The sequence below is a fragment of the Microbacterium galbinum genome (assembly GCF_023091225.1).
Classification (GTDB): Bacteria; Actinomycetota; Actinomycetes; order Actinomycetales; family Microbacteriaceae; genus Microbacterium; species Microbacterium galbinum.
In genome coordinates, this window is the sequence record NZ_JAHWXM010000003.1 from 1 (window position 1) to 51,918 (window position 51,918).

Genomic DNA, 51,918 nt, shown 5'->3' on the forward strand with positions numbered 1-51,918 from the left:
GCGGGAGCGGCCGGGGCTGGCTGGGCAGGCGCGGCGGGCGCTGCCGGAGCGGGTGCCGCGGGCGCCGGGGCGGCAGGTGCGCCAGGCGCGGCCGGGGCCGCAGGCGGAGCGCCAGCGGGGTCATCGGCGAAGCGGATACCGCGCAGCTCGAACGAGGTCGGGCCGATCTGGGCCATGCCGTCGCGGTTCATCGCGACCGGGTGCCGGTACTTCGTGGGTGTTGCCATGGTGAGCCTCCTGCTCATTGGTGACCTCGACGCCCTGCGCGTGAGGAGAGAGACCGTGCCGTCGCAGTGCAGGGCCAACGACGGCACGGAGCGTGTGGGGCGATATCATCGCCGGATGGAGCAATGGGTGCCGCTGTTCGTCGCGGTCGTGGGCGCAGTCGCGGCCGTGAGCGTCGCGTTCTGGAACAGCCGCGGTGAGTCGGCAGAGCTACGTCAGCTCAAGGCGATGAACGAGGTGATCGCTGGTCTGTCCGATTTTCCATCCGGGATGAGCCAGTTCACCGAGGCGCGGAACGACCTGCTGATGCGCGTCGCGCGAAGGGTGAAGAGCGCCCCGAAGCGTCGGAACGCCGCGGTCGGAATCGCGGCCGGGGTCGTCGTCGTGGCGTTCGCAGCGTGGGCTTTCGCGACGTACGTGCCCACCCTCACGACCGAGCAGGCTTCGACGCTCGCTCAGGTCCTCGTGATCGTCGTGAGCCTCGCTGGGCTGGCGATGGGCTGGCTCGGCATGGACGCTGCGAAGGCTGCCAGTAACCGCGCCCGCCGCCTGACTGCGCGTGAGGGTGCGGACGACGATTGATCCCGGCCGGGGCAGGTCCACCTGGCGCAGAAAGGTAAGCGCTTCGTGAGTGGCCTTCGCGGAGAATCTCGGAGCCAGCGTTGACCCCAGCCGGAATGATCTATACACCGCCCAGACGAGCGGGTAGAATCGGGGTGAACGCGGCAGGCAGTCCCCTCGGATAGCCGGGCCGCGTTCTCTTATTCCTTGGTCAGCCAGGTCACCCGACCGGACCGGTCGATCACGATCACCTCGCGGAACCAGTCGCTGCCAGCGAGTCGCCGGCGGGCGTCCGCGAGCGCGGTGGCTTCATCGAGCGGGCTTCGCGCGAGGTCGAGCACGATCCGCTGCACGCCCTGATCCTTGGCGCGCGCGAACTGGTTCGAGATCGTGTTCTTCCCGGCACCCTCGGGGCTCTTGAAGTCCCACACCTGCCCGCGGATCGTGACGTCCGGGTTCTTCACCCCGTGAGTGAAGTCCTCGACGCGCCACTGCACGTTGACTCCAGCTCGGGCGAGACGGTCGCCGGTCGCGAGCTCGTGCGCACGCGGGAACGCCCCGGACGGGACGGTCTGTGCACCGCGGTTCGATGGGCGGACGTCGCCGAGCGTACGCGCAGAGACGCGGTCGGCGGCGACCAGCGGGCGCGGAGCCTGCGGGGGAGAAGCCGGGGTCGAGCGTCCGCCCGGACCTCGCCCGTCAGCGAAACCGAGCTGCTCACGGTACGACTGGCGGTTCCTGCCGGTATCCCGGATGAAGTCGCGCATGTCGGCCTGAGCGCCGCGGACGTCCTGTGCGGCCTTGCGTCGGTCCGTATCGGTCATCGCCGACGCCTCGCGGCGCTTCGCGGACCGGATCTCGCGCTCGAGCGAACGCTGCTTCGCGCGCTCCTTCTCGGCGGCCTCGTCGTACGTGGTGTCGCCCTGGGGAACTGTGAGGCCGGGGGAGTAGGCGACGAGACGGCAGCGGCAGTTCGGGTGTCCCCAGCCTGCCGCGCGCGCGCCGTCGACCGTGCCGGAGACGTAAACGGTCACGGAGCCGGAGTCTGTGGCGTGGGGGAGCACGCGGGGCCCGGCGGGCGTCCCATCCGTGGAGAGGATCGCGCCCGCCCACGCCGCGCACTTCCGACACGAGTCGAGACCGCGGACGACGGTGACGAGGTTGATGCCCGACTGGCCCATGCGCCAGATCCCGGCGTCGTTGAACGCCCGGTTCACGGTCGTGCGGCCGGCCATCTCGGCGTAGGCACCGATCGTCCACCGGCGGTCAGCGCGGTCGACGAACCCGGTGATGCCCTCGGCGAGGAACCGCTGCACGGTCGCCGCCTGCTGGACACGCGACGTCGTGACGCCGAGGAGAGTGTTCGGCGAGTACATCGCGACGATGCGCTGGTACGCGTCCTGCGGGTAGCGGGTGAGGCGCTGGTTCAGCACTTCCAACCGCGACTGCAGCGACAGGGCGACCATCGCGACGGCCTGGGATGCGGAGCCGACGACGGGTGCGACGCGGGGGACGCCGGCGAACCGCAGAGATGCGGCTGCTGCGGCTTCACCCTCGTTCGCGGCGATCGTGACGAGCCGGTTCGCGAGATCCTCGCGGCGTAGGTCGGACACGATCTGGAGCGCGATCGCCTGCAGCTCGCGGGTCGCCGCGGCGCGGTGCGCTGCGAGCTCGGCGAGTGCGCGGTTCCGTGCACGCCGTTCCGCGACCGTCATCCCCATGCCGCCGTCGTCGGATGACAGGAGGCCGGAGAGGTGGAAGTCGCGGGCGGCGCGGGTGGCGACTTCGCGGATCAGTGCGTCCTCGGCGTCCCGGTAGCGGGATGCGAGGTACTGCGACAGCTCCTCGATGAGTTCCTCGACGGACTCGCGCTCGGGGTTCGGGACGAACAGTGCCACGATGTCCTCCGATCAGTCCTCCGTGTCCGCCTCGTCGGGGTCGTCTCCGTCGAAGGTGGCCGGGTCGAGTACTGCTGGGCGCTCGGCTCGGATCGCTTCGACTTCGCGGCCGATCTGCTCGTCTTCCCAGTCCGGGTTCGCACGGCGGACCTTCTGCTCGAGCGATATCGCCGAAGCGGTGTCGAGCAGGGTCAGGGTGCGGGCGAGCTTCTCCGGGTCCTCCTGGGACACGTCCGGGAAGACGACGGTCGGCTGCTCGAAGCGGCCACCGCCCTTCCCCCGGAACACGGCGCCGTCGATCTCCAGCGCCACCGAAGCGGCCCGGGAGATCGCAACGCGCTCCTGGAGGATCTTCTTGTCGCGGGTGCGCTCGGACGCTTTCTCGCGGTCGGAGACTTCCTTCGCGGTCATCTGCGACGAGGTGTTGTAGTCGCCCCACGCGGACTGTGAGAACCCGGCCTTGCGGAGGATCTCACGGTAGATGCCGAACGCGGTCTTCTCGTGCTCCTCGACACGGATGTCGAACTGCACCTTGTCGAACGCGACCTTCCCGGGCTCGCCGGGCACGTTCAGACCTGCGAAGATCTCGCGTCCGGTGTCGAAAGAACCACCCTGCCCGACCATGCCGTAGTCGAGCGCGGCTTCCGGGACGAGGATCTTGCCGGCGCCGAGGCGCAGGTCCCGCATCCACGAGGAGAACGTCTCGTCGAGGAAGTCGAACAGCGAGTGCAGCTGCGCGAAGTCGGAGCGGCCCGTGTGCGCGAGCACGCCCTTCTTCCGCCATGCCGCAGTCGGAATGTTGGGGTTGTACACCGCCGTCAGCCGGTCGATGCCGGTCGGGATGATGGAGGCGCTGTTCACGAGGCCCGCGTACATGGCGGTCTCGGGGATAGCGTCGAGAGGGACGCGGCGGCCGAGGTTGTCGCCCTTTCCCTCGAACAGGGCGTGCTCGATGTACCCGACAGCGTGGTGCTCGAGGTGCCGGTAGTGGACGGAGCCCTTCACGTACTCGGACCAGAGCGTGCACTCGATCATGCGGCCGGAGCGGAACGTCGGAATGATGACGTCGGCGGCGGACGGTTCCAGCCACGCGTGATCGGCGACCTGATCGTCCCAGCGGACGACGAGCGCGACGGCGCCGAGCGCGGACTTGAGCTCGCCCATCATGTTGAACGTCGCGTGCGCTTCGTCACCGTTCGCGATCAGGTCGAGGCGGGCCTGTGCCTTCCCGTCACGACGGAGCGTCTGCTCTCCGGGGGCAGCGAGACGCACCTCGGGCGGCTCGGCGAACACCAGGTCGGAAGCGAGGGTCGCGAGGTCGGCCGGGGCGGGCACGTGCAGTCGTGCGCGGTTCTCATTCGACGGGACCGGGCGGCCCCAGAAGAACCGGGACGCGGTGCCGACGAGACCGCCCTGCATCTGCTGGCCGTTGCGGACGTGGGTCGGGCGCACCGTGGCCGTGCGCTGGTAAAGCTTCTGCAGCGCGTCGACATCACCCGTGTACCAGGCGTCGTTCTCCGCGAACGCCTTGTACGCGGTGTCCCACGGAGCGGGGAGCCATGCGGAGTTGGGGGCGGGGATCGGCATGGCTCCCCTTTCCGGGTCAGGCGGCGGCGAGCTGCGGTTTCCAGTAGTTCGTCGTCGAGTGGGTGATGTAGCGTCCGCCGTCGAGGGAGTGGTCGTTTTCTTTCACGACGACGTCTTCGCCGGCGTCGGTCGCTTTCGCGTCCCACCGGTACTCGGTGACTTCCTCGATCCAGCCAGCGCACCGGTCGGTGACGATCATCTGGTCGTTGTCGAGGAGGTTCGCGACGGTCTTGATGCCGGGGAGCACGTCGTTCACGGCAGGCCAGGGGGAGAGGCCCGTGCCGCGGAGATCCTGCTGCATCTGCATGTGCATCGACGCGGCGGCCGGGTCGAGCATCAGGAACCGTGGCGAGATCGACAGCGGGTACGGGGTGTGGTCCTGGGGGAGCCACGCACGGAACCGCTGCGACAGGGCGGCGTCCGTGAGACGGAGGTCGCCGTGGTCCTTCGGGTTGTACCGCCACTCGTCCATCATCACGAGGCGCGGCTTCGGCTCGTCGGTGACGCCGAGCATCAGCGCCGCGGTGGTGTTCGTCGTGCCGTAGTCCATCCCGATACCCATGACGTCGCGCAGGCGCGGCATCTGGCCCCACGGGATGACGTGACGCTTCGGGTCCCACATCGGGTAGACGGCGCCCTCGGCGTTCGTCCACTCGCCCTTGATCATCCGGTCGTAGAACACGCCGGAGAAGGACCGTTCCATGTCGGCGATGTACTCGGCCGGCAGGTTCGGGTTGTCCTTCATCGTGAAGTGGAACGAGATGAGGTTTTTCGCCGCGCCGGGGACGATCCAGTTCTTCCGGATCCAGTGGTTCCGGGACGCGGGATTCATCGTCGCGAGGAGACGGGCGCCCTCGACACGGAGTCGGGAGACGAGCATGTTCCAGAACACCTCGGGCAGCAGCGCCGCCTCATCGACGTACGCGAGCGCCACCGTCGAACCCTGGATGCGGCCGACCGACTCCTTGTTCGATGCGCCGATGACCATGACCTCGCGACCGAGGATCCGCGCGGACGAAGCGCCCGGCGTGTAGATGATCTGCGATGAGATCACTGTGCCGAAGATCTCCGTGTTCTGGAACAGCACGAACACGTTCTGGTACACGGTCTGCAGGGTGCGGCCGACGATCACGATGATCCCGGTCCGGGGCGCGATGCGCACGGCCAGGAGGAACGCGAAGAGGCTGATGACCGTCTTCCCCGACGACACGGCACCGAACCAGAGAGCCAGCTTGAACCGCATCGCATCGACGAGCGACAGCAGCTGAGCCCGCGACACCATCTGCTCGAGCTCGTCAAGCCTCATCGGTCGAGGTCTCCGCTCGCAGTCGATCCGCGACAGCCGTGAACCCGGCAGCGAGAGTGTCGATCACACCAACAGCCTCATCGAGACCAGAGTCCGACTTCTCCACGATGCGGGTCAGCTTGTCGAACGTGATCCCCGCCGTCGTGATGATGTTCCGCTTCACCTCGACCGGAGCAGACTCGAGCAGGTGCTCGTTGTAGTCGTTGTCCTTGCCGCCGAAGTTGTACACCAGGTACTCGCCGTCGATGTCGTCGAGCATCGCCTCGGACGCCGCCAGCATCTTCTCCGCCAACCGGAGCCGGCCAGCCGCGAGGTCGATCGTGTGCGCCTTCGTGGCCGCCTCAGTCTCGGAGCGGTCAAACTCCACACCGGCACGCTTCGCCCACCGGGTGATCGTCGCCGGGTCGAGATCCAGCTCGCGGGCTATCGCGTTCCGTGACATGCCCTGATCGAACAGCGCCTTCGCGCGTTCCTGCGTTTCGGAGTTCATCGGTGAACGCGCCACGGTAGATCACCTCGACTCGGGCCTCTTGCCCTCTGCGGGATGCGCTCTGTCGGCGCTCTCTGGGATGCTGTGGGGATGCTGGAGTTCAGGGTGTGTACGGTCTGCCGGGAGTCGCATGCGCTCCGTAGCGATGGCCGCATGTCGATCCATGAGACGGCTGATGGTGCGCGGTGCGAGGAGCCGGAGCAGCGGTCGCCTCGACGCGGCGTGCCGTTCTCGCGGACCGATCCTGGGGAGCGGGAGAGGCGCGCGGCTTTCGGCGCAGCGAGTGAGGCTAAGCGTCGGGCGAACCCGAGACCAGCTGATCGCCGGATCTACGCTGTCGGCGGGGTCGAGGTGGTGCGCGGGGGTCTGCCAACGCATGGCCGTCGTCGGTGATGTCCGTGGCCGGTCCTATGCTGTGCGGAACCCGCGCGCAGGGCGCGGGCCTACGAGGGAGGAAACACATGGCGGACCAGAGTTCGACTAAGGCAGCGCTCTATGGAGCGATCACGACGGAGATCGGCAACCTTTCGAAGATCGGTGGCACGGCTCCGCGGGCGCGCGCCCTTGCAGAGCTGGCACTCGCGTATCGGTACGTCTCCGGTGGGGAGCAGCCGGGCAGCACCGCGGTGCACGTCGAGAAGTAGGCGGTATGAGCGAAGCCCCGGTGATCCTCGTGTGAGGGCCGGGGCTTCGCTCTAGGCGGACTGGTCCACCATCTACGTTCTATCGTTGCGGGTTTCGCGAATTAATGCGAGCGCCGTTCGAGCGTGTCGGGCATGGGCTCCAGCGTGCCGTCCTCGTTGACGTAGGCGTTCACGTCTGTGACGCGCAGGTCGTGGTCGGTGCTGGGGATGATGCGGACTCGGCCGATCTCGGGGCGTTCGCCCTGGATGGTGCCGACGACGCGCTGACGCACCGGATAGGCGCGCTCGGTGCCGAACGTGAAGGCCCCGCCACCCTCGACCATGTCGGTCTCGATGCTCTTCGTGATCCAGGCTTCGTCAGGAATGTCCGCGATGTTCATCGCCCGATCTTCCCACTGGGCACGCCGCGGGGTCTACCGCGTCGAACGCTGGGTTCGATGCGGAGCACGGCTTTCGACAGGACCATCGTGACTCCGGACGCGTTCGTGCGTGAGGCGAGGCGGCCGGCGTCGATCCAGCGGTAGATCTGCGACACGTGCCTGCTGATCAGCACGGCGGCCTCCTTCGCTGTCACCCACTCCTTCGGGTCAGCCATCGTTTCTCCCTTCGAGGTGATTGCCTGCGGCGTCGTGCGGGCCGCAGATGAAATGGCCCGAGAAGTCGACGTTCGTGTCGGTGACGATGAGGCGTCCTTCGGCGGTGTGCCCGTCCTGCTCGATGCGGCCATAGCCAGGACGCAGGATCGTCAGCTTCGGTTCAGCCACGGCGTCGCCCCCACATCTGAACCAGCATTGAGGCGACGACGGCACCGATCGCAGCCGACAGGATCGCTCCGAGGTCAAGCACCAGTGCCTCCTTCCTGCTCGTGGTTGTGGGGCGTAACCCCGAGTACCGGGGCCGACGCTCGGGGTTGCACTCTTGCGCGCTTCACGGGCGATGCCCTCGTGGCTATGCTTCGGATATGAGCGGCCAGGCAGCGGAACCCTCGTTGGTGCAACAACGCCTGGCGTTGCAGCGCGAGCGCACCATCGCGATGGTCCTGTTGGTCTTCCAAGTGGTTGGAACGGCGTTTATTGCTTTCGCGGTCATTGTCGATAGCCGCGATTGGTACTGGTGGGCTCTGGTGGCCGCGTGTGGCGTCGTCGTCGCTGTTGGCGCTCGCCGATTCCGCAGGGCGAACGCGGCGATCAACGATTTCGCGAAGAGGCACGGCAGAGACGCCGGGCGCCAGCGATAGTTCCGCGCTCATCGCACACCCCCAGCAGCACGCTCAATCCGTGCGATCACGAGCCGGAGAGTCTCCTCCTCGGGCGAGTTACCGAGAGGCCGCGACCATTCACGGAGGTCGGCGATGATCCGCGCTCGCTCCGCCTGGGTGTCGGACGGTTCGCCCTGCGCCGCAGACTCGGCCGGCTGGTAAGCACGCTTGACCACCGCGAGCACCGCATCAGCGAGTGCCTGCGCGACGTCGTGATGCGCCAGCGCGTCGAGGTTCGGCCAGTGCATGCTCGGCCATGACGCACGCCACTGGATCGCGTTCTTGATCTCGGCGAGGAGGTTCACACTCGGCTCGGGTACCTCGGAACGACGGAAGCCAGCAGCGAGGATCGCATCGACAGCCTGGTGGATCGTGCTCATGTCAGTCGCGGCGTAGTCGCTGAGCTTCGTCATCACCAGCACGTCGATCAGCGCTTCCCGCTCGTCGTCGGTCGGGGTGTGCGCCTTCTCGACGGCTTCGAGGGCGTGCTCGGCCTCGCGCATCCGCCGCCAGTACTTCGCTGCGGTGTGGTCGGAGTGCTCCCAACGGGCATCGAGGTACTCGATCGCGGCGTCGGCACGCTGCCGCTCGGCTCGCAGCTCGGCGATCAGAGCGAGCGTGGAGGCGGGGTTGGTCGCGGCGACGTGGGCGGCGTTCGCCGCGCTCATCACGATGATGCCGTAGCCGGCGTCCCACGCGAGGCTCATCTCGTCGTCGCCGTCTGGAACATCGACGCAGAGCGCGTCGGGGTCGCGGCTGGTCTTGGTAGTGAGCCAGGGGCCCGGGGTAGCGGCGCGCGCGATCGCTTCGAGCGCGTCGAGGTCGGTTCGGGTCATGATGCGTTCTCCAGTTCTTCGTATTCGTCCTGGTTCAGCACGTGCCGGCACCCGTCGTTCGAGCACTTCACGGTCACGTGGCCCTCGTACCAGGCGGGCGGGTGCCAGATCATCTGCTGCTGGCATTCGGGGCACCGGACCCGGCGGATGCGGTGCGGACGTTCCTCGACTTCGTGGGAGCGGTAGGCGCGTTCGGCGGCGGCAGCGAACTGGATCGCGTCGGCGGCACCCGCCTCGGCGTGCACCCATGCCTCGATCTGGCCGGGGTGCGAGATGAGGAACCGGCGGCACTCGTCGAGCGCGAGCGCGACCCCGGTGATGTTCACGTGCCCCTCGGCGGCCGTGCGCACGCCAGCGTTGTCGCGTTGCACGGCCTTCGACAGGCCGAGCTGCGCCGCGCGGCGCACGAAGTCGTCCCACCGCATCAGCGCGTGCTCGACACGGTCGAAGTGCGACACGCACAGAAACCCGCGCTCCGCCGCCCGCGGGAAGCATCCCCGGCAGTCGTCGCTCGTGCAGGTCTCGAGGTGCACGTCGGCGGCCTTGCATGGGGCGACCGAGGGGACGCCGGGCCACGCGGCGATGCAGAGGATCTGGTTCAGCACAGGCATGCTCCGTTCAGTGCGATGGTGGTCCAGCAGGTCGTGCAGACGGGCCGGGGTTCGGGGTCGTCCTCGTCGGACGGTTGGCAGTGGACGTGGACGAGCACGCCCTCGATGTACTCGACCTCGTCGCCCTCGTGGATGCGGTCGCCGCAGTCGTTCCCGCAGACGCCGTTGTACTTCGCCTGGAAGCTCATGGCTCGACTCCGTTCGCGATCTCGAGCAGCACGTCGGCATGGCAGGGATCCCCGAGTGGACACCAGCACGCGAGATTCTTTCCGGCGAGCTGCTCGCGCACCTGGGCGCGGAAGCCGGTGTATGCCGCGCCCGGGTCCATGACGAGGTCGCGAAACTGAGCGACTGCATCAGCTCGGGTGAGCGCGTTCTCGCCGACACGGAACGGATTGCCCCACGACGAAGGGCGCGCCACGACGACGGTGTTCTCCGGCTTTCGGTATCCCTTGAGGCGTGACAGTTGGACTCGCTGCGGGCCGACCTCGAACGCGATGGCATTCTCGAGTTCGGCGGCGCGGGTCATCCACTTCTGGAGTCCGGCGCGCAGCCCGACGATTCGCGACGCGAGATCCTTGCCGCGGTCGCTGCGCCGCTGTTCCCGGTTCATGCCGTCGTACTCGGCGATCTGCGTGGCGTACTGGCCCAGCAGCATCCGGGCCGTCGCGAGCTGTGCTTCCAGCGGGCGGCCGTGGTCAGAACGGAGTGTCATCGCCGAACCCTCCCGCCGTGCTCCAGGCATCCGTCTGCGCGCCGGGCGTCTGCCATGGCTCCTCGGATGCCACCTGGGTCGTGGACGGCGTGCTCTGCCCGCCCCGACCGTTCGACGCGGCACGGGTGACCTGCGCGGTCGCATACCGGAGCGAGGGGCCGATCTCGTCGACCTCCAGCTCGATCGCGGTGCGCTGGTTGCCCTCGCGGTCCTGGTAGGAGCGCTGACGCAGACGGCCCTGCGCGATGACGCGCATGCCCTTCGTCAGCGTCCCGGCGACGTGCTCTGCGAACTCGCGCCAGACGGATGCGCGGAGGAACAGCGCTTCGCCGTCCTTCCACTCATTCGCGGCGCGGTCGAAGTTCCGAGGCGTCGACGCGATGGTGAAGTTCGCGACGGGGAGGCCGTTCTGTGTGTACCGCAGCTCGGGGTCGGCGGTCAGGTTCCCGACGACGGTGATCACGGTCTCGCCAGCCATCAGCGCATCCCTCCGTCGATCAGGCTGTCGATCGCGGCGGCGATGAGTGCGCCCGCCTTCGTGAGATCCCGGATCGGGTCTTCGCTCGGCTTCCAGAACTCGTTCGACCACGGCCAGTTCCATCTGAGCGGCGGATCGAAGTGCGCCGCCTCCGGACCGCCGCGCAGCACCGCGACCGCGACGTTCGCGTATTCCACGCCAGCCCGGGCGAGGAGGTCGCCCTGGTGGCGATCGCCCTCCGGGGTGTGCCCCTCGTCGGCGATCTGCCGCGTGCGCTCCTGCGCGATCAGGTCGACGCCGCGACTCGCTGCACTTGTCGTGATCGGCTTGATGCCGACCCCCTCCTCGAAGTAGATCGCAACGGGGACGGACGCCAGAACCGCATCGGCGGAACCGATCACTGCGTCGGCCGTCCCGACCGCTTCGACCCATTCGACGGCCCAGCATCGGAAGCCGACCTCGGTCGCCTCCTCCGTCGACCAAGACTCACGCTGATCGTGGTCCTTCGGACGACGGCGGCACGACGCGTCTGCGGGAGCAGAGCAGGTGAAGCCCGTGACGAGCTCCCCGCTCGCGATCTTGAGTTCGACGTGGTGGTGGTTCTCGGTGGTGTTCATGATGCTTGCCTTTCTGCGCGGTCACGCATGTTCTGTTCTCTGACTTCGGTCTCGTACTTCCGCAGCCACGCCCTCGCGGTCGGCTCGGAGATACCCAGCTGGCGGGCGATCTCGGTCCACGAGACGTTGAAGCGGCGCCCCGCGCTGATCTCCTCGCCTGCAGTGGTCGTGTACCCGCTGCGGAAGCTGGGGCCCTTGCGGCGTCCGCCGTGCTTCGGCGGTGCGAGCACCTGGCCGATGCGCTCGGCGAGCGTGATGCCGCGGGCATGCGCTTCGGCGTACAGGCGGCGGTAGTCCTCGAGCGGGACGTTCACCTTCACGGGCAGGTAACCGTCCATCAGGCGACCTCCGCCCGGTAGTCACAGCGGATGCACGTGCCGTCCGCGATCGTCGTGTGCTTCCCATCAGCGCATCGCGCACCAGGCACGACGGTGAACGGGATCGGCGAGGACTTCTTCTCCGGCCCAGCGAGCGTGTACGCCATGCGGGCATCCCCGCACGCCCGGCAGGCCTTCCCATCGGGGCCGTTGGGCTGATGCTTCTGGCAGAAGGGGGAGCGCGCCTCGCGCGTCCCCTCTACGGATGTAGAGGGGAGGTCGGGTCGGGTCGGGTCGGGTCGGGTCGGGGGTTGCGAACTCACACCGTCACTCACACCGTCTGTCACGCGTGACTCACCCTGTGACCGACCGCGCTTCTCGTCCCGTGACGCACGCGCACGACGCTGACGATCACGCGCCTCCTCACGGCGCTTCTTCACCGTCACCGACGTCTCCTGATACTCCGCCCAGTCGTGGAAGCGCCATCCCTCGCCGTCGACCAGCCACAGCTGCGCCGCGACGAGCTCGGCAGCAGCCTCCACGGTCCCGACGAGCCGGAGCACTGGCCGCGCGATCACCCCATCGGTGAGGTGCTGGCACGAGTACGCGCCCGCCCGCACCCACAGCGTCACCGCCGCGTCCGACAGCATCGCCGTCTTCGGGTGCGACCAGAACCCGTCGTCGACCTTGAACCACGTCATGGTCATGGCCTCCCTTCGCTGACATGTCGCCGCTCAGTCGCGGAGACGAGATAGAACAGTTCGCCGTCGAGGTACTCCACCGGCCTCTCGCGCGACCGCAGCAGGGTCTTCGCGTTCGTGGAGTCCTTCCGCACCCACAGGCCGCGCTCCTCGAGCTCCATGAGCACCAGGGACCCGGCGTCGGCCTTCGCCCCGTTGCAGAGCGTGCACGCCGCGATGAGGTTCGCCGGGTCGTCGAGGACGGTCGAGCCGCCGGAGCCGCGGTTTGCTCGGTGATCCGTCGTCTGCGCCTCACCCGTGCACCCCGGGAGCGCGAGGAGGCAGAAGCCGCCGTCGCGCTCGATCACGGCCTTCTTAATCGCCACGGTCACGGTCATCGCGTCACCTCCCAGATCGTGCGAGCGATGCCCACCGGCCCGGACTCCTGCCGGGGCCGGGAAGGCATGTTCCAGCCGCCACGCGGAGGACGCTGAGCTAGCACGCGGAACCCAGCCGCCCGGAGGGACGCGCCGGTCTCGCCTTCCTGGGTGTACGTGATGAGGCGCTCGTACCCGAGCGCGAACGCCGCGCGCTTGCACGCGCCGTAGAGCATTGAGTTCGCGTTGCGGGTGCCATCGGTCGCGGTGCGCTTCACCTCGAGGGTGTAGCCCCAGTTCGCCTGAATCACGCGCGATGTCGGGCGGCCGAGGATTGCGACGCCGACGAGCACCTCGCCGCTCGCTACTCCGAGGCTGATCTTGTGGCCCTTCGGAGCCTGGTGGTGACGGTGGTGTGCCGTGACAAACTCCTGCGCGTGGCGAAGATCGATAGGGACGATGCGGAGGTCGCTCATCTCTTCGGCTCCTCTCGGTGGCAACGGCACCCGGCAGGGTGCTCGGCGGGCAGGTGGTCCCGGACTGTCGAGTGACCGAGCGGGGTCCAGCAGCAGCGGCGACGACACGGCGAACGCGTCTCGCGCGCCTGGGTCTCCGGCGATGCTCCGGGCGGGAGGTTCTTCACGCCGCCACCGCCAGGAGGAACTCGGCGACGGCGTGACCGAGGTCGCGCGCGGCTGGGGGTGTGACCGCGTTCCCGGCCTGCTTGACCTTGTCGCGCTTCGAACCGAGCAGCAGGTAGTCCGGAGCGAAGCCCATGCCTGCCTGGATCTCGTGCGGTTCGAGCATCCGGAACCCGGCGTCGTCCACGTCGAGACTGATCGGCTCTGGTGCCGGGTGCGTGAAGGTCGGGATCTCCGGCTTCGGCTCTGACCGCTCCCAGCGCCCGTAGAACACGTCCTCTCGGGTGACCGGGCCGTAGTCAGGGACGATCAGAGACTGATGCCCGTGAGTGGTGAGCGTGCGAAGCGGTTCACTCACCGGAGTCGACATCTCTGCGCCACCTTCGTTGTTCCGCATCACGAGTGCGTGGTGGTTGCCCTCAGCACTCACCGTGTCGATCGGGTGGGTGCTCGGTTTCGCGACGCCGTGATTACGCAGCGGCACCAGCAGCCCGGTCTCGTTGCGCGTCGACTGCGTGCGCAGCGGGTCGAGCGCGGACGCCGCGTTCTTCCCCTCGCGCCCCTCGACCGGGATCAGCAGCGACGCGTGCAGCCCGCCGGCGACGATCGACGGCAGCGCCTCCGACACCGGCCGGGAGCGGGAGTCGTCCGCCCCGCTGAGGTGGTTCACGATCAGCGCGTGATTCGCGCCGTCCGCGACGACCGTCGGCAGCGCGTCGTCGAGCGTCTGCGTGCGCGCGCGCTCACGGAACTGCGCGAGGAACGGCGGCGGGACCGCGAGACCGTGCTCGGCGGTTCCCGTCTGGCCCGGGATCGGGGCGTCGAGTCCGCTCACCCGCAGGTAGTTCCCCGGCTTCCCCGACACGGAGTAGTACGTGTTCCCGGCCGCCTTCGCGATGACCGGCGCCCAGTAGCGCTCGATGCCGCGGCGGATCCGCTCGCGCGTCTTCTCCGCGAGAGGCTTCGCCCGGTCACCGATGCGCGGTGCGGGCAGCGACCAGTCGATGATCGACTCGGCCGCGAGCCAGCCCGGCTCGATGACCTTCCAGCACTCGGGGCAGCGGTAGAGGTACTGGGCGCGGTAGCGGCCCCACTGCTCAGCCTTCTTGAACGCCTGCACCGCCTGGACCTCGCCGTGCTCGGGGCAGGCCGCCATCGGCCGCGTCCACTTCCCGACGTTCGGGCCCTGGTGCTGCTTCGTCACGAGGTCCTCGCGCCACATCACGATGTACATGCGGTCGCGGGACTGCGGGGCCGGGAGGCCGCCGATCTGCGCGTGCATGCTGTTCAGCCACACGAACTGCATCCGGTAGCCGAGCGAACGCATCGCCATCTGCCACGCCTCGAACTGATCCCACCGGTACGCGTCCACGACGTTCTCGAGGATGATCGCCATGTACCTGTGGTGCTCGGCGAAGCGAGGGATGTCCCACATCGTCGCCCGGGAGCGGTTCGCGGCTTCGTCTGGGAGCGGGCGGGTGCCGTCGAGCTCGAACAGCGCCTGGTCCTGCTGGCGCTGCCGCTTCACGCCCTTCGCGATCGAGTGGTTCGTGCACTCCGGTGACCCCCACAGCACGTGCGTCTTCGGGAAGTACGCCGGGTTCACCTGCGAGATGTCCGCCTGGGAGTGGTCCGTCTCTGGGTGGTTCACCTGGTGCGACTCGATCGCGAGCGCCCAGTGGTTCGCCGCGATTACGACGCGGTATCCGGCGGCGACGAGGCCAGAGGATGATCCGCCCGCGCCGCAGAACAGATCGGTGACGGTGAGTCCGTTCCACGGGACTTCGGGGTGCTTGTATCCGACGTGCATCAGTCGGTTCCTTCCATGTCGAACAGGGCAGCCTCGTCGGAGCTCGCAGGCGCAGCGACGGGCGAGAAGATGGGGCGGCTGAATTTCCACTCGACGGTGTGCGTCGGGGTCGGTAGGTCGCCGCGGCGGAACGTGTCGAACATGCGCAGAGCGATGTCGATCCACGGGGTAGGGCAGGCCGAGTCGATCGAGAGCATCAGCGCTCGCCCGGTGGTCATGCTCGCCATGCAGTACGGGCCAGGAGCGCCCAGGCCCTTGAACTCGGCATCCCAGAGGTTCGCGTACCGCATCCCCGAATCCGTGACGCCGCTGATGACGACCGGCTGCGCGACGCTCATCGAGTCACCCCCGATAGAGTGCTCGCATGCGAGAGAACACGCCTCCCGAGTTCACCCTGAGCTACCCCGCCGACGAGCAGCCCGAGCCGATCGCCGATCGGCTCGACGAGATCGAGCGGCTGCTGCAGATTCCCCGCGACTACTTCGAGCGATACAACCGTCCGAACCAATCCGACTTCCGAGAGAGCGCGGAGCCCGTGCTGGACGCCATCGACCTTCTCGTCGCCGAGATCCGCGAGATTCGCGACCGCGTCTGAGCGCCGACCACGGCGGTACTTCGCGACGCGGCTGCGGATGCATGCCCGGCAGTCGCGGTTCCCGTCCGGGCGGATGTAGGTGTTCTCGGGCGTGTAGTCGTGCCCGTTGATGCAGGAGACGATCGCGAGTGACCGGCGGCGGGCGTTCTTCGCCCGGGTGACCGGCTCCAGGTGGTTCGGGTTCACGCACAGCGGCTTCCGGCACAGGTGGTCGAGTTCCAGCCCTGCAGGGATGGTGCGGCCGACCGCGAGCCAGACGTGACGGTGCGCGGTCGTGCCCGAGGCCTTCCCGTACCGCTTGTGCACGGGGCCGGTCCACAGCCAGCACGTCTCGGTGATCTGGATGTGGTGCCACGGGACCCGGCGGCGACCGCCGGAGCGCGCCGGGGTGGGGATCTCGACGAGAGTCATCGATTCGCCTCGCTTGTCGTTGCCAGAGGGACGGGCGGATGCCCGCACGAGCAGATGCCATCGGCGGTGATCCGGTCCCAGGCGTGGAGCGGGCACGGATCTACGAGGCCAGCGCCCGGCGCGTGCGCCACGAGCGCCGTGAATCCGTCGTACGGCCCGCCCTTTGCGCGGATCGGCATGTACTCGCCGCACACGATGCAGCGGCCGACACGGTGGTTCACCGCGTGCCAGCTGGAGCGCTTCGCACCGGGGCAGGTGCGCGGTCGGCGGACGAACCGAGGCTCGAAGACGATCCCCGCTGCATGCGTCACCTCGACGACGGGTAGCGCGTGTCCCGCGCCTTGCGCTCGACCCACGCACGTCCCGCACACCGGCACGCTGTCGTCCGGCACGTCTGTCAGGAGCGCGTCGCCGACAGTGAGGTACGAGGCCGAGCACCACACGCCGTAGGAGATACGTCCATTCGCGTATACGGTGCCCGTGCGGGGGACGTGCCAGCGCGACATCTTCTTCGTGCGTCCGAACATCGGAGCTTCGGTGAGCACCGTCGCGCCGTTGCGCTCAGCGATCGTGTACTGCCGTTCGAGTGTGATGCTCATCGCCCGACACCTCCGACCTGCATCGCGTGGCCGTTGACCTTGTTGATGTTCTGGTAGCCCATGAGCTTCGCCTTGAGCGCGTCCTGCAGGCGCTCCGCGTGGTGCAGCTCGGCCTTCGCCTGGTTCAGCGCACGCATGTGGGGGAGCGCCGCGAGGCGCGCCTCGGCGAGGCGGTCGTTGTACAGCTCGCGCTTCGATTCGAACTTCGCGGACTCGAACTGACGGGAGTACTCCTCCTCGGCGTCGTAGCGCTTCCGCTGCAGCTCGTCGAGGACCGGCACAGCGGCCTCGAGCCGGTCGCCGAGGACGCGGATGATGTACTCGACCTCGACGGGGGAGACGGGGCGGTACTCGATGACCTCGCCCGCGGTGTTGTGGATCATCTCAGTCACGAGGAGCCTCCCCGTTCTCGCGCGCTGCAGCGTTGAGCACGGCGCGACGGGCGTTCAACGAGGCGAGCACCTGAGGCGTCTTCCACCCCTCGGCGTCGGCGCGCTGATAGACGGCGGTGAGTTCCTCGATCGACTTGCTGTCATCGATGAGGCGCTTCCACCCCTCCGGCTCGGCCTTCGAGGCCTGGTTGCCGTCGTCATCCTCGTCAGGCGCGACACCGGTCACTGCCGACAGCGCGTAGCGCTTTGCGTAGGTGACGGCGGAGCCAACGGCCTGCGGTGTTGCGGCGCTCGGGTCGGGGAGCGGCCAGGACCCGTCGATGCTTTCGCCTCCGACGTGCTTGAGGCTGTACTCCAGGACGAACCCGGCGGACGTGAGGGTCGGGACGGTGATCCAGGCGAGCCCCTGGCGGGCGAGGGCGGGGAGCACGACGCCGACGACGTCGGCGAGGTCCGCGTAGTTCGACTTAAAGTGGTCGTTCCGCGAGCCCTTCTGGATGCGCGGCAGCTCGTACTGGAACGCCGACAGTGCAGCGGCGAGTGAGGCGTGCGGGGTGGTCTTCTCTTCGGTGGTCATGTCCAGGCTTCCTCTCGCGCCTCGTCGAGGAGGCGCAGAACGTGATTGGCGATCGGGACGATCAGTGCGGTGGCGGCGACGATCTTGGGGTGGTCGCGGTGGAAGACGAGCGTCTGCGGGTCGCGTCGGAGATCCCACGCGACATCGGGTCCCTTGCGGACGAGCTCGCCCCACACCCACTCGGCGTGGGCGGCCTCCGGGACGCAGAACATCTGCCAGGCGAGCTGGCGAATCTCGTACGCGGTTGGCTCGGTGACGACCTTGTTGTGCTTCGTCTTGGTCTCGACGATCACGAACTCGTCACCGACTCGCTTCGTGCCGTCGACAGTGGAGGCGAAGCGCCGGTTCTCGGGGTGATGGATGAACAGGCTGTTCGGCTCGGCGCCGGCATGTGCGAGGAGCGCGGGCTCCCACCGGTGGCCGGATTCCGTGGTCTCGTTCCCCGAGAAGGTGCGCGGCTCGAGGATCTGTCGCACGTACGTCTCGACGGACTCGACCCTCGCGAACTTTCCCGCTGTCGACGAGCCGATGACCTTGTCGTGCACGTTGAGCCACGACTCCCGGTCGTTCGAGTCCGCGAGTGTCCGATCCAGGACAGCGAGGGCACTCACGAGAGGGCCGCCTTGATCTCGGGCTTCACGTTGAGGTAGCCGTCGACTGACTCCGGGTTGTCGAGGATGCCGTGTTCGGTGACCATGACACGCCCGTGCACCTGGAGCTCGTGTGCCGCGAGCGCGATGCGATTCGCGATGCGCTGTTGCTCGACGAGGGCGAGGGTCGCATGCGCCTGTGCTATGAGCGCGTTGTCTCGGACAGTGAATTCGAACTGGCCTTCTGCGGCCTGCTGCTCGTGCGCCCAGTCGATGTGATCCTGAGCCGACCGCGCGTGATCGATTCGCGCTTCCATCAGGCCACCGCCTCGTCTGTGAGGGCACCGTCGCGGACGGTGAACCCGATCTGGCGGGACTCGTCGCGGTCGCGCTCGACGAGGACCGTGTAGCCGCGCTCGTCGGCGACCTCACGGATCGCGGCGAGGGAGTCGGCGTCGAGCAGGTCGCCGTCCTTGACGATGACGAGCTTGAGCTTCGGGTCACCGGCCGTCGCGATCGCGAACGCGACGCGGCGGCGCATGGCGCTGTTGACCTGGCCGAACGGGACGCCGTCGAAGGTGACGCCGTTCTCGTCGATGGACAGGCCCGCGACGGGGAACTCGGCGGCGGCGAGGCCGTCACGCTTCGTCTTCTCGATCGCGTCGAGCGCGTGCTGCGCGCCCTGGTGCTCGTGCTCCGCCGCGGCGAGTTCCGCGGCCGTGCGCTCGCGCGCCTTCCGATCGCGCACGGCCTGGTTGATCGCGTCGAGGCTGCGGAGACGCTCCTGCAGCGGCTCGACGTCGACCGGCTTCGGGATGAGTGCGAGCGCATCGCGGGCGACTTCCTGCTGCTCGCCGACCTGCTCCCGCAGCGCCATGATCTCGTTGTGCTGACGGGTCAGCTCGTCGTACCGCGCCGCGAGAGCGTCGTACCGGGACTGCGCGTCCTCGGCCTGGCGCTGCGCGAGACGGGCGGCGTCGATCGCCTCGAGGATCTCGGCCGACGACACCTCCTCAGCGGGGACGTCGTCGCCGGGCTTCGGCAGACTGGCGAGCGCGCCCTCCAGTCGCTTCACCTCGCGGCCCGCCTCCAGGCGTCGCTGCTCCGCGCCCGCCTTCTCGCGGCCGAGGGTGTCAAGGTCGAACGGGAGGTCGACCTTCTCCAGCAGGGCGTCGCGCTGGCGGCGCTCGTCGAGGTTGAGGAACGCGACCGGGTCGAAGATCGCGCCGCCGAGCAGCGACGCGACGACATCCGAGGGGCGCGAGTACTTCGCGCCGTCGAGCGCCTCGACCTGGAGGGTGCCCGCGGTGCCGTTCTTCGTCCACCGGCGGGAGATCCGCAGCCGCAGGTCCTCGTCCACGTATTCGGCGCGGGCCTCATCCGCGCCCTCGCGGATCGGTTTCGGGGTGAGCTTCGAGCCCTTCGGGTCGAACAGCTCCGTGATCGCGTCGATGAACGACGACTTGCCCGCGCCGTTCCCGTCAGCGATGACGACCAGGCTCCCGGTGGGAGAGAGGTCGATCTGGCGGACGCCCTTGTAGTCCGAGACGGAGAAGCGCTTAGTCATGGTGGTGTGCCTTTCGAGAGTTGGGGTCGGACTCGGCGAACGCGCCGAAGGTCCAGAGGATGAAGACGAACAGCGCCGCGAACGCGGCGACGAGGATGGTGGAAGGCCAGCCGTGCGGGGCGACGAACAGGCCGACGAGGCAGATCACGGCCCAGATAATCGCGACCCAGCGGAGGATCACGACACCCGCTCCGACCACTCGTGACCGCACACATCGCGCGGGCACTGCAGGTCCACGAACACCGGGTCGGGTCCGTCGATCACGAGCGCGCCGACCGTGCGCTGGCAGTTCGGGCAGATCGTCCCGTGGAGCGCGCCCATGAGATCCGGCGCGGGCTCGGTGCGCTGCTCGGCGACCTGCTTCGCAGCACCGAACACGTCGGACTCTTCGGTGACCACCGAGCTCATGCGGCGTCACCACCCGTCGAGAACTGCGCGGCCCTGCGGCGGCGATCCTGAGCGATGAAGAAGTCGCGGAGGGCGGTTCGTCCGTCCATCGCGACCGGGGCATCGGTCCCCACCGTGCCCCGGTCGGACGTGCCGGAAGCCCCAGCCGGCTTCCCGAACCCCATTTCCGGGAGAGGGTGCGCGTCGGCGACGACGCGAGCAGAGAGCGGAGCCGGTTCGACGCCCGGGAGGATCTTGGTGAGCATGCGCTCGTCCTTTCGTCAGGCCGCGGACGGCAGGGAGTTGTTCTGCTCGGCGAGAGCGCGGAGCAGGTAGTCGGCCAGATCGGCCAGACATTCATCACGGGTAGGCATGGCTGCGTCCTTTCGTGGGGAGTGCCGCCGCCCGGACTCGAACCGGGAAGATGCCTGCACACTCGGCGGCTGGTCGGTCCGTTCCTGACGAGTCGTCGGCACGCCTCTACGTGCCTCGTCGTCGTGTGCTGACTCACCCCGCGATTGCATGAGGGAGGGTGAACGCATAGCTACCGGCCAAAGTTGTTGGCTCCGCTCATCCGGTTGCGTTCCTTGGGGGCGGCCTCTCCGCTGCCTGCGGCCCGTCCATTCGTCCCAGTTCGACCCTGCGTCGCGTCCCGCCCCCTGTGGCGTGGGGGAGGCGTATCTTCGCCGGTGAGCGGTGTTGAGTTGTCAGAAGTGCGAGCGCCCGAAGGCGCGACGAATAGCGCCCCTGATCGCTCGGGGCTGGATGGACGTGTGCCTGACCGCTACGCGGCCGACATCTCCGGTTCCGCACGTGGCTTGCGGGTCGGGTTCGCGATGTACTCGCTGAGAGCACCGATGGTGTTCGCGACGTACTTCACGGACACGTTCGCGGCCTTCCCGTTCTCCACCGTGGAGAGGTAGCCCGCCGATCGCCCCGTGAGCTCCGCTGCTTCCGCGAGCGTGAGCCCAGCAAGTTCACGAACGGCACGGATGCTCTGACCCGCTGTGACTGCCGCTTCGTTCTGCATGAGTAAGAATTTATCAGAGTTACCCACAACGTGGGGGAAGTTTCTCAGAAATTACCCCAGAAACTTCGCGAAATGGGGAACACCTGTTAACGTTGTCCCCATGAACACACGTGACCGTGGGGAACTTCCGATCTCCGGGCCGATTGACGTTGATGCGCTGACAGCAGAAGGCCGAGCGCAGCTAGGCCCGCTCATCGAAGCGCGTCGCAAGTCGCGCGGCATGACACAGCTCGAACTCGCCGTCGCGGCGGGCGTGGACCGGAAGACCCTCGGCACGATCGAGAGCGGCAAGCGCGCCGGTCAGGCGGACAAGCTCCGTGCGCTGCTCGAGGCGCTCGAAATCCCGCAACTCGGCGACGTCGACCGCGGTTACGACGACGCGACGCGGTCCTTCATCGCCAGCACGGCGCCGATCTTCGACAGGCTGCCCGCATCGATCAAGGCAGAAGCGCAGCATGACGTCGTCGTGCTGCTCACCGGGAAGCTCGCCCGGTCCGCGAATGTCGACGCCTCCGTGGATGATGTCGAACACCGGGAGCCGCGCACGCTCCACGGCCTGGCCGCCGACGAAGGCCCCATGAAGATGGATCAGCCGGCCGCCGACGAAGACTGACCAGACCGTCCGGGGGGATATCAATGCGGCAACTGCTCGCGCTCGCCAACGAATACGGAGTGCACGTCCACTTCTGGGCTCTGCCTGAGCGGATTCGGGGTCTCTACGATCACGAGGAGCGCAGGATCTACCTGAACCTCCGCCTCACACCGTTCGAGCGGCGGTCGACGCTGGCGCACGAACTCGGCCACGCTCACTACGGCCATGACTGCACGTCTCCGCGCGGCGAGAAGCAGGCGCGTTCTTACGCTGCCGGCCTACTCATCGACCCCGAGGAGTACGAGCGCCTCGAGCGCATCAACCCGGACAAGCACTGGCTCGCGGAAGAGTTCTCCGTGACGCCTCAGATCATCCACGACTACGAGCACCACTTCCTCACTCGCCTCCGCGGCATCACCTACAGTCGCGCACGGATGGGCGTCGGGCAGTGGGCACACAGGAGCGTCCATGCCTAACCTCAGACCTGTCGCGGAGTCGGCCCCCCGACGCGCGGTCGCGATGATCCGCGTCTCCAAAGAGCGCGAGGAGATGCACTCCCCGGAGATGCAGCGAGTCGCGATCGAGAAGTACGCCGACGCGAACAACTTGCAGATCATCGACTGGGTCGAGGGCATCGACGAGTCAGGATCCGACAAGCGTTCCGCCTGGTGGTCACGCCTCGACCAGTCCATCGCGCGGATGGAAGCTCGCGAGTTCGAGCTGATCCTCGTGTGGCGGTTCAGCCGCGTCGGACGCCAGCGCCTCCGGTGGGCAGTCGCGCTCGATCGAGTCGACACTCTCGGCGGCATGATCATCTCCGTACTGGAGCCCGTCGAGTCCGCGACAGCTTCCGGACGGTTCGCGCGCGGCATGCTCGGCGAGATGAACGCGTACCAGGCAGAACTCATCGGCGAGCAGTGGCGCGAGACCCACGAGCGCCGCCGCAGGGCAGGCCTCCCGCACGGCAACCATCGCCGCTTCGGCTACGAGCTCATCGACGGACGATTCGAACCCGATCCGGTCACGGGGCCGATCCTCGCCGAGATCTACCGACGCGCACTCCGCGGCGACGGCACAGGACGAATCACCCGCTGGCTCAACGAGGCCGGCGTGCTCACCACCGCTGGCATGCCCTGGCTCGCAACCAACCTGTATGCGATGCTCGACGGTGGGTTCGGCGCAGGGCTCATCGTGCACCGGCCAAACTGGAAGAACAAGCGGCTCCCGAAGACCGAGTGGATCTTCCACCCCGGCGCTCACGCAGCGGTCATCGAACCTCGGGAATGGGCCGACTACTGGGCGCGCCGCGTCGCCCGCTCCGAGCCGTCTCGGAGCGTCGAGGCACGTCACCTCCTCACCGGCATCATCTACTGCGGCGACTGCGGCGCTCGCATGAACTACAGCGACCGTAGGTACGTATGTACGTTCGCGTCGCGCTCGAAGGGCACGGGTCGGCGAATCGTCACGATCAACGCCGAGATCGCTGAACGCGCGGTCGAAGAGTGGGTGATGTCGCTCGCGAACGATACCGATGCCCTCCTGGCTGCGCGCGCAGCGAGCAACACGCACCGCGTGCGCTCGGTCAACGACGCGGATGCGATCGCACGCCGCATCGCCCGCATCGATGAGCGCATGGCGACGCTCACCATCAGGGCACTCGACGAGACAGCCGGCATCCCGGAAGCGGCGTACCGAGCGGCCGTGCAGAAGCTGGACGCCGAGCGCTCGAGCCTCGCCGAGCGGCAGCAGTCATTCGAGATCGCCAATGCTCGTACTGAGGTCGACGTACGGCAAGTGGCGACCACACTCGCGAACGCGTGGGAATCGCTGGAGACGTTCGCTCGTCGGCAAGCGCTGATGAAAGTCACCTCGGCTGTCCTCGTCCGCATCGGAAAGGGGGCAGATCGGGTGCTGGTCGTGCCGAAGTGGAGTGCGCGGGGTTAGTTATAGCCCGTCAACATCCGAAAGTTCCTGCCCGGGCATCGGACTCTCGATGCGCTCGCCGCGCAGGGGGCGCTCCCCGTCGATCTCGCGAGATTCCTCGGCGATGAGATGCGTGCGGGGCGGAGTGTGATCGTCTCCGGGGCGACGCATGCGGGCAAGACCACGATGCTCGGCGCCCTCCTGGCCGCCTGCGCCGATCTGCAGCGCATCGTCACGGTCGAGGAGACCTTCGAGCTCTCGGTCGACGGACCCGATCTCGTCGCGCTGCAGGGGCGCCAGGCGAGTCTGGAGGGCTCCGGTGAGATCACCCTCCGCAGGCTCGTGAAGGAAGCCCTCCGCATGCGTCCCGATCGGCTGGTCGTCGGAGAGGTGCGCGATGCCGAGGCGCTCGACCTGGTGCTGGCGCTCAACACCGGGGTGCCGGGAGCGGCGACCGTGCACGCGAACTCCGCCGACGATGCACTCGACAAGCTCACGATGCTGCCTCTCCTGGCCGGGCGGAACATCGACCGCTCCTTCATCGTGCCGGCGCTCGCCGCGTCCGTCGATCTCGTGGTGCACTGCGTGCGCGATCCGGAGGGCGGACGACGGGTACGCGAAGTCATCGCCCCGACCGGTGAGATCGCCGACGGACGGATCGCCACCCGCGTCATCTACTCGGACCCCGGGCGCGGCACCGCTCTGCGTACCCCGGGGCGCGACTCGTGACGCTGTTCCTCGGCGCCCTCCTGGCCGCAGGAGCGCTGCTGTGCCTTTCGCCGTGGCTGTGGCCGCCGGGCGCGCCGAAGAGCACGACGCCCCGTCGGGGGCATCTCACTCGGCTCGTCGCGGAGGCGGGGATCGGCGCGCTGACGCCGCGAGCGGTGCTCACGGGCATGATCGCGGCGGCGCTCGCCGCGGCGGCTGCCGCCTGGCTCATCTCCGGTCTTCCGGTTCTGGCGCTCCTCGCCGGGCTCGCAGCGGGCTCGGCGCCGATCGGGTACCTGCGAGGGCGTCGACTGCGTCTGCGCCGTCTTCGCCGCCAGCTCTGGCCGGACGTATGCGATCTGCTCATCGCGTCGATCCGCGTCGGTCTGTCCCTCCCCGATGCGGTCGGAGCGCTGGAGGACTCCGCGCCGGCGATGCTGCGACCGGCGTTCGCGGTGTTCGCGCACGATGTGCGGGCGACGGGGCGGTTCGAGACGAGCCTCGATCGCCTCAAGGACACGCTCGCCGACCCCATCGGGGACCGCATCATCGAGACCCTGCGCATGGCCCGGCAGGTGGGTGGTACCGAGCTGACGGGCGTGCTCCGCGCGCTCGCCGCCTCTGTCCGTGCCGATGCCGCGCTCCGCGGCGAGGTCGAGGCGCGCCAGTCATGGATCCGCGGGGCCGCCGTGCTCGGCGCGGTGGCGCCATGGGTGATCCTCGGCCTGCTGGTGATGCGGCCCGAGGGCGCCGAGGCCTACGGCACGCCCGAGGGTGTGCTGGTGATCTGTCTTGGAGCCGCCGTGTCGACCGTCGCCTTCCGCGTGATGGTCCGGATCGGACGCCTGCCCGAGCCTCGTCGGTGGTTCGGATGAACGTCGGGTCGTCGATCGCGATCGCCGCACTGCTGGGTGGGATGTTCGGACTCGGCATCCTGGGCATCCTCTCGGTCGTGCCGCGCTGGGGTGCCGCGTCCCTGGCCGTGCGGATCGCTCCGTACGTGCGCGACGTCGTGGACGATGCCGACCTTCCACTCTCGGCGCTCCCGTCGATCGCCCTGCTCCCCACGGGGAGGCGCTCACCCTGGCAGCATCTCCTCGTTCTCTTCGAGAGGGTGCTCGGCGGGGGAGAAGCGCTCGCTCGTCGCATCGCGCAGTCGGGCGCGCGTGTCACTCCCTCGGGATTCCGGGCTCGCCAGCTCGGATGGATCGTCGGGGGGATCGGCGGCGGCGCGCTGGTGATCGTCGTCCTCGTGCTCACCGGCCGCATGACCGCCCCCGTGGCCATCCTTCCGCTCCTCTGCGGAGGCGCAGCCGGAGCCCTCTACGACATGCAGTTGTCCACTCGGGTCAAGGCGCGACGCACCCGCCTGACCGACGAGCTTCCGACGACGCTCGAGTTCCTCGCCCTCTGCCTGTCCGCCGGCGAGGGATTCCTCGACGCTCTTCGGCGGGTGTCATCGGTCGGATCCGGCGAGCTCACCGGCGAGTTCCGGCAGGTCGTCCTCGCGGTCGGCACCGGGTCCCCGCTGGCGGAGGCGCTGAGCGAGACCGCCGCACGACTCCAGCTGCCGGGCCTCTCGCGCGCGATCGATCAGGTGATCGCCGCACTCGAGCACGGCGCACCCCTCGCCGCCGTCCTGCAGGCGCAGGCGGGCGACGCCCGCGAGGACGCCAAGCGGATCCTCATCGAGCAGGCCGGGCGAAAGGAGATCCTCATGCTCCTGCCGCTCGTCTTCCTGATCCTGCCCCTGTCGGTCTTCTTCGCGATCTACCCCGGACTCTTCATCCTCCGGCTCGGCATCGGCTGAGCTCCCACGAAAGGAAACCCATGAACCCGATCCTTCCCCTCCGCGTCCGCGCGACCCGGTGGATGCGCGCGCTCGCGCACGATGACCGCGGCGATGTGCCCGGCTGGGTGCTCGTGACGCTCATGACCGCCGGCCTCGTCGTGCTCATCTGGGCGGTCGCCGGTCCGGCGCTGTCGGATCTGTTCGAGCAGGCGATCCAGCGGGTCTCCGGGATCCAGTGAGATCGTCCGGGATCCGCGACGATGAGCGGGGATCGAGCCCCGTCGAGTTCGTTCTCGTCGGCACGCTCCTCACCGCGCTCACACTCGCCGTGATCCAGCTCGGTGTCGCCGTCTACGTCCGCAACGTGGTGCACGATGCAGCGGTCGAGGGCGCGTACCATGCGGCGCTCGCCGACACCACGCTCGAGGAGGGCGCCGAGCGGGCGCGCGAGGTGATCGAGCGCGCGGTCGGGGCCCCGTATGCCGAGGACATCGCCGTCGGCGTCACCGACCTCGGCGACCGCGATCGCGTCGATGTGCGCATCCGCACGACGTTCCCACTGGTCGGCCTGATCGGCATCCCCGCCGCCTGGGAGGTGACCGCGCATGCTCCGATGGAGAGCCTGGGGGAGGAATGACGACGGTTCCGCCGCGCTGGAGTTCATCACGGTCGGGGTGATCCTGCTGGTGCCGTTCGCCTACCTCGTGATCCTCCTGGGCGCGATCCAGGAGCAGTCCTTGGGGGCGGAGGCCGCTGCGAGACACATCGCCCGGACCATCGCGCTGTCGACTGGCCCGGAATCCGCGGCGCTCGCGGCGGACGACGTGCTCACCGCGGTCGTCGACGAGTACGGGATGGATGCCGAGGCCACCGACGTCGCTCTCTCCTGCGTGCCCGAAGGCACCGAGTGCCCCACAGGCGGCGCGACGCTCCGCGTGACGGTCACCACGGTCGTGCGGATGCCGTTCGTGCCGGAGATGCTCGGACTCGACAGCGCCCTCGCCGTTCCTCTGGAGGCCACCTCCGTGCAGAAGGTCGGTCGCGGTTGGGGGAGCGGATGATGCGGCGTCGTACGAGCGAGGCCGAGGAGGGCAGCATCCTACTCCTGACCCTGGGCTACGTGCTCCTCGCGCTCGCGATCGTGCTGGTCTGCGTGTGCGCCACCGACCTGTACCTCGCGCAGAAACGTCTCGACGCGCTGGCCGATTCGGCGGCGGCAGCGGCAGCGGACGGGTTCACACTCGTCGCCGATGACCACGGCGTCCGTGCCGAGCTCGACGACGGCGACATGCGGGAGCAGGCGCTCGAGGTCATCGACGCGATCGAGGGAGATGCCGCCCTCGTCGACGCCTGGACACCCGACGGTGTCTCGGTGCGGGTGACGGTGACGGCACCCTGGCATCCGCCGGTGTTCTCGCCCTTCGTGCCCGACGGCGTCGTGCTCGAAGCGACCGCGACGAGCCGCACCGCGCTGCGATGAGCGACCGTCAGCCGGGAGGCGGCACCGGGTCGTCATCCCGAACCCTCGGGACGAACCGGGGGATCCACCGGACGAACCCCACGGCACCGAGCAGACCGATCACCCCGATCGCAGCGGCTGCGACCGGAAGGGACGCGATCGCCGTGATCGCCGACACCAGAAGCGGAGCGATCGCCCCACCGGCATCCGTCAGCGTCCGCCAGGATCCGAGGAAGGCCGCGGGTTCGCGCTTCGGCGCGACATCGGCGCCCAACGTGAGCAGGATGCCGCTGGACAGGCCGTTGCCCACACCGAGCACCGCGGCGAACATCCCGAACCACAGCACCGGTGCCTCGACGTCGTGCGACAGCGAGAGGGCGACGAAGCCCGCTCCCATCAGGATCATCGCCGGCATCGCCGCCCACATCCGGCCGAACCGGTCCATGACCTGCCCGCTCGCGTAGAACAGCGCGAAGTCGATCGCGCCCGAGATCCCGACGACCAGTGCGATCGTCTGCGCATCGAGGCCCAGCGAGAGGCCCCAGAGCGGCAGCACGACCTGGCGGGCCGAACGCACGGCCGAAAGCGACGCCGCGGCGAGGCCGAGCCGGCTGAGCACCGTGCGCTGCTGCCACATCGTGCGGAAGATCCCGATCCGCTCGAAGGTGGGGATCGCTCCGCTGACCACCTCGCCCGAGTCCTCGGCCGTGCCGATGCGGATGGGGGAGGTCACAGCGGGCGGGATCGTCTTCTCCGGATCGGGGCCGAAGAGTACGAGCAGCACCATCACCGTGAGGCATCCGAGGAAGAACCAGATCGCGGCGGTCTCGGTGGCGAACAGTTCCAGCAGACCCGCCGCGACGAACGGCCCGATGAAGATCCCCAGGCGAAAGCTGCCGCCCAGCAACGACAGCGCACGAGCGCGGAACTCGATGGGCACCCGCGTGGTCATGAAGGCGTGACGCGCGAGCCCGAAGGCGGCGGCGCAGAAACCGAGGACGAAGACGGATGCCGCCAGCACGCCGATCGACGGGGCGAAGACCATCCCGACCGCCGAGAGCATGGCGATCGCGCCGGCGATGACCATCGTGAACCGCTCGCCGATACGCGCGACCGCCCATCCGGCGGGCAGATTGCCGCAGAGCTGACCGACGACCAGCGCCGAGGCGACCAGCGCGGCGAACGCGACGTCGGCGCCCATCGATGCGGCGATGACGGGGATCAGCGGGATCACCGCGCCCTCGCCGAGCGAGAACAGCAAGGTCGGGAGATACACCATCGGCCCGAATCGTCGGAGGACCGTGGATGCACTGCTCACCGTTCGAGGCTACTCCCGCGGCGACGACAGGATAGGCTCGGTGATCATGCTCGAACTCGATCTCTCCGCCGACATCCAGGCACTCAGGCACACCTTCGGCGACATCAGCGAGGTCGTCGATGTCGCACGGCTCCGTGACGAGATCGCGCGGCTCAGCGAAGAAGCCGGTGCCCCCGACCTCTGGGACGACACCGAGAACGCGCAGAAGGTCACCAGCGCGCTGAGCCACCGCCAGTCCGAGCTCGCCCGCGTCACCGGCATCGCCCAGCGCCTCGACGACCTCGAAGTGCTCGTCGACCTGGCCAACGAGATGGGTGACGAGGACTCCGCGCAGGAGGCTCGCACCGAACTCGCAGCCCTCACCGAGATGATCAACCAGCTCGAGGTGCAGACGCTGCTCGACGGCGAATACGACGAGCGCTCCGCGATCGTGACGATCCGCTCCGGCGCGGGTGGCGACGACGCGACCGACTTCGCCGAGATGCTCATGCGCATGTACCTGCGCTGGGCCGAGCGGCACAAGTACCCCGTGAAGGTCATGGACACCTCCTACGCCGAGGGCGCGGGCATCAAATCGGCCACGTTCGAGATCGACGCGCCGTACGCGTTCGGCACGGTGTCGGTCGAGGCAGGCACCCACCGCCTGGCGCGCATCAGCCCCTTCGGTTCGGCCGACAAGCGTCAGACGTCGTTCGCCGCGGTCGAGGTCATCCCGCTCATGGAGGAGGCGACCGAGGTCGACATCCCCGAGAACGACATCCGCGTCGACGTCTTCCGCTCGTCCGGTCCCGGCGGCCAGTCGGTCAACACCACCGACTCCGCCGTGCGACTGACCCACCTTCCGACCGGCATCGTCGTGTCGATGCAGAACGAGAAGTCGCAGATCCAGAACCGCGCCGCAGCCATGCGCGTGCTGCAGACCCGCCTCCTCCTGCTGCAAAAGGAGCAGGAAGCAGCGAAGAAGAAGGAACTCGCGGGCAACATCACCGCCAGCTGGGGCGACCAGATGCGTTCGTACTTCCTCTACGGTCAGCAGCTCGTGAAGGATCTTCGCACCGGATACGAGTCGGGCAACCCGATGGCGGTCTTCGACGGCGACCTCGACGGCTTCATCTCCGCCGGCATCCGTTGGCGCAAGCGTCCCGAAGAGGACTGATCGCGAGCGCGCCGCGCGCATTTCAGCGGGCGGCGCCCTCGAGAGTTCCGGTCACGGTGCTGCCGTCGTAGTCGTAGATCAGGCACTGCATCGTGCGGTCTCCGCCAGCCCATGATGTCTCCGTCGGCGTGAGCCACCAGTAGTTCAGCTCGGATTCCTCATAGGCGATGCCGGCGAACTCCTCGAACTGCGGCTCGCACTCGCGGATCGCCGCCTCCGTGAGTGCGTCCTCGCCGGGGAACTCTCCGTCCGGTAGATCGAACTCGTAGTAGATCTCGTCGATGTGCGGACCGTCGCACGGCACGATCGTCACCTCGAAGAACTCTTCGCCGTCCAGCTCCTCGGGGAGGCAGTCGCCCACCTCCAGGTCGCTGGCGTAGATCACCTCGCCGCCGGGAACGTCGTCCGCGCTCCCTGACGCGGAGAACGAACCCACGAGGACGAACGAGAGCACGGCCGCGAGAAGCGCCCCGAGCACGGCGACCGCCAGCCCGGCGATTCCCGCCCACTTGCGGGCGTGGAGGAACAGAGACACGAGCGACAGGACGAATCCCGCGCCGAGGAGCAGCCATCCGATGAGCGGGATCTGCGGGATGCAGGCCACGATCGTTCCGAGTGCCGCGGCGATGAGGCCGGCGAGCCCGACGGCCGGGAACGGCGCGGGAGAGGCACCGGGGAGTGCGTAGCCGTCGTACGGCGCCGGCATCCCCGGGGCGGACGGATACGGCGAGAACTGCGGAGAGGGCGAGTACTGCGGTGCGGATGGATACTGCGGGTAGGTCGCTGCAGAGGGGTACTGCGGCGCCGACGGATATGCAGGTGCCGAGGGGTGCTGCGGCGCGACGATCGGCGATGCCCCCGGCGGTGCGGTGGGCACCGGCGGGGCGAGGGGCGGCGTGTACGGCGGTACGAACGGTGCGGGCTCAGGAGACACGAGCGCGGGGGCGGCGGAGGCGGCGACGTGCGCCGTCCATCCCGATCCGTCCCACCAGCGCTTCTGCCCGGATCCGTCGTCGTACCAGCCTGCGGGAGTCGACACCTCGGTGGTGCTCTTCGTCTCGGCGCTCCGCGGTCAGCGGGCGCTGGCCTCGACGGTCACTTCCGCGACATCCTGCATCAGTTCGTCGGTGATGACGATCGTGTAGGAGTCGCTCTGCGCGACATCGAACGACAGCGTGCCCTGCGCGGTCTCGCCCGGGGCAAGCTGGGCGGACTCGAGAGTGGCGTCGCCGAAGTAGTCGTAGGTGCCCTCGTTGCCGTCGGCATCGATCACCGTGAAGTAGAGCGGGTTGACGGAGGTGTCGCCGCTGATGGCCTCCCACGTGAGCTCGACCGAGAGATATCCGCCGTTCTCGGCCTCGAAGCTGGAGCCGTTGGAGGTGCCCCAGGACGCGGCGGTGATGGTGACCTCGCTCTCGCCCGAGTACTGGTTCACCGTGACGGGAGAGCCCATCGTGCCCTCCACGATCTCGCCGGAGTCCTCTCCGCCGTCGGTGCCGATCGAGGGCACGGGCGGGGGCGAGTACGACTCCGCGCTGTCGATGGCGATCTGGGCGATGCCGAACGTGAAGAACACGATCGCCATGATGCCGCCGACGATGCCGCCGAGGACGGACACTCCGATTCCCGTGATTCCCGGCCACTTCTTGCCCTTGAGGAAGAGCGACACGATCGAGACCACGAGTCCGGCGAAGAGGAGGATCCAGCCGAAGACCGCGGTCAGCAGGAAGCAGACGAGGATCGTTCCCAGCACGGCGAGACCGAGTCCGACCAGGCCGAGCACCGAGATCGGGCGGGGCTCGGCGGCGGGGGATCCGGGGTACGGGGTGTACCCGCCGGGGGCGCCGCCGTAGGGAGCGCTGCCGGGGTATGCGCCCGTCGGAGCGACGCCGTAGGCCGGAGCGCCTCCGGGGGCGGTGGTCGGATAGCCGGGTGCTGCGTAGGCCGGCGCTGCGTAAGCGGGTGCCTCGGGAGCGACGTACGCGGGCGCCTCGGGAGCCACGTAGGCCGGGGCTTCGGGGGCGACGTAGGCCGGGGCTTCGGGGGCGACGTATGCGGGTGCTTCGGGGTCTACGTCGGATGCCGGCGCCTCGGCTGCGGCATCTGCATGTGCCGACGGCTCGTTCTCTTCGGCGACCGCGATGGTCGCGTCCACCTCGGCCTCGGTCGGGACGACGGGGAGCGGCTCCTCGGCGACCTGCGCGGTCGGCTGCTCGGAGACGGTGGTCGTCTCGGGAGCGCTCGCTTCGGGAGCCGTCGCCTCGGGAGCGAAGTGCTCGGTCCACTGCTCGCCGTCCCACCAGCGCTGACGCCCGGAACCGTCGTCGTACCAGCCTGCAGGTGTCGTCATGGCATCCCCCTCGGATCTCACGTCCGCGTGGATGGCGCGGACTGCCACTTCATGTATAGCAGTGGCTCGTGACATCGACGGAGACGGATGTCGAACGACGCCTTCTCGCACGTCCGGCCCGCGCGGGGTGTCGCGCGCGGCGCGGGAGGGGAGCGCGCTTAGGCTCGTACCGCCATGATTCGGTTCGAGAACGTCACGAAACGCTACCGCGGGACGTCCAAGCCCGCCCTCTCCGGAGTCGACTTCGAGGTGCAGCGCGGGGAGTTCGTCTTCCTCGTGGGTGCCTCGGGTTCCGGGAAGTCGTCCTGCCTGCGGCTCATCCTGCGCGAGGACGTGCCCACCACGGGCCGCGTCGCGGTGATGGGGCGCGACCTCCGTTCGCTCGCGAACCGCAAGGTGCCGTACTTCCGACGCCACATCGGCTCGGTGTTCCAGGACTTCCGCCTGCTTCCGTCGAAGACGGTGTACCAGAACGTCGCCTTCACCCTCCAGGTGACCGGTTCGTCGCGGGGCTTCATCCAGCAGGCCGTTCCCGAGGCGTTGGCGCTGGTCGGTCTCGACGGCAAGCAGAAGCGCATGCCGCATGAGCTCTCGGGCGGTGAGCAGCAGCGCGTCGCGATCGCGCGCGCTCTCGTCAATCGCCCCCAGGTGCTGCTCGCCGATGAGCCGACGGGAAACCTCGACCCTGCCACCTCCGTGGACATCATGCAGCTCCTCGCACGTATCAACGCGGGCGGAACGACCGTGCTCATGGCCACGCACGAGGCCGGTTTCGTCGATCAGATGAAGCGCCGCGTGATCGAGCTCCGCGACGGCGTGATGGTGCGCGACGAGGTGCACGGCGGTTACGGCGACACCTCCAACATCCCGCGTCTCGTTCCCGAGGAGGTGCGCGGCGCCGCCGCCGCGGCTGCGCTCACGGCGGTGCAGGAGGTGCAGCGCCAGACGTCTGATCTGTCGATCGTACGGGCCGCACTGACCGAGGAGCTCAGCGCGCAGCGCAAGGCCGCGGCATCCGCTCCGACACCCGCCTCCCCGGCGCCCGTGCCGACTCCCACCGCCGCGGCAGCCGCTCCGGCTCCGGGCCAGGTCCCCGCCGCGGCTCCCGCGGAACCCGCCGCCGATGAGGCTGCGCGCGCCGAAGCCGACGCCGCGCCGACGTCTCCCTCCACCGGTCCGCGCACGCATCCGATCGTCCTTCCCGAGGTCGACGTCGCCGAGCTCGGCGTCGCCGACAGACTCGGCCTCTCCAGCGGCGACGACGAGGAAGTGGGTCCGACCTCATGAGAATCGGACTGATCCTCACCGAGGCCCTGCTGGGCCTGCGCCGGAACATCTCGATGGTGATCTCGGTCGTGCTCGTGACGTTCGTCTCGCTCACCTTCGTGGGCGCGGCGATCCTGATGCAGTCGCAGATCGGCGTCATGCGCGGCTACTGGAGCGAACGCGCCCAGGTCGCCGTGTACATGTGCTCGGCCGTGTCGGAGTCCGACACCTGCGTAGACGGGGCTGCGAGCGAAGAGCAGGTCGCCTCGGTGCGCGCCCAGCTCGAGGGCGACGCGCTCGCGCCGCTCATCAGCTCGATGACCTTCGACACGAAGGAAGACACCTACGCCAAGCTCGTCGAGCAGGTGGGCGAGGAGCAGGCGAGCGTGATCACCCCGGACCAGGCGTTCGAGGTCTTCTTCGTGACGATGAAGGATCCGGGGCAGTCCCAGGTGCTCTCCGAAGCCTTCAGCGGTCAGACCGGCGTCGAGCAGGTCAAGGATCAGCTGCAATATCTCGAACCGCTGTTCTCGGCGCTCACGGTCGCCACGTACGTGGCTGTCGGGATCGCCGTGCTCATGCTCATCGCTGCGACGCTGCTCATCGCCACGACCATCCGATTGTCGGCCTACGCGCGGCGCAAGGAGATCGGGATCATGCGCCTGGTGGGCGCGTCGAACCGCTTCATCCAGACGCCGTTCGTGCTCGAAGGCGTCTTCGCCGCCCTGCTGGGATCGGCGCTCGCGAGTGCGGCGATCCTCGCGGGCGTGCACTTCGGTGTGAACGGCTACCTGCGGGGACGCGTGCCCTTCATCACGACCTGGATCGGAATGCAGGATGCCGCGTGGGTCGTGCCGGTGCTGATCGGCATCGGCGTCGTGCTCGCCGCACTCTCGGCGGGCTTCGCGATCCGGCGCTGGTTGCGCACCTGACCATCTCGGCCGGGTCGGAAGTGGCTCGGAGGCACGTGACGCAGGTATGCTGAAAGGCTGTTGTGCGAGCGCACGACACGGATCAGGAGAGCATCATGCCCAGGGAACGCGGGGAGAAGGTCATCGCGACCAATCGTCGCGCACGTCACGACTACAACATCGAGAAGTCGTACGAGGCGGGGATGGTGCTCACCGGCACCGAAGTCAAGTCACTGCGCCAGGGGCGTGCGAACCTCTCTGACGGTTACGCGTTCGTCAAGGGCAACGAGGTCTTCCTCGACTCCGTGCACATCCCCGAGTACTCGCAGGGGCACTGGACGAACCATTCGGCCAAGCGCATCCGCAAGCTGCTGCTGCACCGCGAGGAGATCGTGAAGATCGCCCACGCGGTCTCCGCGGGCGGTTACACGCTGATCCCGCTCAAGCTGTACTTCTCCGACGGTCGCGCCAAGGTCGAGATCGCACTCGCCAAGGGAAAGCGCGAGTACGACAAACGCCAGACGCTCCGAGAGCGTCAGGACACGCGCGAAGCGGAACGCGCGATGCGACTGCGCAACCGCGTCGGCGAATAGCCGCAGGTCACGGCGACGGCGTGAAGCCGAAGGCCCGACCGAGGAACGCGAGTTCGCGTTCGAGGGCATCGACGACCGTCTCCGCGCGCCGGAAGCCGTGCCCCTCCCCGGGGTAGAGCACGTACTCGTGATCGACGCCCCGTCGGGTGAGCGCATCGCGGATCGCCTCGGACTGCGACGGAGGCACCACGATGTCATCGGCTCCCTGGAGCAGGAGCACCGGAACGTCGATCCGGTCGGCGTGCGTCAGGGGCGAGCGTTCGATGTACAGCTCCTCGGATGCCGGGAGCGGACCGACGAGGCCGTCGATGTAGTGCTTCTCGAAGTCGTGGGAGTCGGCGACGAGCATCCTCAGGTCGGAGACGCCGTAGCGCGAGATGCCCGCCGCGAACGCGCCCCCGCGCACGAGCGCGGAGAGGACCGTCCAACCACCGGCCGAGCCTCCGCGGATCGCGATGCGCGTCGGGTCCGCGAGGCCCGCCGCCGCGAGGCCGTGCCCCGCAGCGATGACGTCGTCGACGTCGACGATGCCCCACTGGCGGTCGAGCCGCTCGCGATAGGCGCGTCCATAGCCGGTCGACCCGCCGTAGTTCACGTCGAGCACCCCGATCCCGCGGCTCGTGTAGAACGCGAGCGCCGCCGAGGTCGCCCCGGTCACGTGAGCGGTCGGGCCGCCGTGCACCAGCACGAGGTACGGCGGGAGTTCGTCGGCAGATGCCGCAGCACCCGGGTTCGCGGGCGGATACGCGTAGGCGTGCACCGGGCCGTGACGGCCGTCGAAGGTGAGAGCGAGGGGCGGCGGCATCCACGCGGGATCGACGGCCTCGCCTCCGCGGACCGCGACGACGGCACCCGTGTCGAGATCGGCGCACCACACCCCGGAGGTGACGCCCGATCCGTTCCCCGAGAGCAGGACGAGCGAGCCGACGACGTCATCGATGCTCACGTGCCCGTCGCACGGCACCTCGACGCGTCGCTCGGAACCGTCGCCGGAGAGGACGACGATCTCGTCGCGGCCGTTCGTGCGCACGGCCACGAGGCGCCCGTCATCGAGAGGCTGGAACCAGCGATTGCCGAGCACCCACAGTCCGTAGCCGGTGTCGGCGTCGGCGGAGGTGAGAGGGGCCGGCGCGGCCGTGGGCGCGATCCCGTCGACGGTGACACGGTGCACGGCCCAGCGCCCGTCGCGGTCGTCCGCGAAGAGGAGTTCGTTCTCGGATATCCACTCCGGCTGCAGGGCCGCACGCGTGGACACCGAGCCCGTCTCGCCGGAGCGCAGGTCACGCAGACGCAGGTGCGCTTCGTCCCACGGCATCCGCTCGCCCGACCATTCGACCCAGGCCAGTCTCGTGCCGTCGGGGGAGAGGGAGGGATGGGCGTAGAAGGCGCCGCTCTCGGTGTGCACGATGACGGCGGACGGGGACTCCGCGGCAGACCCGTCGGTCGGGATCTCGACGATCGCCCGACGGTGCTCGGTCGAGGTCAGGTCCTCGCGGACGGCGAGAAGGCGGCTGTCCTGCACGCGCAGCCCGCCGTGGGCGGGGCCCAGGGGAGTGAGAGCGACAGGCTCCGTGCCGCGACCGAGCCGGTAGACGCGCTGATCGTCGGCCTGGACGAAGAAGAGGGTGCCATCGGCGTCCGCCGTCCATGCTCCACCGCCGTACTCGTGCACGCGCGATCGAGCGCTCCAGGGGGCCGGGAGCACCTCATGTCCGAGCGATGAGCGCACCGTCATGCGACCGCCCTCTGCGGGCACGGACTCCGCCCACCAGATCTCCTCGCCGACGAATCGTGCTCCGTCGAGGCGCGGGGAGGCCGCGGCGACGGATGCCGGGGTGAAGGGCGAGGACCAGGAACCGTACGGTGACGACATGCTTCGAGCCTATGCGTCGACGCGAGCGCGCCGGGCCCGGGTGTGCGTCAGACCGCGCGGAGGACGGCGACGACCTTTCCGAGGACGACGGCTTCGTCGCCGAGGATCGGTTCGAACGCCGAGTTGCGCGGAAGCAGCCAGGTGTGGCCGTCGCGGCGCCGGAAGGTCTTGACCGTCGCCTCACCGTCGAGCATCGCCGCCACGATCTCGCCGTTCTCGGCCGTGTGCTGGGAGCGGACGACGACCCAGTCGCCGTCGCAGATCGCCGCGTCGATCATGGACTCGCCCGAGACCTTGAGCATGAACAGGTCGCCCTTTCCGACGAGCTGTCGCGGCAGGGGGAAGATCTCCTCGACGTGCTGGTCGGCCGTGATCGGGACGCCGGCGGCGATGCGACCGACGAGGGGCACCAGAGCAGCGTCGCCCACGGGAGTGGCGACATCGGCGGGGTTCTCGGTGCTCGTGCCGGGGAGATCGATCAGGACCTCCATCGCACGCGTCTTGCCGGGATCGCGACGCAGGTAGCCGCTGAGCTCGAGCTGGCCGAGTTGGTGGGTCACGCTCGAGAGCGACTTGAGCCCGACGGCGTCGCCGATCTCGCGCATGCTCGGCGGATACCCCTGCTGGGCGATCGACGCCTGGATCACCTCGAGAATGGCCATCTGCTTGGGGCTCAGACTCTTCCGACGGCGTGTGCGCGGTGCCTCGGGATCGGGGGCGGTGATCTCGCTCATGATGCTCCTTCGGTGCGCGATTCCGGCGTCCTTCTTCGAATGTCGGAGGCCCGTGGTTCGGTGTTGGTATCGAAACCGTATCCGAGAAAAGCGCGGATGTGGAAGATCTGTTCGAGCGTGTCGGTGAAATCGCGGACGTGATTTCGAAGAAAGCTTGACAGATATTCGAATTCGAAGATACCTTCGGAACGTAGCTTCGCACTCGCCCCTCCCGGCCGAGAGGCGGATGCGAACGCTACGCCAACGTGGTCATCGCTCGCGGGTGATGACAGACCTCCGGTTCACCGGAGCAAGGCAGAGGAGAACGACATGAGCAGCATCACCTTCAGCACCGCAGCCGTCCGTCCGGTCCGCCCGGCGACGCGTCTCCGGCTGACGGCGCGCGGTCGTCGTGTGCTGCTTGCTCTGGCTGCGCTTCCTCTCGCAGTCGGCATCGCCTTCGCCGCGCTCAGCGGCGGCAGCGCGCTGGCGACCGGCGAGGGGGCGGGCACGGTGACGTTCGAGACGGTCACCGTGATGCCCGGCGACACGCTGTGGTCGATCGCGGCCGAGGTCTCGCCCGAGTCCGACCCGCGAGAGGTGATCGGCGAGATCACTCGTCTCAACATGCTGCAGGGCGGCGTGCTGCAGATCGGCCAGGAGCTGTCGATCCCTGCGGAGTACGCGAGCTGACTCGTCCGGCCGTCGTCCCCACCGCAAAAGGCGGTAACGCGGAGAGCGGCCCCGGCCGTGCGGCCTAGCATGGAGTGGTGACTTCTTCGCTCGATGATCTCCCTCTCCGCGACGATCTCCGAGGGCTCACCCCGTATGGGGCACCTCAGGCGCCGCTCCCTATCGCTCTGAACGTCAACGAGAACACGCATCCCGTACCGGATGCCGTGGCGAGCGACATCCTCGACGACATCGCGGTCGCGCTCCGCGACGTGAATCGCTACCCCGACCGCGAGTTCACGGCTCTCCGTGAGGGCTTCGCGCAGTACCTCGGTCACGGCCTCGATGCCTCGCAGATCTGGGCGGGCAACGGCTCGAACGAGGTGCTCCAGCACATCCTCCAGGCTTTCGCCGGCCCGGGGCGGACGGTCTTCGGCTTCGCGCCGACGTACTCGATGTACCCCTTGCTGGCGCAGGGGACGGGCGCGCGCTGGGTGGCGGGGGAGCGCCAACCCGACTATACGATCACCCCGGAAGAGGCGGTCGCTCAGATCGAGCAGGTCGATCCCGACGTGGTGCTCCTGTGCTCGCCGAACAATCCGACGGGGACGCCGCTCGGACTCGACGTCATAGAGGCCGTCTATGCCGCCGCGCGCGGTGTGGTCGTGGTCGACGAGGCCTATCAGGAGTTCGCTCCGCACGACGCACCCTCGGCGCTCACGCTGCTGGAGGGACGCCCGCGGCTCGCGGTGTCGCGCACGATGAGCAAGGCCTTCGCCTTCGCCGGAGCGCGGGTGGGATACCTGGCCGCCGATCCCGCGTTCATCGACGCCCTGCGTCTCGTGCGATTGCCGTACCACCTGAGCGCGCTCACCCAGGCGGCGGCGGTCGCCGCGCTGCGCAACTCCGACGTCATGCTGGGCATGGTCGAGGAGATCGTCGCGCAGCGCGATCGCATCACAGCGACGCTCGAGGCGCTCGGATACACGCCTCACGAGTCCTGGTCCAACTTCGTGCTGTTCGGCGGCGTCTCCGATCCGAAGGTCACGTGGCAGCGTCTCTACGAGCAGGGCGTGCTCGTCCGAGACGTCGGGATCCCCGGCCACCTGCGCGTCACCGCGGGCACCGAGGCCGAGACCACGGCGTTCCTCGATGCGCTGGCCTCGATAGAATCGGCCTCATGAGCACCCCCACCCCGGCCCCGCGCACCGCGCGCCGCGTGCGCAGCACGTCGGAGTCCACCGTCGAGCTCGAGCTGAACCTCGATGGCACCGGCGCCAGCCGCATCGACACCTCCGTTCCGTTCTTCGACCACATGCTCACGGCTTTCGCCAAGCACTCGCTCACCGATCTGACGGTGCGGGCTTCGGGCGACACCCACATCGATGCGCACCACACCGTCGAGGACATCTCGATCGTGCTCGGCCAGGCGATCGGTGAGGCGCTCGGCGACAAGGCGGGAATCTCGCGCTACGGCGATGCGCTCGTGCCGCTCGACGAGGCGCTCGCCCAGGCCGTCGTCGACATCTCCGGCCGTCCGTACCTCGTGCACGAGGGCGAGCCCGCGGGCTTCGAGCAGCACCTCATCGGCGGCCACTTCACGGGCTCGCTCGTCCGGCACACCTTCGAGGCGATCGCCTTCAACGCGGCGCTCACCGTTCACGTGCGCGTGCTGGGTGGTCGCGACCCGCACCACATCGCCGAAGCGGAGTACAAGGCCTTCGCGCGCGCTTTCCGGCAGGCCAAGGCGCTCGACCCGCTGGTCGACGGCATCCCGTCGACCAAGGGCGCGCTGTGACCCGCACGCCCCGGGTCGCCGTCTTCGACTACGAGTCCGGCAACGTGCACTCCGCGGTGAAGGCGCTGGTCGCCGCCGGAGCGGACGCCGTCCTCACTCGCGATCGCACCGAGGCGCTCGAAGCCGATGGACTGCTCGTGCCGGGCGTCGGCGCGTTCGCCGCGGTCCGTGACGCCCTGCGGGCGCACGGCGGAGACGACATCATCGATCGTCGGCTCGCGGGTGGACGCCCGGTCATGGGAATCTGCGTCGGGATGCAGGTGCTCTTCGAACGCGGTGTCGAACGCGGGCAGAACACCGAGGGATTGGGGGAGTGGCCGGGAGCGGTCACCGAGCTCAACGCCTCGGTCCTCCCGCACATGGGGTGGAACACGGTATCCCCGGGGCCCGACAGCATCCTGTTCGACGGCATCGAGGACGAACGCTTCTACTTCGTGCACTCGTACGCGGCTCAGACCTGGGAACTCGACGTCATCCCGCCGTTCCCGCAGCCCGTTCTCACCTGGACGACCTACGGTGATCCGTTCCTGGCCGCGGTCGAGAACGGCCCGCTTACCGCGACGCAGTTCCACCCGGAGAAGTCGGGGGACGCGGGCATCCGTCTCCTGCGCAACTGGACCCGGAGCCTCTGAGAGGCGCCGCCCGGCGTCACGCATTTTGAGGCCCGTGCGGCCGCAGAGTACCCTCGAATCTCGTGCCCGCAGCGGGCGCCGAGCCCCCACACCAAGGACGTCATGAACGACTTCGCACAGTCTCCCTCTCTCACGCTGCTCCCCGCGGTCGATGTCGCCGGTGGCAAGGCCGTGCGCCTCACGCGGGGCGAGGCCGGCACGGAGACCAGCTACGGAGATCCGCTGGATGCCGCCGGCGAATGGGTCTCGCAGGGCGCTCAGTGGATCCACCTCGTCGATCTCGATGCGGCGTTCGGCCGCGGGAGCAACGCGCCGATCCTGCGCAAGGTCATCAAGCAGTACCGAGGTGTGAACATCGAACTCTCGGGCGGAATCCGCGACGACGCGACCCTCGAGGCCGCTCTCGAGAGCGGAGCGACCCGGATCAACCTCGGCACGGCTGCGCTGGAGAACCCGGAGTGGGCGGCCGACGTGATCGGCCGTTACGGCGAAGCGATCGCCGTCGGTCTGGACGTCCGCGGCACGACCCTCGCAGCACGTGGGTGGACGAAGGAGGGCGGCGACCTCTGGGAGGTGCTCGACCGCCTGGAGGACGCGGGCTGCAGCCGTTACGTGCTCACCGATGTGACGAAGGACGGCACGCTGCGCGGCCCGAACCTGGAGCTCCTGCGCGAGGTCACCGCCCGTACGCCGAAGCCCGTCGTCGCCTCGGGCGGCATCTCGAGCCTCGACGACATCGCCGCGCTGCGCGAGTTGGTGCCGCTCGGAGTCGAGGGCGCCATCGTGGGCAAGGCCCTGTACGCCGGGGCGTTCACCCTTGCTGAGGCGCTGGATGTCGCCGGCGACTGACGACTCCTGCGGTCACGGCCCGCACGGTCACGGTTCCCACGACCACGCGGGTGCGGCGAACCGTGGCGACTCCGCTGGAGTTCCGTGGGAGGGGCGCAGTTTCGAGGAGAACCAGCACGCCGCCGATGACGGCTCCGCCGATCCCGCCCTGCTCGCCGCGCTGCTGAGTTTCCGCGCGGGTTCCGGTAGCCAGGTGGAGGTCGTGGACGCCTTCCGCCATGCGCGTGTGCTCATCCCGCTCGTCGCCGAGAAGGGCGAGGAGGGTGTCGCCCCGAGCGGACTCGCCGTCGACAAGACGCAGGAGCTCTCGATCGTGACGGTCGCGGCACCGGACGGGCGTCGCGTGCAACCCGTGTTCTCCTCGGTGGCGGCGATGCAGCGATGGGACGCGTCGGCGCGACCCATTCCCGTCGACGCCGTTCGCGCGGCTCTCGCGGCATCCGCCGACGACACCGATCTGATCGTGCTCGACCCGACGTCGGAGACCGAGTTCGTGATCCGCCGCCCCGCGGTGTGGGCGATCGCGCAGGAGCACGCGTGGGAACCGAGCTTCCTCTCGCCCGAGGTGTTCGCCGCCCTGCAGGCGAGCGTCGCGCAGGAGCTCGCGGTGATCGACGTGGCCGTGGCCGCGGGGGATCCGGATGCGCGTCTGCGGGGTCCCGAACTGATCGTGATCCTCGAACTCGTCGACGGACTCGAGCGAGAGGTCCTCGACGCGGTGCTCGCCCGCCTCGCTCAGCGCTGGTCGTCCGACGACCGTATCGCCGTCCTCGCGGACTCCCTCACCGTCAAACTCCGCCGCAGCGCCTGACCGTCGCTGCTTCGCTCACGGCATCGACTGCTTTCGGTTCGACGATGAGTGCGGGCGGAGCGATGCTGCCCGAACGAGCATCGGGAGGGGCCCGCGAAGCGGGAGGGTCCCCGTTCTGCGAGAGAGGGCAGCATCGCGCAGCTCGCCCCCGAGGTCATGCATCCCCGGAGAAACTAGTTGACCGGCCCGGTCCACTTCTCTCCCGGCCCCTTGCCGATCGGGTCGGGGATGACGGAAGCCTCACGGAAGGCGAGCTGGAGCGAGCGCAATCCGTCGCGCAGGGAGCGCGCGTGCATGTCGCTGATCTCGGGGGCACCGGCGGTGATGAGTCCTGCGAGGGAGTTGATGAGCTTGCGCGCCTCGTCGAGGTCGAGCTGATCCTGCGCGTTCGGGTCGTCGGCGAGACCGAGCTTGACGGCGGCCGCGCTCATGAGGTGCACGGCGGCGGTGGTGATGACCTCGACGGCGGGGACGTCGGCGATGTCGCGCGTTGCGGACGACGCGGCCTCCTCCTGCCGTGCCCAGCGCGCTTCGCGCTCGCGGTCAGCCTCGTTGGATGCCTGGTTCGTCACTTCGCCTTGCCTTCTGTTAGACTTTGTCGGGCTCCGGAGCGTCATGCTCCGGCACGAAAGAGGATTCACTTCCCACCCGCGCTTGCCGTTCCAGGCTACCGGGTCTTGCACTCCACCGGATCCGCTCGCAGAGCGGGGCGGTCGTCAGGGTGCGAAGCCGGCTTCTGAAGGCCGGTGGGTGGGGACGATTCTGATTTCGCCCGGAATGCTGACAGCATCCCGGTGGCCGAATCCCATCGTCTAAGGAGTTCCGCATCAGCGATCCCCGCACCAATGAGCGCATCCGCGTCCCCGAGGTCCGCCTCGTCGGCCCCGCGGGTGAGCAGATCGGCGTCGTCCGCATCGAGGCGGCGCTGCGCCTTGCGCAGGAAGCCGACCTCGACCTCGTCGAGGTCGCACCCAACTCGAAGCCGCCCGTGGTCAAGATCATGGACTACGGCAAGTTCAAGTACGAAGCCGCCCAGAAGGAGAAGGAGGCTCGCCGCAACCAGGCGAACACCGTTCTCAAGGAGGTCCGCTTCCGCCTGAAGATCGAGGCGCACGACTACACGACCAAGCTCAAGCGTGCCGAGGGCTTCCTGAAGGCCGGCGACAAGGTCAAGGCCATGATCCTGTTCCGCGGCCGCGAGCAGTCGCGTCCCGAGCAGGGTGTGCGTCTGCTGCGCAAGTTCGCCGAGGACGTCGCGGAGCTCGGAACCGTCGAGTCGAACCCGACGATCGACGGTCGCAACATGGTGATGGTCGTGGCTCCGCTGAAGAGCAAGTCCGAGGCCAAGCAGGAGCAGAACGCCGTTCGCGACGCGCAGCGCGCCGCCAACAAGCAGGCTGCCCGCGAGGCGAAGGCCGAGGCTCCGGCCGAAGCCGCCGCGGAGTGACACCCGCCCCACACACTCCCGCACCGCGGGTTGACACCGTCGCCTGAGAAGGCGCCATACGAAGGAAGAGAAGATGCCGAAGCAGAAGACCCATTCGGGTGCGAAGAAGCGCTTCAAGATCACCGGCAGCGGAAAGCTGAAGAAGCAGCAGGCTGGCATGCGTCACAACCTCGAGCACAAGTCGAGCCGTCGCACCCGTCGCCTCAACCAGGACCAGGTTCTGTCGAAGGCAGACGCCAAGGTCGCGAACAAGCTTCTCGGTCGCTGACGCGCCGAACGCACGATAGGAATACAGGAAAATGGCAAGAGTCAAGCGGGCGGTAAACGCTCACAAGAAGCGCCGGGTCATCCTCGAGCGCGCCTCCGGTTACCGCGGCCAGCGTTCGCGCCTCTACCGGAAGGCCAAGGAGCAGGTCATCCACTCCCTGGTCTACTCGTACCGGGACCGTCGCAAGCGCAAGGGTGACTTCCGTCGCCTCTGGATCCAGCGCATCAACGCTGCGGCACGCCAGAACGGCATCACGTACAACCGCTTCATCCAGGGCCTCGGCCTCGCGGGTGTGACGGTCGACCGTCGTATGCTCGCCGACCTCGCGGTCAACGACGCAGCGACGTTCACGACTCTCGTCGAGACGGCCAAGAAGGCTCTGCCTTCCGACGTCAACGCTCCGAAGTCGGCTGCGTAAGCAGCGATCTCTTCAGAAGGCGCTCTCCTCCGGGAGGGCGCCTTCTGCTTTCTCCGGACGCGCTGTCCACCTGGAGCGCACGCCGGCGTCGAGCGCAGCGGCCACCGCGACGGCGCAGACGTAGACGACCAGATCCCGGGGATCGAATCCCGAACCCAGCACCAGGTGCACGGGTGGGAACGCCTGGCCCAGGGCGTGCGGGATGCCGGTGAGTTGGGCGAACTCGACGGCAGCGCACACGAGGGCGGCCGACACCGCGATCGCGCCGGAGCGCGCACGGGGGAGTGCGCAGGCGATGAGCGCGTAGATCAGCACGGCGTAGAGGGCGTCCCCGGCGATGTCCCCGGCCGGCCCCTCGACGAGACCGTGGACGAGGAGGCCTGCGCCGATGACGCCCGCAGCCGCTGCAGCGCAACCGATCCGTCGGCGTCGCCTCGCTCGCGGGGACGATGGGCTGTCGGTTGTCACGCCCGCACCCTATCGATCGAACCTGGAACTGCGCCTGCGTCAATGGCTCGGCGCGGGGAAGGTGTTCCCTAGACTGTGATCGTGCTGGAGAACCCCCGCTCCCCCCGAGTCCGAGCCGTCGCCAAGCTGACGAAGCGAAGCGCACGAACCGAGACCGGGCTTTTCCTCCTCGAAGGGCCGCAGGCCGTCCGAGAGGCTCTGACCTACCGTCCCGAAGCGATCGTCGAGCTCTTCGCGACCCCGACCGGGTGGGAGAGGCATCCCGACATCCGGGCTCAGGCCGCAGATGCCGGCATCGATGTCGAGCACGTCACCGAGTACGTCCTGAACGCGATGGCCGATACGGTCACTCCGCAGGGGCTCGTGGCCGTCGTTCGGCAGACGCCGACGTCCGTGCGCGACGTCTTCGCGGCATCCCCGCGCCTGGTCGCGATCTGTCAGGAGGTGCGCGATCCCGGCAACCTCGGGACGATCATCCGCGCGGCGGATGCGGCGGGAGCGGATGCCGTCGTCCTCACCGGACGCACGGTCGATCCGTACAACCCCAAAGTCGTGCGCGCCACGACGGGATCGCTGTTCCACCTCCCGGTCTCGGTCGGCGGGGAACTCGAAGACGTCATCACCCGCGCGCACGAAGCCGGTCTGCGCATCCTCGCCGCGGATGTGAAGGGTGACGACCTGCTCTCCGCGCGCGCCGAGGGCGTGCTCGCCGAGCCGACCGGGTGGCTGTTCGGAAACGAGGCGCGAGGCCTGGAGGACGACGCTCTGGCGCTGGCCGATCGCGTTCTGCGCCTCCCGATCTTCGGCAAGGCGGAGTCGCTGAACCTGGCGACCGCCGCGAGCGTGTGCCTGTACGAGAGCGCGTTCGCGCAGCGCGCCGCGACGGTCGGCTGATACTTTTGCTCCTGCCCGTCCGTCACCGCCGACGGAGAGAGGAGGGGAGCGCATGCGGATACTGATCGTGGAAGACGACGATCGCGTCGCCGCGGCGCTCGACGCCTTCCTCGCCCGTTCGGGGTATGCGACCGTGAGGGCGTCCGACGGCGCCGCGGCGATGGATCTCCTGGGGGCGGACACCGAGGTCGTCCTCCTCGATCTCGGTCTGCCCGACGTCGACGGCATCGATCTGTGCCGCCGTATCCGTGGCCGCTCCGACGTGCCCATCGTCGTCGTGACGGCGCGCAGCCAGGTCACCGAGCGCATCAAGGGGCTGCGTGCCGGCGCCGACGACTTCGTGGTGAAGCCGTACGACGTGCACGAGCTCCTCGCCCGGATCGAGGCGGTGACACGGCGCTCGCGAGCGGTGCGCCCCGAGTCCGACGGTGTGGTCACGATCCACGGCGGTGCTGTCGCGATCGATCTCGTGGCACGGCAGCTCCGGGTCGACGACCAGGCGGTCGATCTCACGCCCAAGGAGTTCGACATCGTCGCGGTGCTCGCGCGCTATCCCGGAGTCGCCGTTCCGAAGGATCGACTCATTCGCGAGGTGTGGAACACCGATTGGCGCGGCTTCGGTCACTCGCTCGAGGTGCACGTCGGAGCCATCCGTAAGAAGACGGGCTCGCACCGGGTGATCGAGACGGTGCGTGGCGTCGGCTATCGACTCGTGGGGTCGTAGCCGGTGCGCAAGCGGCTCGTGATCGTGTTCCTGGTGCCCCTGGTCGCGATCCTCCTCTCCCTCGGCGGCGCGACCGGATGGAGCGCCGCGCGCAGCATCCAGCAGGCGGTCTACACCGAACAGATCGGTGACCTCGGCTACTTCGCCACGACGGCCCGGCAGGCGCTCCGCTCGGATGCTGCCGGGGTGTTCGAGGGCGAGGCGCGCAGGTTCGAGCAGGTCTACGGGATCGAGATCGCGGTGTACGACCTCACCGGATCCGTCTGGGCGGCGAGCGAGTCGGAGCCGGGGGTGCTCTCCGAGGAGGAGGCCGAGCAGGTGCGACTCGCGCTCTCCGGCCGCCGCGCGGAGGCCCCGGAGGCCTTCTTCCCCTGGATCATCTCGGACGCCACGATGGTCGAGCCGGTGTTCGACGACGGCGATGTGATCGGCGCGGTGATGATCTCGGCCGAGGTGGAGGCTCCGCGCACGGCGATCCTGCAGCAGCTGCTGATCCTGATCGGGGTCGCCCTCGTCTCGATCTCCCTGGGCGTTCTCCTGGTGTTCCAACTCGCCCGGTGGGTGCTCTCGCCCGTGCGGCGGCTCGACGATGCGATGGTGGCGATCGAGCACGGTGAGATGGATGCGCGCGTCGCGGAGGACACAGGGCCGCCCGAACTGAGGCGGATGACGAGGGTCTTCAACGGCATGGCCGAGGAGATCGAGCGCAGCCTCGCCCGCCAGCAGGAGTTCGCGTTGAACGCCTCGCATGAACTGCGCAATCCTCTCAACGCCCTGCTGCTGCGCGTCGAGCACCTGGCGACGGGGCTCGATGACGACTGGAAGGACGACATCGAGGAGACGCGCGAGGAAGGGCGCCGGATGGCTCGGATCCTCGAGACCATGTTGAACCTCGCCCGCAGCGGTCGCGCCGATTCGATGTTCTCCGCGGTCGACCTCACCACGCTCGTCGAGCGTCGCAGCGATGCCTGGCGCGAGGTGGCGGGGCCCCGCGGCATCGGCTTCCGACGCACGGGGGAGGGGATCGTCATGTGCGTCACCGATCGCACGATCGTCGAGAGCGCACTCGATGCGGTCATCGACAACGCCGTGAAGTTCTCGCCGGCCGATTCGGTGATCGAGCTGGGGGTGGAACGCGACGGCGAGCGCTGTCGGTTGACCGTGCGGGATCGCGGGCCGGGGCTCGCCGGGGATCAGGTGGAGTACGCGACCGACAGATTCTGGCGCAGCGCCGACAGCGACGACACCCCGGGTACAGGACTCGGGCTGGCGATCGCCACCGATCTGCTCGCATCCATCGGTGGCGAACTGGTCGTGTCGTCGCCGGAGGGCGGGGGTCTCCTGGTGTCGCTCGTGCTCACGAACGGGGGGTTCGAATGACCAGGGATCGGATGCTCCGGCTCGCGCGCCTTGCCGCTGCCGCGGTCTGCGCCGCCGTCGTCGTCCTCGGCGTGAGCGGGTGCAGCCCGCGCGCGGGCGAGTGGGCGGAGGGCACGGCCGTCATCGCCGGCGGAGGCACGACGGGGGTCTACTTCGACTACGGCGGGCACTTCGCCGAGGAACTCTCGACCGCGCTCGGCGTATCGGCCGAGGTGACGGAGACGGACGGCTCCGTCGACAACCTGCGCAGGGTCGCGTCCGGCGAGGCGCTGCTCGGCTTCGCCCAGGGCGATGCGGCTGCGGATGCCGTGGCCGGACGCGGCGCGTTCGACGAGCCTCTCCCGATCCAGGCGGCGGCGCGCCTGTACGACGAGTACGTGCACGTCGTCGTGCGGGCGGACTCCGAGATCGACAACATCACCGATCTCACCGGGCGGACGGTGTCGCTGGGCGCCGTCGGATCGGGCGTCAACGTCATCGCCACGCGCATCCTCGACGCCGCCCGGGTGGATGCCGGGTCGGTGAGCAATCCGCAGCTGGATCTGCGCGAGTCGATCGCCGCGCTCGAGAGCGGCGAGATCGACGGGTTCTTCTGGGTCGGGGGGCTGCCGACGCCCGGCATCGAGAACCTCTCGGGTTCGCTGCCCCTGCGGTTGCTGCCGATCGAACAGGACTGGGTCAACGCCGTCAACGCACGGTATTCCGACGCGTACCGTTCGTCGGACTTCCCCGCGGGCGCCTACGGGATCGCGCAATCGGTGCCGACGATGGCCGTTCCGAACTACCTGATCGTCGCGTCCGCGACCCCGGATGCGGTCGTGAAGGACGTGCTCACGGTGCTCTTCGACGCGCGCTCGCGCATGGCGGAGGACGTGCCCGCGGCGGCGCTCCTGAGCCGCCGTCAGGCGATCTTCACCGTGCCCGTGGACCTCCATCCCGGAGCGGTGGACTTCTATCGCGATCAGCGCGGATGACGGCGCCGCGCCCCTCGGGGACCGCTGCGTAACGCCCTTGTTACGACCCTCAAGAAATCCTCAAGAAGTCTGACAGCGCCCGGGGGCTCTGCGATCGTGAGGTCGGTCGCGCACCGTTCGACGATGAACGCGGATGCCCGTGGGGACGGGTGGCGCGAAGACTGAACCCACCGGGGCCGACCCCCGATCGAGCACTGCCGACGACCTGGCGAGTTTGGAGAAAAGATGACCACCGGTAAAGCCCTTGTCGTGGTCGACAACGTGCAGAAGCACTACGGCGAGTTCCAGGCTCTGACCGATATCGACCTCACCGTGAACGCCGGCGAGGTCGTCGTCGTGATCGGCCCGTCCGGCTCGGGCAAGTCGACCCTGTGCCGCACCATCAACCGCCTCGAGACGATCACCAGCGGGACCATCAGCATCGACGGCAAGGCGCTGCCCGCCGAGGGACGCGGGCTCGCCGAACTCCGCGCCGACGTCGGCATGGTCTTCCAGTCGTTCAACCTGTTCGCCCACCTGACGATCCTCGAGAACGTCACCCTCGGCCCGATCAAGGTGCGCGGCCTCAAGAAGGCCGACGCCGAGCGCGAGGCGATGGAACTGCTCGAGCGCGTCGGCGTCGCCAAGCAGGCGTCCAAGCTTCCGGCCCAGCTCTCGGGCGGGCAGCAGCAGCGCGTCGCGATCGCGCGAGCCCTGGCGATGCATCCGAAGGTCATGCTGTTCGACGAGCCGACCAGCGCGCTCGACCCCGAGATGATCAACGAGGTGCTCGATGTCATGGTCGAGCTCGCGCACGAGGGCATGACGATGATCGTCGTCACCCACGAGATGGGCTTCGCCCGCAAGGCGGCCGACCGCGTGGTCTTCATGGCCGACGGTCGGATCGTCGAAGAGGCCACGCCCGAGGAGTTCTTCACCCATCCGAAGAGCGATCGCGCCAAGGACTTCCTCTCGAAGCTCCTCACGCACTGATCACCCCAGACCCTGCACCCACAGCACACGAAGGAGACGCACATGCGACGCACACGGACACTGGCAGGTATCGGAATCGCGGCGGTGGCGCTGCTCGCGCTCACCGCCTGCAACAGCGGAACCCCGTCGAGCACGGGCACCGGCGGCGGCGACGACGGCGGCGACGCCTCGAGCAGCACACCCTGGACGGTGGCGACCGATGTCAGCCTCGACGGCAGCCCGACGTTCGACCGGATCTCGTCCAGCGGGACGATCAAGGTCGGCGTCAAGGAGGACCAGCCCGGGCTCGGCTACCTCGACCCCGTGACGGGCGAGCGCACCGGTTTCGACGTCGACATCGCACGCTGGATGGCCGCATCCCTCGGGGTCGACCCCGAGAAGATCGAGTTCCAGGCGATCGCCTCGGCGAACCGCGAGCAGGCGATCGTGAACGGTGACATCGACTACTACGTCGGCACCTACTCGATCACCGACAAGCGCAAGGAGCAGATCTCCTTCGCCGGTCCGTACTTCGTGACGGGCCAGGGCCTCCTCGTCGGGGCCGACAGCGACATCGAGAGCGTCGACGACCTCGACTCCTCGACCACGGTGTGCTCGGCCACGGGCTCCACGCCCATCCAGAACATCAACACCAACTACCCCGAGGTTCCCACCAAGGAGTACGACACCTACTCCAAGTGCGTCGAGGACCTCAAGAACGGCCAGGTGGACGCCGTCACGACCGACGAGGCGATCCTCATCGGCTACGCGGCTCAGGACCCCGACAACCTCAAGGTCGTCGGCGAGCCCTTCAGCGAGGAGCGCTACGGCATCGGTGTGGCGAAGGATGACACCGCACTCGTCGAGTACTTCAACACGCAGCTGACCGACGGCGGCGACGTCTGGGAGCAGATCTTCGAGAACAACCTCGGAGCCTCCGGAGTCAAGGCGACCCAGCCCGAGGTCGACCCGATCAGCTGATCCGAGCGGGGCGGCCGATATCCTCGGCCGCCCCGCCCATCGGCAGAGCGTCGCGCCAATTCGAATCGACAGGAGCACCAGTGGGAGTCATCACCGACCACCTCGATCTCTGGGGGGAAGCGCTGTGGGGAACGATCGCGCTGTTCCTGGGTGGAGGTCTCATCGCGATCGTCCTCGGACTGATCGTCGGCGCGGCCAGAGTGTCCCCGGTCCCGATCGCCCGCGCGGTCGGCGGCGTCTACGTGAACTGGATCCGCAACACCCCGTTGACCCTGGTCATGTTCTTCTTCGCGTTCTGCCTGCCGATCCTTCTCGGCGAACGCGTCAATTCCCTCCTGCTCGCGGTCATCGCCCTGGGTCTCTACACGGCCACCTACGTCGCGGAGGCGTTGCGCGCCGGCATCAACACGGTGCCCGTCGGGCAGGCTGAGGCCGCCCGGGCGATCGGCCTGAACTTCGGTCAGGTCATGCGCTACGTCGTGCTGCCGCAGGCGACCCGATCCGTCGTCCCCCCGATGATGAGCGTGCTCATCGCCCTCATGAAGAACACGACCGTCGCGGCGGGCTTCTCCGTCGTCAACCTGGGCACGATCCGCGCCGCACTCAGCGAGCGCGGCGAGAGCGCCCTGGTCGTTCTGCTGTGGGTCATGGTCATCTTCGTCGTGCTGGTGCTGCTGCTCGCCTGGGTCCAGCGAGTGCTCGAGAACAAGTGGAGGATCTCGCGATGAGTTCCGTTCTTTTCGACGTCCCCGGTCCTCGCGCCATCGCGCGCAACAGACTCATCGGAGTCGCGACCGT

Annotated in this window: 72 protein-coding genes and 1 pseudogene (1 of these 73 only partly in view); 35 read left to right on the plus strand and 38 right to left on the minus strand. The window is 68.5% G+C overall.

Annotation, left to right across the window (positions count from 1 at the left end; genetic code table 11):
- Positions 1-227, minus strand: a 227-nt coding sequence (locus KZC52_RS16780; protein ID WP_247625282.1) for a hypothetical protein, incomplete at its 3' end; no start/stop codon positions are given.
- Between KZC52_RS16780 and KZC52_RS16785 the strand changes: the two genes are divergently transcribed.
- Positions 226-807, plus strand: a complete 582-nt coding sequence (locus KZC52_RS16785; protein ID WP_247625283.1) for a hypothetical protein — start codon at positions 226-228, stop codon at positions 805-807. The two genes, KZC52_RS16780 and KZC52_RS16785, sit on opposite strands and share 2 nt — an antisense overlap.
- A 179-nt stretch (positions 808-986) precedes the next feature.
- Here the strand turns inward: KZC52_RS16785 and KZC52_RS16790 are convergent, their stop codons facing one another.
- Genes KZC52_RS16790 through KZC52_RS16805 form a run of 4 tightly spaced genes read right to left on the minus strand, consistent with a single transcriptional unit; the run spans position 987 to position 6,067 of the window.
- Positions 987-2,684 carry a phage minor capsid protein gene (locus tag KZC52_RS16790; RefSeq protein WP_247625284.1) on the minus strand — a complete coding sequence of 566 codons (1,698 nt, stop codon included), beginning with the start codon at positions 2,682-2,684 and terminating at the stop codon, positions 987-989.
- 12 nt (positions 2,685-2,696) lie between these two features.
- A complete protein-coding gene (locus KZC52_RS16795) occupies positions 2,697-4,271 on the minus strand; it encodes a hypothetical protein (RefSeq protein ID WP_247625285.1) in 1,575 nt (524 codons plus the stop codon).
- 16 nt (positions 4,272-4,287) lie between these two features.
- Positions 4,288-5,577 (minus strand): PBSX family phage terminase large subunit, encoded by a 1,290-nt coding sequence (locus KZC52_RS16800; protein WP_247625286.1) that lies wholly within the window; start codon positions 5,575-5,577, stop codon positions 4,288-4,290.
- Positions 5,567-6,067: a terminase gpP N-terminus-related DNA-binding protein gene (locus KZC52_RS16805; protein WP_247625287.1), complete on the minus strand. Its 501-nt coding sequence runs from the start codon at positions 6,065-6,067 to the stop codon at positions 5,567-5,569. The genes KZC52_RS16800 and KZC52_RS16805 overlap by 11 nt, the downstream gene beginning before the upstream one ends.
- 461 nt (positions 6,068-6,528) lie before the next feature.
- On the opposite strand from KZC52_RS16805, the gene KZC52_RS16810 reads away from it, so the two are divergent.
- A complete protein-coding gene (locus tag KZC52_RS16810) occupies positions 6,529-6,711 on the plus strand; it encodes a hypothetical protein (RefSeq protein ID WP_247625288.1) in 183 nt (60 codons plus the stop codon).
- A 101-nt stretch (positions 6,712-6,812) separates the two neighbouring features.
- On the opposite strand, the gene KZC52_RS16815 is transcribed toward KZC52_RS16810, so the two are convergent.
- Genes KZC52_RS16815 through KZC52_RS16825 form a run of 3 tightly spaced genes read right to left on the minus strand, consistent with a single transcriptional unit; the run spans position 6,813 to position 7,475 of the window.
- A complete protein-coding gene (locus KZC52_RS16815) occupies positions 6,813-7,091 on the minus strand; it encodes a hypothetical protein (RefSeq protein WP_247625289.1) in 279 nt (92 codons plus the stop codon).
- Complete coding sequence (locus tag KZC52_RS16820) at positions 7,088-7,306, minus strand: hypothetical protein (protein WP_247625290.1); 219 nt, start codon at positions 7,304-7,306, stop codon at positions 7,088-7,090. Before KZC52_RS16820 ends, KZC52_RS16815 begins: the two co-directional genes overlap by 4 nt.
- Positions 7,299-7,475: a hypothetical protein gene (locus KZC52_RS16825; protein WP_247625291.1), complete on the minus strand. Its 177-nt coding sequence runs from the start codon at positions 7,473-7,475 to the stop codon at positions 7,299-7,301. The genes KZC52_RS16820 and KZC52_RS16825 overlap by 8 nt, the downstream gene beginning before the upstream one ends.
- 197 nt (positions 7,476-7,672) lie before the next feature.
- Here KZC52_RS16825 and KZC52_RS16830 point away from each other — a divergent pair, with 197 nt between their 5' ends.
- The gene (locus KZC52_RS16830; protein WP_247625292.1) at positions 7,673-7,948 is read left to right on the plus strand and encodes a hypothetical protein; all 276 of its coding nucleotides are present in this window, start codon (positions 7,673-7,675) and stop codon (positions 7,946-7,948) included.
- Between the two features lie 8 nt (positions 7,949-7,956).
- Here KZC52_RS16830 and KZC52_RS16835 read toward each other — a convergent pair whose 3' ends face one another.
- The 12 genes from KZC52_RS16835 to KZC52_RS16890 all read right to left on the minus strand — a co-directional run bounded on the left by KZC52_RS16835 (position 7,957) and on the right by KZC52_RS16890 (position 15,389).
- Positions 7,957-8,805, minus strand: a complete 849-nt coding sequence (locus KZC52_RS16835; RefSeq protein ID WP_247625293.1) for an ead/Ea22-like family protein — start codon at positions 8,803-8,805, stop codon at positions 7,957-7,959.
- Positions 8,802-9,416, minus strand: a complete 615-nt coding sequence (locus KZC52_RS16840) for a hypothetical protein (protein ID WP_247625294.1) — start codon at positions 9,414-9,416, stop codon at positions 8,802-8,804. The genes KZC52_RS16835 and KZC52_RS16840 overlap by 4 nt, the downstream gene beginning before the upstream one ends.
- On the minus strand, positions 9,404-9,604 hold the full coding sequence (locus KZC52_RS16845) for a hypothetical protein (RefSeq protein WP_247625295.1): 201 nt from the start codon (positions 9,602-9,604) through the stop codon (positions 9,404-9,406). Before KZC52_RS16845 ends, KZC52_RS16840 begins: the two co-directional genes overlap by 13 nt.
- Complete coding sequence (locus KZC52_RS16850; protein WP_247625296.1) at positions 9,601-10,074, minus strand: DUF4326 domain-containing protein; 474 nt, start codon at positions 10,072-10,074, stop codon at positions 9,601-9,603. Before KZC52_RS16850 ends, KZC52_RS16845 begins: the two co-directional genes overlap by 4 nt.
- A gap of 40 nt (positions 10,075-10,114) precedes the next feature.
- Positions 10,115-10,609: a single-stranded DNA-binding protein gene (locus KZC52_RS16855; protein ID WP_247625297.1), complete on the minus strand. Its 495-nt coding sequence runs from the start codon at positions 10,607-10,609 to the stop codon at positions 10,115-10,117.
- Complete coding sequence (locus tag KZC52_RS16860) at positions 10,609-11,226, minus strand: hypothetical protein (RefSeq protein ID WP_247625298.1); 618 nt, start codon at positions 11,224-11,226, stop codon at positions 10,609-10,611. Before KZC52_RS16860 ends, KZC52_RS16855 begins: the two co-directional genes overlap by 1 nt.
- Positions 11,223-11,564 (minus strand): helix-turn-helix domain-containing protein, encoded by a 342-nt coding sequence (locus KZC52_RS16865; protein ID WP_247625299.1) that lies wholly within the window; start codon positions 11,562-11,564, stop codon positions 11,223-11,225. Before KZC52_RS16865 ends, KZC52_RS16860 begins: the two co-directional genes overlap by 4 nt.
- On the minus strand, positions 11,564-12,250 hold the full coding sequence (locus tag KZC52_RS16870) for a hypothetical protein (RefSeq protein ID WP_247625300.1): 687 nt from the start codon (positions 12,248-12,250) through the stop codon (positions 11,564-11,566). Before KZC52_RS16870 ends, KZC52_RS16865 begins: the two co-directional genes overlap by 1 nt.
- Positions 12,247-12,621, minus strand: a complete 375-nt coding sequence (locus tag KZC52_RS16875; RefSeq protein ID WP_247625301.1) for an HNH endonuclease — start codon at positions 12,619-12,621, stop codon at positions 12,247-12,249. The genes KZC52_RS16870 and KZC52_RS16875 overlap by 4 nt, the downstream gene beginning before the upstream one ends.
- On the minus strand, positions 12,618-13,076 hold the full coding sequence (locus KZC52_RS16880; RefSeq protein WP_247625302.1) for an XF1762 family protein: 459 nt from the start codon (positions 13,074-13,076) through the stop codon (positions 12,618-12,620). Before KZC52_RS16880 ends, KZC52_RS16875 begins: the two co-directional genes overlap by 4 nt.
- Before the next feature lie 163 nt (positions 13,077-13,239).
- Positions 13,240-15,051 carry a DNA cytosine methyltransferase gene (locus KZC52_RS16885; RefSeq protein ID WP_247625303.1) on the minus strand — a complete coding sequence of 604 codons (1,812 nt, stop codon included), beginning with the start codon at positions 15,049-15,051 and terminating at the stop codon, positions 13,240-13,242.
- Entirely contained in the window at positions 15,051-15,389 is a 339-nt protein-coding gene (locus KZC52_RS16890) for a hypothetical protein (protein WP_247625304.1), read from the minus strand. Before KZC52_RS16890 ends, KZC52_RS16885 begins: the two co-directional genes overlap by 1 nt.
- A gap of 26 nt (positions 15,390-15,415) precedes the next feature.
- On the opposite strand from KZC52_RS16890, the gene KZC52_RS16895 reads away from it, so the two are divergent.
- Complete coding sequence (locus KZC52_RS16895) at positions 15,416-15,646, plus strand: hypothetical protein (protein WP_247625305.1); 231 nt, start codon at positions 15,416-15,418, stop codon at positions 15,644-15,646.
- A gap of 150 nt (positions 15,647-15,796) precedes the next feature.
- Here the strand turns inward: KZC52_RS16895 and KZC52_RS17680 are convergent.
- From KZC52_RS17680 to KZC52_RS16945, 11 genes and pseudogenes are all read right to left on the minus strand, one after another.
- A pseudogene (locus KZC52_RS17680) lies at positions 15,797-16,057 on the minus strand (HNH endonuclease); the annotation flags it as partial.
- Positions 16,054-16,656, minus strand: a complete 603-nt coding sequence (locus KZC52_RS16900; RefSeq protein WP_247625306.1) for a hypothetical protein — start codon at positions 16,654-16,656, stop codon at positions 16,054-16,056. The gene KZC52_RS16900 and the pseudogene KZC52_RS17680, both read right to left, overlap by 4 nt.
- A complete protein-coding gene (locus tag KZC52_RS16905; RefSeq protein ID WP_247625307.1) occupies positions 16,653-17,048 on the minus strand; it encodes a hypothetical protein in 396 nt (131 codons plus the stop codon). Before KZC52_RS16905 ends, KZC52_RS16900 begins: the two co-directional genes overlap by 4 nt.
- Complete coding sequence (locus KZC52_RS16910; protein ID WP_247625308.1) at positions 17,041-17,625, minus strand: ERF family protein; 585 nt, start codon at positions 17,623-17,625, stop codon at positions 17,041-17,043. The genes KZC52_RS16905 and KZC52_RS16910 overlap by 8 nt, the downstream gene beginning before the upstream one ends.
- Positions 17,622-18,236 carry a YqaJ viral recombinase family protein gene (locus KZC52_RS16915; RefSeq protein ID WP_247625309.1) on the minus strand — a complete coding sequence of 205 codons (615 nt, stop codon included), beginning with the start codon at positions 18,234-18,236 and terminating at the stop codon, positions 17,622-17,624. Before KZC52_RS16915 ends, KZC52_RS16910 begins: the two co-directional genes overlap by 4 nt.
- Positions 18,233-18,532, minus strand: coding sequence for a hypothetical protein (locus KZC52_RS16920; protein ID WP_247625310.1), 300 nt, complete (start codon positions 18,530-18,532; stop codon positions 18,233-18,235). The genes KZC52_RS16915 and KZC52_RS16920 overlap by 4 nt, the downstream gene beginning before the upstream one ends.
- Positions 18,532-19,782, minus strand: coding sequence for a sbcc family protein (locus KZC52_RS16925; protein WP_247625311.1), 1,251 nt, complete (start codon positions 19,780-19,782; stop codon positions 18,532-18,534). The genes KZC52_RS16920 and KZC52_RS16925 overlap by 1 nt, the downstream gene beginning before the upstream one ends.
- On the minus strand, positions 19,775-19,963 hold the full coding sequence (locus KZC52_RS16930) for a hypothetical protein (protein WP_247625312.1): 189 nt from the start codon (positions 19,961-19,963) through the stop codon (positions 19,775-19,777). Before KZC52_RS16930 ends, KZC52_RS16925 begins: the two co-directional genes overlap by 8 nt.
- The gene (locus KZC52_RS16935) at positions 19,960-20,190 is read right to left on the minus strand and encodes a hypothetical protein (RefSeq protein WP_247625313.1); all 231 of its coding nucleotides are present in this window, start codon (positions 20,188-20,190) and stop codon (positions 19,960-19,962) included. The genes KZC52_RS16930 and KZC52_RS16935 overlap by 4 nt, the downstream gene beginning before the upstream one ends.
- Positions 20,187-20,435: a hypothetical protein gene (locus tag KZC52_RS16940; RefSeq protein ID WP_247625314.1), complete on the minus strand. Its 249-nt coding sequence runs from the start codon at positions 20,433-20,435 to the stop codon at positions 20,187-20,189. Before KZC52_RS16940 ends, KZC52_RS16935 begins: the two co-directional genes overlap by 4 nt.
- 518 nt (positions 20,436-20,953) lie before the next feature.
- On the minus strand, positions 20,954-21,199 hold the full coding sequence (locus KZC52_RS16945) for a helix-turn-helix domain-containing protein (RefSeq protein WP_247625315.1): 246 nt from the start codon (positions 21,197-21,199) through the stop codon (positions 20,954-20,956).
- Between the two features lie 100 nt (positions 21,200-21,299).
- On the opposite strand from KZC52_RS16945, the gene KZC52_RS16950 reads away from it, so the two are divergent.
- Genes KZC52_RS16950 through KZC52_RS16995 form a run of 10 tightly spaced genes read left to right on the plus strand, consistent with a single transcriptional unit; the run spans position 21,300 to position 27,694 of the window.
- Positions 21,300-21,812, plus strand: a complete 513-nt coding sequence (locus KZC52_RS16950) for a helix-turn-helix domain-containing protein (RefSeq protein WP_247625316.1) — start codon at positions 21,300-21,302, stop codon at positions 21,810-21,812.
- Positions 21,813-21,871: 59 nt separating this feature from the next.
- Positions 21,872-22,267 carry an ImmA/IrrE family metallo-endopeptidase gene (locus KZC52_RS16955; RefSeq protein WP_247625317.1) on the plus strand — a complete coding sequence of 132 codons (396 nt, stop codon included), beginning with the start codon at positions 21,872-21,874 and terminating at the stop codon, positions 22,265-22,267.
- Positions 22,260-23,735, plus strand: coding sequence for a recombinase family protein (locus tag KZC52_RS16960; RefSeq protein WP_247625318.1), 1,476 nt, complete (start codon positions 22,260-22,262; stop codon positions 23,733-23,735). The genes KZC52_RS16955 and KZC52_RS16960 overlap by 8 nt, the downstream gene beginning before the upstream one ends.
- Positions 23,736-23,750: 15 nt before the next feature.
- Complete coding sequence (locus KZC52_RS16965; RefSeq protein WP_443677135.1) at positions 23,751-24,443, plus strand: TadA family conjugal transfer-associated ATPase; 693 nt, start codon at positions 23,751-23,753, stop codon at positions 24,441-24,443.
- A complete protein-coding gene (locus KZC52_RS16970; protein ID WP_247625319.1) occupies positions 24,440-25,297 on the plus strand; it encodes a type II secretion system F family protein in 858 nt (285 codons plus the stop codon). The genes KZC52_RS16965 and KZC52_RS16970 overlap by 4 nt, the downstream gene beginning before the upstream one ends.
- On the plus strand, positions 25,294-26,232 hold the full coding sequence (locus KZC52_RS16975; protein ID WP_247625320.1) for a type II secretion system F family protein: 939 nt from the start codon (positions 25,294-25,296) through the stop codon (positions 26,230-26,232). Before KZC52_RS16970 ends, KZC52_RS16975 begins: the two co-directional genes overlap by 4 nt.
- 20 nt (positions 26,233-26,252) lie before the next feature.
- Entirely contained in the window at positions 26,253-26,453 is a 201-nt protein-coding gene (locus KZC52_RS16980) for a hypothetical protein (protein ID WP_247625321.1), read from the plus strand.
- Positions 26,450-26,851 (plus strand): TadE/TadG family type IV pilus assembly protein, encoded by a 402-nt coding sequence (locus KZC52_RS16985; protein WP_247625322.1) that lies wholly within the window; start codon positions 26,450-26,452, stop codon positions 26,849-26,851. The genes KZC52_RS16980 and KZC52_RS16985 overlap by 4 nt, the downstream gene beginning before the upstream one ends.
- A complete protein-coding gene (locus KZC52_RS16990; protein WP_247625323.1) occupies positions 26,820-27,275 on the plus strand; it encodes a TadE family protein in 456 nt (151 codons plus the stop codon). The genes KZC52_RS16985 and KZC52_RS16990 overlap by 32 nt, the downstream gene beginning before the upstream one ends.
- Positions 27,275-27,694: a pilus assembly protein TadG-related protein gene (locus tag KZC52_RS16995; protein WP_308194270.1), complete on the plus strand. Its 420-nt coding sequence runs from the start codon at positions 27,275-27,277 to the stop codon at positions 27,692-27,694. The genes KZC52_RS16990 and KZC52_RS16995 overlap by 1 nt, the downstream gene beginning before the upstream one ends.
- 7 nt (positions 27,695-27,701) lie before the next feature.
- Here the strand turns inward: KZC52_RS16995 and KZC52_RS17000 are convergent, their stop codons facing one another.
- On the minus strand, positions 27,702-28,952 hold the full coding sequence (locus tag KZC52_RS17000; RefSeq protein ID WP_247625369.1) for an MFS transporter: 1,251 nt from the start codon (positions 28,950-28,952) through the stop codon (positions 27,702-27,704).
- Between the two features lie 85 nt (positions 28,953-29,037).
- Between KZC52_RS17000 and prfB the strand changes: the two genes are divergently transcribed.
- Positions 29,038-30,147, plus strand: a complete 1,110-nt coding sequence (gene prfB, locus KZC52_RS17005) for a peptide chain release factor 2 (RefSeq protein WP_247625325.1) — start codon at positions 29,038-29,040, stop codon at positions 30,145-30,147.
- A 22-nt stretch (positions 30,148-30,169) separates the two neighbouring features.
- On the opposite strand, the gene KZC52_RS17010 is transcribed toward prfB, so the two are convergent.
- Both KZC52_RS17010 and KZC52_RS17015 read right to left on the minus strand, forming a co-directional pair.
- Positions 30,170-31,186, minus strand: a complete 1,017-nt coding sequence (locus tag KZC52_RS17010) for a septum formation family protein (RefSeq protein ID WP_247625326.1) — start codon at positions 31,184-31,186, stop codon at positions 30,170-30,172.
- Between the two features lie 33 nt (positions 31,187-31,219).
- A complete protein-coding gene (locus KZC52_RS17015; RefSeq protein ID WP_247625327.1) occupies positions 31,220-32,497 on the minus strand; it encodes a DUF2510 domain-containing protein in 1,278 nt (425 codons plus the stop codon).
- A 174-nt stretch (positions 32,498-32,671) separates the two neighbouring features.
- On the opposite strand from KZC52_RS17015, the gene ftsE reads away from it, so the two are divergent.
- The 3 genes from ftsE (at position 32,672) to smpB (ending at position 35,267) form a co-directional block, all read left to right on the plus strand.
- A complete protein-coding gene (gene ftsE, locus KZC52_RS17020) occupies positions 32,672-33,784 on the plus strand; it encodes a cell division ATP-binding protein FtsE (protein ID WP_247625328.1) in 1,113 nt (370 codons plus the stop codon).
- Positions 33,781-34,695 carry a permease-like cell division protein FtsX gene (ftsX, locus tag KZC52_RS17025; protein ID WP_247625329.1) on the plus strand — a complete coding sequence of 305 codons (915 nt, stop codon included), beginning with the start codon at positions 33,781-33,783 and terminating at the stop codon, positions 34,693-34,695. Before ftsE ends, ftsX begins: the two co-directional genes overlap by 4 nt.
- 95 nt (positions 34,696-34,790) lie before the next feature.
- Entirely contained in the window at positions 34,791-35,267 is a 477-nt protein-coding gene (gene smpB / locus KZC52_RS17030; protein ID WP_247625330.1) for an SsrA-binding protein SmpB, read from the plus strand.
- A 7-nt stretch (positions 35,268-35,274) separates the two neighbouring features.
- On the opposite strand, the gene KZC52_RS17035 is transcribed toward smpB, so the two are convergent.
- Together KZC52_RS17035 and lexA are read right to left on the minus strand one after the other, a co-directional pair.
- Positions 35,275-37,140, minus strand: coding sequence for a S9 family peptidase (locus tag KZC52_RS17035; protein WP_247625331.1), 1,866 nt, complete (start codon positions 37,138-37,140; stop codon positions 35,275-35,277).
- A gap of 47 nt (positions 37,141-37,187) precedes the next feature.
- A complete protein-coding gene (gene lexA, locus KZC52_RS17040; protein ID WP_247625332.1) occupies positions 37,188-37,874 on the minus strand; it encodes a transcriptional repressor LexA in 687 nt (228 codons plus the stop codon).
- Positions 37,875-38,183: 309 nt separating this feature from the next.
- On the opposite strand from lexA, the gene KZC52_RS17045 reads away from it, so the two are divergent.
- From KZC52_RS17045 to KZC52_RS17070, 6 genes are all read left to right on the plus strand, one after another.
- Positions 38,184-38,546 (plus strand): LysM peptidoglycan-binding domain-containing protein, encoded by a 363-nt coding sequence (locus KZC52_RS17045; protein ID WP_247625333.1) that lies wholly within the window; start codon positions 38,184-38,186, stop codon positions 38,544-38,546.
- 77 nt (positions 38,547-38,623) lie between these two features.
- Positions 38,624-39,709: a histidinol-phosphate transaminase gene (locus tag KZC52_RS17050; RefSeq protein ID WP_247625334.1), complete on the plus strand. Its 1,086-nt coding sequence runs from the start codon at positions 38,624-38,626 to the stop codon at positions 39,707-39,709.
- The gene (hisB, locus tag KZC52_RS17055; protein WP_247625335.1) at positions 39,706-40,323 is read left to right on the plus strand and encodes an imidazoleglycerol-phosphate dehydratase HisB; all 618 of its coding nucleotides are present in this window, start codon (positions 39,706-39,708) and stop codon (positions 40,321-40,323) included. The genes KZC52_RS17050 and hisB overlap by 4 nt, the downstream gene beginning before the upstream one ends.
- Positions 40,320-40,955: an imidazole glycerol phosphate synthase subunit HisH gene (hisH, locus tag KZC52_RS17060; RefSeq protein ID WP_247625336.1), complete on the plus strand. Its 636-nt coding sequence runs from the start codon at positions 40,320-40,322 to the stop codon at positions 40,953-40,955. The genes hisB and hisH overlap by 4 nt, the downstream gene beginning before the upstream one ends.
- A gap of 102 nt (positions 40,956-41,057) precedes the next feature.
- On the plus strand, positions 41,058-41,804 hold the full coding sequence (gene priA / locus KZC52_RS17065; protein WP_247625337.1) for a bifunctional 1-(5-phosphoribosyl)-5-((5-phosphoribosylamino)methylideneamino)imidazole-4-carboxamide isomerase/phosphoribosylanthranilate isomerase PriA: 747 nt from the start codon (positions 41,058-41,060) through the stop codon (positions 41,802-41,804).
- The gene (locus KZC52_RS17070; protein ID WP_247625338.1) at positions 41,788-42,615 is read left to right on the plus strand and encodes an SseB family protein; all 828 of its coding nucleotides are present in this window, start codon (positions 41,788-41,790) and stop codon (positions 42,613-42,615) included. Before priA ends, KZC52_RS17070 begins: the two co-directional genes overlap by 17 nt.
- A 173-nt stretch (positions 42,616-42,788) precedes the next feature.
- On the opposite strand, the gene KZC52_RS17075 is transcribed toward KZC52_RS17070, so the two are convergent.
- Positions 42,789-43,187 carry a DUF1844 domain-containing protein gene (locus KZC52_RS17075; protein ID WP_247625339.1) on the minus strand — a complete coding sequence of 133 codons (399 nt, stop codon included), beginning with the start codon at positions 43,185-43,187 and terminating at the stop codon, positions 42,789-42,791.
- Between the two features lie 230 nt (positions 43,188-43,417).
- On the opposite strand from KZC52_RS17075, the gene infC reads away from it, so the two are divergent.
- The 3 genes from infC to rplT all read left to right on the plus strand — a co-directional run bounded on the left by infC (position 43,418) and on the right by rplT (position 44,748).
- The gene (infC, locus tag KZC52_RS17080) at positions 43,418-44,062 is read left to right on the plus strand and encodes a translation initiation factor IF-3 (RefSeq protein ID WP_308194271.1); all 645 of its coding nucleotides are present in this window, start codon (positions 43,418-43,420) and stop codon (positions 44,060-44,062) included.
- 73 nt (positions 44,063-44,135) lie between these two features.
- Positions 44,136-44,330: a 50S ribosomal protein L35 gene (gene rpmI / locus KZC52_RS17085; RefSeq protein ID WP_247625340.1), complete on the plus strand. Its 195-nt coding sequence runs from the start codon at positions 44,136-44,138 to the stop codon at positions 44,328-44,330.
- Between the two features lie 31 nt (positions 44,331-44,361).
- Positions 44,362-44,748: a 50S ribosomal protein L20 gene (gene rplT / locus KZC52_RS17090; protein ID WP_045252681.1), complete on the plus strand. Its 387-nt coding sequence runs from the start codon at positions 44,362-44,364 to the stop codon at positions 44,746-44,748.
- Between the two features lie 12 nt (positions 44,749-44,760).
- On the opposite strand, the gene KZC52_RS17095 is transcribed toward rplT, so the two are convergent.
- Positions 44,761-45,216, minus strand: a complete 456-nt coding sequence (locus tag KZC52_RS17095) for a ribosomal maturation YjgA family protein (RefSeq protein WP_247625341.1) — start codon at positions 45,214-45,216, stop codon at positions 44,761-44,763.
- A gap of 81 nt (positions 45,217-45,297) precedes the next feature.
- On the opposite strand from KZC52_RS17095, the gene KZC52_RS17100 reads away from it, so the two are divergent.
- From KZC52_RS17100 to KZC52_RS17135, 8 genes are all read left to right on the plus strand, one after another.
- Positions 45,298-46,110, plus strand: coding sequence for a TrmH family RNA methyltransferase (locus KZC52_RS17100; RefSeq protein ID WP_247625342.1), 813 nt, complete (start codon positions 45,298-45,300; stop codon positions 46,108-46,110).
- 52 nt (positions 46,111-46,162) lie between these two features.
- Entirely contained in the window at positions 46,163-46,834 is a 672-nt protein-coding gene (locus KZC52_RS17105; RefSeq protein ID WP_247625343.1) for a response regulator transcription factor, read from the plus strand.
- A gap of 3 nt (positions 46,835-46,837) precedes the next feature.
- Positions 46,838-48,214 carry a sensor histidine kinase gene (locus tag KZC52_RS17110; protein ID WP_247625344.1) on the plus strand — a complete coding sequence of 459 codons (1,377 nt, stop codon included), beginning with the start codon at positions 46,838-46,840 and terminating at the stop codon, positions 48,212-48,214.
- Complete coding sequence (locus KZC52_RS17115; RefSeq protein ID WP_247625345.1) at positions 48,211-49,188, plus strand: TAXI family TRAP transporter solute-binding subunit; 978 nt, start codon at positions 48,211-48,213, stop codon at positions 49,186-49,188. The genes KZC52_RS17110 and KZC52_RS17115 overlap by 4 nt, the downstream gene beginning before the upstream one ends.
- A gap of 225 nt (positions 49,189-49,413) precedes the next feature.
- Complete coding sequence (locus tag KZC52_RS17120) at positions 49,414-50,160, plus strand: amino acid ABC transporter ATP-binding protein (RefSeq protein WP_247625346.1); 747 nt, start codon at positions 49,414-49,416, stop codon at positions 50,158-50,160.
- 42 nt (positions 50,161-50,202) lie between these two features.
- Positions 50,203-51,120, plus strand: a complete 918-nt coding sequence (locus KZC52_RS17125) for a glutamate ABC transporter substrate-binding protein (protein ID WP_247625347.1) — start codon at positions 50,203-50,205, stop codon at positions 51,118-51,120.
- Between the two features lie 80 nt (positions 51,121-51,200).
- Complete coding sequence (locus tag KZC52_RS17130) at positions 51,201-51,848, plus strand: amino acid ABC transporter permease (RefSeq protein ID WP_247625348.1); 648 nt, start codon at positions 51,201-51,203, stop codon at positions 51,846-51,848.
- Positions 51,845-51,918 carry the start of an amino acid ABC transporter permease gene (locus KZC52_RS17135; RefSeq protein WP_247625349.1) on the plus strand. The gene runs 844 nt beyond the window's last position, so the window shows 74 of its 918 coding nt (coding positions 1-74); its start codon is at positions 51,845-51,847; its stop codon lies off the right edge, out of view. The genes KZC52_RS17130 and KZC52_RS17135 overlap by 4 nt, the downstream gene beginning before the upstream one ends.

Excerpts from the sequence above, each read along its gene's own strand:
- KZC52_RS16945 (WP_247625315.1), bottom strand. The coding sequence starts at position 21,199 with ATGCAGAACGAAGCGGCAGTCACAGCGGGTCAGAGCATCCGTGCCGTT.
- KZC52_RS16920 (WP_247625310.1), bottom strand. The coding sequence starts at position 18,532 with ATGGAAGCGCGAATCGATCACGCGCGGTCGGCTCAGGATCACATCGAC.
- KZC52_RS16910 (WP_247625308.1), bottom strand. The coding sequence starts at position 17,625 with ATGACCACCGAAGAGAAGACCACCCCGCACGCCTCACTCGCCGCTGCA.
- KZC52_RS16935 (WP_247625313.1), bottom strand. The coding sequence starts at position 20,190 with ATGAGCTCGGTGGTCACCGAAGAGTCCGACGTGTTCGGTGCTGCGAAG.
- KZC52_RS16995 (WP_308194270.1), top strand. The coding sequence starts at position 27,275 with ATGCGGCGTCGTACGAGCGAGGCCGAGGAGGGCAGCATCCTACTCCTG.
- KZC52_RS16950 (WP_247625316.1), top strand. The coding sequence starts at position 21,300 with ATGAACACACGTGACCGTGGGGAACTTCCGATCTCCGGGCCGATTGAC.
- KZC52_RS16860 (WP_247625298.1), bottom strand. The coding sequence starts at position 11,226 with ATGAACACCACCGAGAACCACCACCACGTCGAACTCAAGATCGCGAGC.
- KZC52_RS17115 (WP_247625345.1), top strand. The coding sequence starts at position 48,211 with ATGACCAGGGATCGGATGCTCCGGCTCGCGCGCCTTGCCGCTGCCGCG.
- KZC52_RS16895 (WP_247625305.1), top strand. The coding sequence starts at position 15,416 with ATGCGAGAGAACACGCCTCCCGAGTTCACCCTGAGCTACCCCGCCGAC.
- rplT (WP_045252681.1), top strand. The coding sequence starts at position 44,362 with ATGGCAAGAGTCAAGCGGGCGGTAAACGCTCACAAGAAGCGCCGGGTC.
- KZC52_RS16975 (WP_247625320.1), top strand. The coding sequence starts at position 25,294 with ATGAACGTCGGGTCGTCGATCGCGATCGCCGCACTGCTGGGTGGGATG.
- hisB (WP_247625335.1), top strand. The coding sequence starts at position 39,706 with ATGAGCACCCCCACCCCGGCCCCGCGCACCGCGCGCCGCGTGCGCAGC.
- KZC52_RS16815 (WP_247625289.1), bottom strand. The coding sequence starts at position 7,091 with ATGAACATCGCGGACATTCCTGACGAAGCCTGGATCACGAAGAGCATC.
- KZC52_RS16875 (WP_247625301.1), bottom strand. The coding sequence starts at position 12,621 with ATGACCGTGACCGTGGCGATTAAGAAGGCCGTGATCGAGCGCGACGGC.
- prfB (WP_247625325.1), top strand. The coding sequence starts at position 29,038 with ATGCTCGAACTCGATCTCTCCGCCGACATCCAGGCACTCAGGCACACC.
- priA (WP_247625337.1), top strand. The coding sequence starts at position 41,058 with ATGAACGACTTCGCACAGTCTCCCTCTCTCACGCTGCTCCCCGCGGTC.
- KZC52_RS17120 (WP_247625346.1), top strand. The coding sequence starts at position 49,414 with ATGACCACCGGTAAAGCCCTTGTCGTGGTCGACAACGTGCAGAAGCAC.
- KZC52_RS16805 (WP_247625287.1), bottom strand. The coding sequence starts at position 6,067 with ATGAACTCCGAAACGCAGGAACGCGCGAAGGCGCTGTTCGATCAGGGC.
- KZC52_RS16820 (WP_247625290.1), bottom strand. The coding sequence starts at position 7,306 with ATGGCTGACCCGAAGGAGTGGGTGACAGCGAAGGAGGCCGCCGTGCTG.
- KZC52_RS16830 (WP_247625292.1), top strand. The coding sequence starts at position 7,673 with ATGAGCGGCCAGGCAGCGGAACCCTCGTTGGTGCAACAACGCCTGGCG.
- KZC52_RS16810 (WP_247625288.1), top strand. The coding sequence starts at position 6,529 with ATGGCGGACCAGAGTTCGACTAAGGCAGCGCTCTATGGAGCGATCACG.
- KZC52_RS16925 (WP_247625311.1), bottom strand. The coding sequence starts at position 19,782 with ATGACTAAGCGCTTCTCCGTCTCGGACTACAAGGGCGTCCGCCAGATC.
- KZC52_RS16960 (WP_247625318.1), top strand. The coding sequence starts at position 22,260 with ATGCCTAACCTCAGACCTGTCGCGGAGTCGGCCCCCCGACGCGCGGTC.
- ftsE (WP_247625328.1), top strand. The coding sequence starts at position 32,672 with ATGATTCGGTTCGAGAACGTCACGAAACGCTACCGCGGGACGTCCAAG.
- KZC52_RS16870 (WP_247625300.1), bottom strand. The coding sequence starts at position 12,250 with ATGACCATGACGTGGTTCAAGGTCGACGACGGGTTCTGGTCGCACCCG.
- KZC52_RS16940 (WP_247625314.1), bottom strand. The coding sequence starts at position 20,435 with ATGCTCACCAAGATCCTCCCGGGCGTCGAACCGGCTCCGCTCTCTGCT.
- ftsX (WP_247625329.1), top strand. The coding sequence starts at position 33,781 with ATGAGAATCGGACTGATCCTCACCGAGGCCCTGCTGGGCCTGCGCCGG.
- KZC52_RS16835 (WP_247625293.1), bottom strand. The coding sequence starts at position 8,805 with ATGACCCGAACCGACCTCGACGCGCTCGAAGCGATCGCGCGCGCCGCT.
- KZC52_RS16900 (WP_247625306.1), bottom strand. The coding sequence starts at position 16,656 with ATGAGCATCACACTCGAACGGCAGTACACGATCGCTGAGCGCAACGGC.
- KZC52_RS16845 (WP_247625295.1), bottom strand. The coding sequence starts at position 9,604 with ATGAGCTTCCAGGCGAAGTACAACGGCGTCTGCGGGAACGACTGCGGC.
- KZC52_RS16785 (WP_247625283.1), top strand. The coding sequence starts at position 226 with ATGGTGAGCCTCCTGCTCATTGGTGACCTCGACGCCCTGCGCGTGAGG.
- KZC52_RS17105 (WP_247625343.1), top strand. The coding sequence starts at position 46,163 with ATGCGGATACTGATCGTGGAAGACGACGATCGCGTCGCCGCGGCGCTC.
- KZC52_RS16980 (WP_247625321.1), top strand. The coding sequence starts at position 26,253 with ATGAACCCGATCCTTCCCCTCCGCGTCCGCGCGACCCGGTGGATGCGC.
- KZC52_RS17125 (WP_247625347.1), top strand. The coding sequence starts at position 50,203 with ATGCGACGCACACGGACACTGGCAGGTATCGGAATCGCGGCGGTGGCG.
- KZC52_RS16885 (WP_247625303.1), bottom strand. The coding sequence starts at position 15,051 with ATGCACGTCGGATACAAGCACCCCGAAGTCCCGTGGAACGGACTCACC.
- KZC52_RS16795 (WP_247625285.1), bottom strand. The coding sequence starts at position 4,271 with ATGCCGATCCCCGCCCCCAACTCCGCATGGCTCCCCGCTCCGTGGGAC.
- KZC52_RS16990 (WP_247625323.1), top strand. The coding sequence starts at position 26,820 with ATGCTCCGATGGAGAGCCTGGGGGAGGAATGACGACGGTTCCGCCGCG.
- KZC52_RS16850 (WP_247625296.1), bottom strand. The coding sequence starts at position 10,074 with ATGCTGCTGGGCCAGTACGCCACGCAGATCGCCGAGTACGACGGCATG.
- KZC52_RS17015 (WP_247625327.1), bottom strand. The coding sequence starts at position 32,497 with ATGACGACACCTGCAGGCTGGTACGACGACGGTTCCGGGCGTCAGCGC.
- KZC52_RS17000 (WP_247625369.1), bottom strand. The coding sequence starts at position 28,952 with ATGGTGTATCTCCCGACCTTGCTGTTCTCGCTCGGCGAGGGCGCGGTG.
- KZC52_RS16865 (WP_247625299.1), bottom strand. The coding sequence starts at position 11,564 with ATGGACGGTTACCTGCCCGTGAAGGTGAACGTCCCGCTCGAGGACTAC.
- KZC52_RS16890 (WP_247625304.1), bottom strand. The coding sequence starts at position 15,389 with ATGAGCGTCGCGCAGCCGGTCGTCATCAGCGGCGTCACGGATTCGGGG.
- KZC52_RS17070 (WP_247625338.1), top strand. The coding sequence starts at position 41,788 with ATGTCGCCGGCGACTGACGACTCCTGCGGTCACGGCCCGCACGGTCAC.
- KZC52_RS17045 (WP_247625333.1), top strand. The coding sequence starts at position 38,184 with ATGAGCAGCATCACCTTCAGCACCGCAGCCGTCCGTCCGGTCCGCCCG.
- lexA (WP_247625332.1), bottom strand. The coding sequence starts at position 37,874 with ATGAGCGAGATCACCGCCCCCGATCCCGAGGCACCGCGCACACGCCGT.
- KZC52_RS16880 (WP_247625302.1), bottom strand. The coding sequence starts at position 13,076 with ATGAGCGACCTCCGCATCGTCCCTATCGATCTTCGCCACGCGCAGGAG.
- KZC52_RS17035 (WP_247625331.1), bottom strand. The coding sequence starts at position 37,140 with ATGTCGTCACCGTACGGTTCCTGGTCCTCGCCCTTCACCCCGGCATCC.
- KZC52_RS16840 (WP_247625294.1), bottom strand. The coding sequence starts at position 9,416 with ATGCCTGTGCTGAACCAGATCCTCTGCATCGCCGCGTGGCCCGGCGTC.
- rpmI (WP_247625340.1), top strand. The coding sequence starts at position 44,136 with ATGCCGAAGCAGAAGACCCATTCGGGTGCGAAGAAGCGCTTCAAGATC.
- KZC52_RS16800 (WP_247625286.1), bottom strand. The coding sequence starts at position 5,577 with ATGAGGCTTGACGAGCTCGAGCAGATGGTGTCGCGGGCTCAGCTGCTG.
- smpB (WP_247625330.1), top strand. The coding sequence starts at position 34,791 with ATGCCCAGGGAACGCGGGGAGAAGGTCATCGCGACCAATCGTCGCGCA.
- KZC52_RS16855 (WP_247625297.1), bottom strand. The coding sequence starts at position 10,609 with ATGGCTGGCGAGACCGTGATCACCGTCGTCGGGAACCTGACCGCCGAC.